The 55,163-nt window shown below is 60.8% G+C and carries 54 protein-coding genes, 1 tRNA gene, 2 pseudogenes and 1 riboswitch (1 of these 58 running past the window's edge); of the genes and pseudogenes, 24 read left to right on the top strand and 33 right to left on the bottom strand.

Annotated elements, in window-relative coordinates; all coding sequences use genetic code 11:
* A protein-coding gene (locus tag K5E37_RS18495; RefSeq protein ID WP_221534783.1) for an MFS transporter crosses the window boundary here: on the top strand, positions 1 to 988 show its 3' portion. The gene continues 230 nt to the left of window position 1, outside the view; only the last 988 of its 1,218 coding nucleotides appear in the window; its start codon lies off the left edge, out of view; its stop codon occupies positions 986 to 988.
* Positions 989 to 1,051: 63 nt separating this feature from the next.
* On the opposite strand, the gene ychF is transcribed toward K5E37_RS18495, so the two are convergent.
* From ychF to K5E37_RS18455, 8 genes are all read right to left on the bottom strand, one after another.
* The gene (ychF, locus tag K5E37_RS18490; protein ID WP_085607001.1) at positions 1,052 to 2,152 is read right to left on the bottom strand and encodes a redox-regulated ATPase YchF; all 1,101 of its coding nucleotides are present in this window, start codon (positions 2,150 to 2,152) and stop codon (positions 1,052 to 1,054) included.
* A gap of 22 nt (positions 2,153 to 2,174) precedes the next feature.
* Positions 2,175 to 2,759 (bottom strand): aminoacyl-tRNA hydrolase, encoded by a 585-nt coding sequence (pth, locus tag K5E37_RS18485; RefSeq protein WP_007951726.1) that lies wholly within the window; start codon positions 2,757 to 2,759, stop codon positions 2,175 to 2,177.
* A 171-nt stretch (positions 2,760 to 2,930) separates the two neighbouring features.
* The gene (locus K5E37_RS18480; RefSeq protein WP_007951725.1) at positions 2,931 to 3,533 is read right to left on the bottom strand and encodes a 50S ribosomal protein L25/general stress protein Ctc; all 603 of its coding nucleotides are present in this window, start codon (positions 3,531 to 3,533) and stop codon (positions 2,931 to 2,933) included.
* Positions 3,534 to 3,674: 141 nt separating this feature from the next.
* Positions 3,675 to 4,616 carry a ribose-phosphate pyrophosphokinase gene (locus K5E37_RS18475; RefSeq protein ID WP_003171603.1) on the bottom strand — a complete coding sequence of 314 codons (942 nt, stop codon included), beginning with the start codon at positions 4,614 to 4,616 and terminating at the stop codon, positions 3,675 to 3,677.
* A gap of 47 nt (positions 4,617 to 4,663) precedes the next feature.
* Positions 4,664 to 4,738, bottom strand: a tRNA-Gln gene (locus K5E37_RS18470).
* Between the two features lie 37 nt (positions 4,739 to 4,775).
* Positions 4,776 to 5,627 carry a 4-(cytidine 5'-diphospho)-2-C-methyl-D-erythritol kinase gene (ispE, locus tag K5E37_RS18465; protein WP_085606999.1) on the bottom strand — a complete coding sequence of 284 codons (852 nt, stop codon included), beginning with the start codon at positions 5,625 to 5,627 and terminating at the stop codon, positions 4,776 to 4,778.
* A gap of 3 nt (positions 5,628 to 5,630) precedes the next feature.
* Positions 5,631 to 6,248 (bottom strand): lipoprotein insertase outer membrane protein LolB, encoded by a 618-nt coding sequence (lolB, locus tag K5E37_RS18460; protein ID WP_007951721.1) that lies wholly within the window; start codon positions 6,246 to 6,248, stop codon positions 5,631 to 5,633.
* 3 nt (positions 6,249 to 6,251) lie between these two features.
* The gene (locus K5E37_RS18455; protein WP_085606997.1) at positions 6,252 to 7,976 is read right to left on the bottom strand and encodes a tetratricopeptide repeat protein; all 1,725 of its coding nucleotides are present in this window, start codon (positions 7,974 to 7,976) and stop codon (positions 6,252 to 6,254) included.
* A 182-nt stretch (positions 7,977 to 8,158) separates the two neighbouring features.
* On the opposite strand from K5E37_RS18455, the gene hemA reads away from it, so the two are divergent.
* The 6 genes from hemA (at position 8,159) to K5E37_RS18425 (ending at position 13,520) form a co-directional block, all read left to right on the top strand.
* Entirely contained in the window at positions 8,159 to 9,445 is a 1,287-nt protein-coding gene (hemA, locus tag K5E37_RS18450; protein ID WP_007951716.1) for a glutamyl-tRNA reductase, read from the top strand.
* Entirely contained in the window at positions 9,442 to 10,524 is a 1,083-nt protein-coding gene (gene prfA, locus K5E37_RS18445) for a peptide chain release factor 1 (RefSeq protein ID WP_221534782.1), read from the top strand. Before hemA ends, prfA begins: the two co-directional genes overlap by 4 nt.
* On the top strand, positions 10,525 to 11,355 hold the full coding sequence (gene prmC, locus K5E37_RS18440) for a peptide chain release factor N(5)-glutamine methyltransferase (protein ID WP_221534781.1): 831 nt from the start codon (positions 10,525 to 10,527) through the stop codon (positions 11,353 to 11,355).
* The gene (locus K5E37_RS18435; protein ID WP_085606993.1) at positions 11,349 to 12,104 is read left to right on the top strand and encodes a molybdopterin-synthase adenylyltransferase MoeB; all 756 of its coding nucleotides are present in this window, start codon (positions 11,349 to 11,351) and stop codon (positions 12,102 to 12,104) included. Before prmC ends, K5E37_RS18435 begins: the two co-directional genes overlap by 7 nt.
* Positions 12,097 to 12,888, top strand: coding sequence for a glutamate racemase (murI, locus tag K5E37_RS18430; protein WP_085606991.1), 792 nt, complete (start codon positions 12,097 to 12,099; stop codon positions 12,886 to 12,888). Before K5E37_RS18435 ends, murI begins: the two co-directional genes overlap by 8 nt.
* Before the next feature lie 113 nt (positions 12,889 to 13,001).
* Complete coding sequence (locus K5E37_RS18425; RefSeq protein ID WP_085606989.1) at positions 13,002 to 13,520, top strand: acyloxyacyl hydrolase; 519 nt, start codon at positions 13,002 to 13,004, stop codon at positions 13,518 to 13,520.
* Between the two features lie 54 nt (positions 13,521 to 13,574).
* Here K5E37_RS18425 and K5E37_RS18420 read toward each other — a convergent pair whose 3' ends face one another.
* From K5E37_RS18420 to K5E37_RS18365, 12 genes are all read right to left on the bottom strand, one after another.
* The gene (locus K5E37_RS18420; protein ID WP_007951707.1) at positions 13,575 to 13,880 is read right to left on the bottom strand and encodes a YkgJ family cysteine cluster protein; all 306 of its coding nucleotides are present in this window, start codon (positions 13,878 to 13,880) and stop codon (positions 13,575 to 13,577) included.
* 52 nt (positions 13,881 to 13,932) lie between these two features.
* Entirely contained in the window at positions 13,933 to 14,424 is a 492-nt protein-coding gene (locus K5E37_RS18415; RefSeq protein ID WP_221534780.1) for a DUF2878 domain-containing protein, read from the bottom strand.
* A complete protein-coding gene (locus K5E37_RS18410) occupies positions 14,417 to 15,688 on the bottom strand; it encodes a cyclopropane-fatty-acyl-phospholipid synthase family protein (protein ID WP_085606985.1) in 1,272 nt (423 codons plus the stop codon). The genes K5E37_RS18415 and K5E37_RS18410 overlap by 8 nt, the downstream gene beginning before the upstream one ends.
* Entirely contained in the window at positions 15,675 to 16,490 is an 816-nt protein-coding gene (locus K5E37_RS18405) for a DUF1365 domain-containing protein (RefSeq protein WP_221534779.1), read from the bottom strand. Before K5E37_RS18405 ends, K5E37_RS18410 begins: the two co-directional genes overlap by 14 nt.
* Positions 16,487 to 17,734, bottom strand: coding sequence for an NAD(P)/FAD-dependent oxidoreductase (locus K5E37_RS18400; RefSeq protein WP_221534777.1), 1,248 nt, complete (start codon positions 17,732 to 17,734; stop codon positions 16,487 to 16,489). Before K5E37_RS18400 ends, K5E37_RS18405 begins: the two co-directional genes overlap by 4 nt.
* A complete protein-coding gene (locus K5E37_RS18395) occupies positions 17,731 to 18,513 on the bottom strand; it encodes an SDR family oxidoreductase (protein WP_085606979.1) in 783 nt (260 codons plus the stop codon). The genes K5E37_RS18400 and K5E37_RS18395 overlap by 4 nt, the downstream gene beginning before the upstream one ends.
* A complete protein-coding gene (locus tag K5E37_RS18390) occupies positions 18,510 to 18,932 on the bottom strand; it encodes a nuclear transport factor 2 family protein (protein ID WP_102687536.1) in 423 nt (140 codons plus the stop codon). The genes K5E37_RS18395 and K5E37_RS18390 overlap by 4 nt, the downstream gene beginning before the upstream one ends.
* Complete coding sequence (phrB, locus tag K5E37_RS18385; protein ID WP_221534775.1) at positions 18,925 to 20,370, bottom strand: deoxyribodipyrimidine photo-lyase; 1,446 nt, start codon at positions 20,368 to 20,370, stop codon at positions 18,925 to 18,927. Before phrB ends, K5E37_RS18390 begins: the two co-directional genes overlap by 8 nt.
* Before the next feature lie 20 nt (positions 20,371 to 20,390).
* Positions 20,391 to 21,332, bottom strand: a complete 942-nt coding sequence (locus K5E37_RS18380; RefSeq protein ID WP_127799877.1) for a MerR family transcriptional regulator — start codon at positions 21,330 to 21,332, stop codon at positions 20,391 to 20,393.
* A complete protein-coding gene (locus K5E37_RS18375; protein ID WP_221534773.1) occupies positions 21,332 to 22,294 on the bottom strand; it encodes a DUF523 and DUF1722 domain-containing protein in 963 nt (320 codons plus the stop codon). Before K5E37_RS18375 ends, K5E37_RS18380 begins: the two co-directional genes overlap by 1 nt.
* Before the next feature lie 111 nt (positions 22,295 to 22,405).
* Positions 22,406 to 22,621 carry a TIGR02450 family Trp-rich protein gene (locus tag K5E37_RS18370; protein WP_127799873.1) on the bottom strand — a complete coding sequence of 72 codons (216 nt, stop codon included), beginning with the start codon at positions 22,619 to 22,621 and terminating at the stop codon, positions 22,406 to 22,408.
* A complete protein-coding gene (locus K5E37_RS18365; RefSeq protein ID WP_007951687.1) occupies positions 22,618 to 23,604 on the bottom strand; it encodes an NAD(P)/FAD-dependent oxidoreductase in 987 nt (328 codons plus the stop codon). Before K5E37_RS18365 ends, K5E37_RS18370 begins: the two co-directional genes overlap by 4 nt.
* A 197-nt stretch (positions 23,605 to 23,801) precedes the next feature.
* On the opposite strand from K5E37_RS18365, the gene K5E37_RS18360 reads away from it, so the two are divergent.
* Both K5E37_RS18360 and hemH read left to right on the top strand, forming a co-directional pair.
* On the top strand, positions 23,802 to 24,704 hold the full coding sequence (locus K5E37_RS18360) for a TIGR01777 family oxidoreductase (RefSeq protein WP_221534771.1): 903 nt from the start codon (positions 23,802 to 23,804) through the stop codon (positions 24,702 to 24,704).
* Between the two features lie 13 nt (positions 24,705 to 24,717).
* A complete protein-coding gene (gene hemH / locus K5E37_RS18355; protein WP_221534769.1) occupies positions 24,718 to 25,743 on the top strand; it encodes a ferrochelatase in 1,026 nt (341 codons plus the stop codon).
* Positions 25,744 to 25,902: 159 nt separating this feature from the next.
* Here the strand turns inward: hemH and K5E37_RS18350 are convergent, their stop codons facing one another.
* Together K5E37_RS18350 and upp are read right to left on the bottom strand one after the other, a co-directional pair.
* Complete coding sequence (locus K5E37_RS18350; protein WP_007951684.1) at positions 25,903 to 27,177, bottom strand: uracil-xanthine permease family protein; 1,275 nt, start codon at positions 27,175 to 27,177, stop codon at positions 25,903 to 25,905.
* A 2-nt stretch (positions 27,178 to 27,179) separates the two neighbouring features.
* Positions 27,180 to 27,818: a uracil phosphoribosyltransferase gene (upp, locus tag K5E37_RS18345; protein WP_007951682.1), complete on the bottom strand. Its 639-nt coding sequence runs from the start codon at positions 27,816 to 27,818 to the stop codon at positions 27,180 to 27,182.
* 165 nt (positions 27,819 to 27,983) lie between these two features.
* Between upp and K5E37_RS18340 the strand changes: the two genes are divergently transcribed.
* The 3 genes from K5E37_RS18340 (at position 27,984) to K5E37_RS18330 (ending at position 29,460) form a co-directional block, all read left to right on the top strand.
* Positions 27,984 to 28,541 (top strand): hypoxanthine-guanine phosphoribosyltransferase, encoded by a 558-nt coding sequence (locus K5E37_RS18340; protein ID WP_007951681.1) that lies wholly within the window; start codon positions 27,984 to 27,986, stop codon positions 28,539 to 28,541.
* Positions 28,542 to 28,629: 88 nt separating this feature from the next.
* The gene (locus K5E37_RS18335) at positions 28,630 to 29,109 is read left to right on the top strand and encodes a hypothetical protein (protein ID WP_007951680.1); all 480 of its coding nucleotides are present in this window, start codon (positions 28,630 to 28,632) and stop codon (positions 29,107 to 29,109) included.
* Between the two features lie 63 nt (positions 29,110 to 29,172).
* The gene (locus K5E37_RS18330) at positions 29,173 to 29,460 is read left to right on the top strand and encodes a PA4642 family protein (RefSeq protein WP_007951679.1); all 288 of its coding nucleotides are present in this window, start codon (positions 29,173 to 29,175) and stop codon (positions 29,458 to 29,460) included.
* A 75-nt stretch (positions 29,461 to 29,535) separates the two neighbouring features.
* Here the strand turns inward: K5E37_RS18330 and mqo are convergent, their stop codons facing one another.
* Together mqo and K5E37_RS18320 are read right to left on the bottom strand one after the other, a co-directional pair.
* Positions 29,536 to 31,044: a malate dehydrogenase (quinone) gene (gene mqo / locus K5E37_RS18325; protein ID WP_221534767.1), complete on the bottom strand. Its 1,509-nt coding sequence runs from the start codon at positions 31,042 to 31,044 to the stop codon at positions 29,536 to 29,538.
* A 701-nt stretch (positions 31,045 to 31,745) separates the two neighbouring features.
* Positions 31,746 to 31,979 (bottom strand): hypothetical protein, encoded by a 234-nt coding sequence (locus tag K5E37_RS18320; protein ID WP_007951677.1) that lies wholly within the window; start codon positions 31,977 to 31,979, stop codon positions 31,746 to 31,748.
* Positions 31,980 to 32,168: 189 nt separating this feature from the next.
* Between K5E37_RS18320 and K5E37_RS18315 the strand changes: the two genes are divergently transcribed.
* Positions 32,169 to 32,753, top strand: coding sequence for a YajG family lipoprotein (locus K5E37_RS18315; protein ID WP_007951676.1), 585 nt, complete (start codon positions 32,169 to 32,171; stop codon positions 32,751 to 32,753).
* A 56-nt stretch (positions 32,754 to 32,809) separates the two neighbouring features.
* On the opposite strand, the gene K5E37_RS18310 is transcribed toward K5E37_RS18315, so the two are convergent.
* Positions 32,810 to 33,016: a hypothetical protein gene (locus K5E37_RS18310; RefSeq protein ID WP_085606961.1), complete on the bottom strand. Its 207-nt coding sequence runs from the start codon at positions 33,014 to 33,016 to the stop codon at positions 32,810 to 32,812.
* A 194-nt stretch (positions 33,017 to 33,210) separates the two neighbouring features.
* On the opposite strand from K5E37_RS18310, the gene K5E37_RS18305 reads away from it, so the two are divergent.
* On the top strand, positions 33,211 to 33,489 hold the full coding sequence (locus K5E37_RS18305; RefSeq protein WP_007951673.1) for a hypothetical protein: 279 nt from the start codon (positions 33,211 to 33,213) through the stop codon (positions 33,487 to 33,489).
* Positions 33,490 to 33,538: 49 nt separating this feature from the next.
* Here the strand turns inward: K5E37_RS18305 and K5E37_RS18300 are convergent, their stop codons facing one another.
* A complete protein-coding gene (locus tag K5E37_RS18300) occupies positions 33,539 to 34,702 on the bottom strand; it encodes a 1-acyl-sn-glycerol-3-phosphate acyltransferase (RefSeq protein ID WP_007951672.1) in 1,164 nt (387 codons plus the stop codon).
* A 142-nt stretch (positions 34,703 to 34,844) separates the two neighbouring features.
* Between K5E37_RS18300 and K5E37_RS18295 the strand changes: the two genes are divergently transcribed.
* From K5E37_RS18295 to K5E37_RS18285, 3 genes are read left to right on the top strand one after another with little or no spacing between them, the layout of a single operon-like run.
* Positions 34,845 to 35,027 carry a CPXCG motif-containing cysteine-rich protein gene (locus K5E37_RS18295; RefSeq protein ID WP_011335896.1) on the top strand — a complete coding sequence of 61 codons (183 nt, stop codon included), beginning with the start codon at positions 34,845 to 34,847 and terminating at the stop codon, positions 35,025 to 35,027.
* A gap of 9 nt (positions 35,028 to 35,036) precedes the next feature.
* A complete protein-coding gene (locus K5E37_RS18290) occupies positions 35,037 to 35,297 on the top strand; it encodes a putative signal transducing protein (RefSeq protein WP_011335895.1) in 261 nt (86 codons plus the stop codon).
* Between the two features lie 36 nt (positions 35,298 to 35,333).
* The gene (locus K5E37_RS18285; RefSeq protein WP_085606958.1) at positions 35,334 to 35,957 is read left to right on the top strand and encodes an SOS response-associated peptidase; all 624 of its coding nucleotides are present in this window, start codon (positions 35,334 to 35,336) and stop codon (positions 35,955 to 35,957) included.
* 4 nt (positions 35,958 to 35,961) lie between these two features.
* On the opposite strand, the gene K5E37_RS29730 is transcribed toward K5E37_RS18285, so the two are convergent.
* Together K5E37_RS29730 and K5E37_RS29725 are read right to left on the bottom strand one after the other, a co-directional pair.
* On the bottom strand, positions 35,962 to 36,705 hold the full coding sequence (locus K5E37_RS29730) for a methyl-accepting chemotaxis protein (protein ID WP_371857322.1): 744 nt from the start codon (positions 36,703 to 36,705) through the stop codon (positions 35,962 to 35,964).
* 114 nt (positions 36,706 to 36,819) lie between these two features.
* Positions 36,820 to 37,014 (bottom strand): annotated as a pseudogene (locus tag K5E37_RS29725) (HAMP domain-containing protein); the annotation flags it as partial.
* Positions 37,015 to 38,366: 1,352 nt separating this feature from the next.
* Here K5E37_RS29725 and K5E37_RS18275 point away from each other — a divergent pair.
* On the top strand, positions 38,367 to 39,185 hold the full coding sequence (locus tag K5E37_RS18275) for a M48 family metallopeptidase (protein WP_007956847.1): 819 nt from the start codon (positions 38,367 to 38,369) through the stop codon (positions 39,183 to 39,185).
* 44 nt (positions 39,186 to 39,229) lie between these two features.
* Here the strand turns inward: K5E37_RS18275 and K5E37_RS18270 are convergent, their stop codons facing one another.
* From K5E37_RS18270 to K5E37_RS18260, 3 genes are all read right to left on the bottom strand, one after another.
* Positions 39,230 to 39,814 carry a TMEM165/GDT1 family protein gene (locus tag K5E37_RS18270; protein ID WP_007956837.1) on the bottom strand — a complete coding sequence of 195 codons (585 nt, stop codon included), beginning with the start codon at positions 39,812 to 39,814 and terminating at the stop codon, positions 39,230 to 39,232.
* 88 nt (positions 39,815 to 39,902) lie between these two features.
* Positions 39,903 to 40,025, bottom strand: a riboswitch (yybP-ykoY riboswitch).
* Between the two features lie 40 nt (positions 40,026 to 40,065).
* Positions 40,066 to 41,064 (bottom strand): class I SAM-dependent methyltransferase, encoded by a 999-nt coding sequence (locus K5E37_RS18265; protein WP_127799861.1) that lies wholly within the window; start codon positions 41,062 to 41,064, stop codon positions 40,066 to 40,068.
* Between the two features lie 33 nt (positions 41,065 to 41,097).
* Positions 41,098 to 42,063 (bottom strand): 2-hydroxyacid dehydrogenase, encoded by a 966-nt coding sequence (locus K5E37_RS18260; protein WP_221534762.1) that lies wholly within the window; start codon positions 42,061 to 42,063, stop codon positions 41,098 to 41,100.
* 91 nt (positions 42,064 to 42,154) lie between these two features.
* On the opposite strand from K5E37_RS18260, the gene K5E37_RS18255 reads away from it, so the two are divergent.
* Complete coding sequence (locus K5E37_RS18255) at positions 42,155 to 42,784, top strand: LysE family translocator (RefSeq protein WP_007956831.1); 630 nt, start codon at positions 42,155 to 42,157, stop codon at positions 42,782 to 42,784.
* On the opposite strand, the gene K5E37_RS18250 is transcribed toward K5E37_RS18255, so the two are convergent.
* On the bottom strand, positions 42,768 to 43,541 hold the full coding sequence (locus K5E37_RS18250) for a helix-turn-helix domain-containing protein (RefSeq protein WP_221534760.1): 774 nt from the start codon (positions 43,539 to 43,541) through the stop codon (positions 42,768 to 42,770). The genes K5E37_RS18255 and K5E37_RS18250 overlap by 17 nt on opposite strands.
* Before the next feature lie 84 nt (positions 43,542 to 43,625).
* Between K5E37_RS18250 and K5E37_RS18245 the strand changes: the two genes are divergently transcribed.
* The 5 genes from K5E37_RS18245 to K5E37_RS18225 all read left to right on the top strand — a co-directional run bounded on the left by K5E37_RS18245 (position 43,626) and on the right by K5E37_RS18225 (position 53,182).
* Positions 43,626 to 44,810 carry an MFS transporter gene (locus K5E37_RS18245; protein ID WP_221534758.1) on the top strand — a complete coding sequence of 395 codons (1,185 nt, stop codon included), beginning with the start codon at positions 43,626 to 43,628 and terminating at the stop codon, positions 44,808 to 44,810.
* A gap of 147 nt (positions 44,811 to 44,957) precedes the next feature.
* Positions 44,958 to 46,640: a fatty acid--CoA ligase gene (locus K5E37_RS18240; protein ID WP_221534757.1), complete on the top strand. Its 1,683-nt coding sequence runs from the start codon at positions 44,958 to 44,960 to the stop codon at positions 46,638 to 46,640.
* A gap of 336 nt (positions 46,641 to 46,976) precedes the next feature.
* Positions 46,977 to 48,866 carry a DUF1302 domain-containing protein gene (locus tag K5E37_RS18235; RefSeq protein WP_221534755.1) on the top strand — a complete coding sequence of 630 codons (1,890 nt, stop codon included), beginning with the start codon at positions 46,977 to 46,979 and terminating at the stop codon, positions 48,864 to 48,866.
* Between the two features lie 28 nt (positions 48,867 to 48,894).
* Positions 48,895 to 50,259, top strand: a complete 1,365-nt coding sequence (locus K5E37_RS18230; protein WP_221534753.1) for a DUF1329 domain-containing protein — start codon at positions 48,895 to 48,897, stop codon at positions 50,257 to 50,259.
* A 187-nt stretch (positions 50,260 to 50,446) separates the two neighbouring features.
* Complete coding sequence (locus K5E37_RS18225; protein WP_085606940.1) at positions 50,447 to 53,182, top strand: LuxR C-terminal-related transcriptional regulator; 2,736 nt, start codon at positions 50,447 to 50,449, stop codon at positions 53,180 to 53,182.
* A 107-nt stretch (positions 53,183 to 53,289) separates the two neighbouring features.
* Here the strand turns inward: K5E37_RS18225 and K5E37_RS18220 are convergent.
* A pseudogene (locus K5E37_RS18220) lies at positions 53,290 to 55,163 on the bottom strand (calcium-binding protein); the annotation flags it as partial.

Raw genomic sequence — 55,163 nt, 5'->3', positions numbered from 1 at the left:
GCCGTGGGTCGGTTATCACACCGACCGGCATCCGAAACCGTGGCTGCTGCCGGCAGGTTCCGTGTGCACGCTGATCGGCATTGTGATGATGTCGATGGTTGGCAGTTTCCCGTTGATTCTGTTGGCAGCGGCGCTGATCGGTATCGGCTCTTCGACTTTCCACCCTGAAGCTTCTCGTATCGCGCGTCTGGCGTCGGGCGGGCGCTTCGGTCTGGCGCAATCGACGTTTCAGGTCGGTGGTAACGCCGGTTCGGCGTTCGGCCCGTTGCTGGCGGCGGCGATCATCATTCCTTTCGGGCAGGGCAATGTGGCCTGGTTCGGACTGTTCGCGGTGTTTGCGCTGTTCGTGCTCTATCGCATCAGCCGCTGGTACGCCCATCACCTGAACCTGTTCAAGCTCAAGGCCGGCCAGGCCGCCACTCACGGACTGTCGAAGAGCAGGGTGATCAGCGCGCTGGTGGTGCTCGGGTTGCTGGTGTTCTCCAAGTACTTCTACATGGCCAGCCTGACCAGCTACTTCACGTTCTACCTGATCGAGAAGTTCGACCTGTCGGTGGCCAGTTCACAGCTGCATCTGTTCCTGTTCCTCGGCGCGGTGGCGGCGGGCACGTTCTTCGGCGGGCCGATTGGCGATAAGATCGGGCGCAAGGCGGTGATCTGGTTCTCGATCCTTGGCGTGGCGCCGTTCACGCTGCTGATGCCGCATGTCGACCTGTTCTGGACCAGCGTTCTGAGCGTGGTGATCGGTTTCATCCTCGCTTCGGCGTTCTCGGCGATCGTGGTGTACGCGCAGGAACTGGTGCCGGGCAATGTCGGAATGATTGCCGGGGTGTTTTTCGGTCTGATGTTCGGATTTGGCGGGATCGGTGCGGCGTTGCTCGGGCATCTGGCGGACATTCACGGCATTGAGTACGTGTACTTCCTGTGCTCGTTCCTGCCGCTGTTCGGGGTGCTGGCGATCTTCCTGCCGAGAACCCAAAAGGCCTGACGGGCCGAATTTCAGGCACAAAAAAGCCGCGTATCAAACGCGGCTTTTTCTTGGGTGCAGCTTTTACACGTTGAAGCGGAAGTGCATCACGTCGCCATCTTTGACGATGTAATCCTTGCCTTCCAGACGCCATTTGCCGGCTTCCTTGGTGCCCGCTTCGCCCTTGTACTGGATGAAGTCGTTGTAGGCGATCACTTCGGCGCGGATGAAGCCTTTCTCGAAGTCGGTGTGGATCACGCCGGCGGCTTGTGGTGCGGTGGCACCGACGCGGACGGTCCAGGCGCGGACTTCTTCGACACCGGCGGTGAAGTAGGTCTGCAGGTGCAGCATTTCGTAGCCGGCGCGGATCACGCGGTTCAGGCCAGGCTCTTCCAGGCCCAGGGCCTCAAGGAACATGTCTTTCTCTTCACCGTCGTCCAGCTCGGCGATTTCCGCTTCGATCTTGTTGCAGACCGGAACAACCATCGCGCCTTCTTCTTCGGCGATGGCCTTGACCACGTCCAGGTGCGGGTTGTTCTCGAAACCGTCTTCAGCGACGTTGGCGATGTACATGACCGGCTTGGTGGTCAGCAGGTGGAAGCCCTTGATGATCGCTTTTTCGTCGGCGCTCATGTTCTTCATCAGGCTGCGTGCAGGCTTGCCTTCAGTGAAGTGCGGGATCAGTTGTTCGAGCAGGGCCTTCTGGGCCACTGCGTCCTTGTCACCGCCCTTGGCGTTGCGCGCGACTTTCTGCAGTTGCTTCTCGCAGCTGTCGAGGTCGGCGAAAATCAGTTCCAGGTCGATGATTTCGATGTCGCGCTTCGGGTCGACGCTGTTGGAAACGTGGATCACGTTCTCGTCTTCGAAGCAGCGCACGACGTGAGCGATCGCGTCGGTTTCGCGGATGTTGGCCAGGAACTTGTTGCCCAGGCCTTCACCTTTCGAGGCGCCGGCAACCAGGCCCGCGATGTCGACGAATTCCATGGTGGTCGGCAGGATGCGCTTCGGATTGACGATGGCCGCCAGAGCGTCCAGACGCGGATCCGGCATCGGCACGATGCCGCTGTTCGGCTCGATGGTGCAGAAGGGGAAGTTCTCGGCCGCGATCCCGGATTTGGTCAGGGCGTTGAACAGGGTGGACTTGCCGACGTTAGGCAGGCCGACGATGCCGCAATTGAATCCCATGGTGTTTCCCCTCGGATTAGAGTCAGGCCTTCTGGCTGTGCAGGTTTTTCATCGCGCGGTTCCATTCACCGGCGAGGATATCCGGCAGCACGCCGAGGGCAAAGTCGATGCTGGCATCGAGTTTTTCCTGTTCGGCGCGTGGCGCACGACCCAGGACGAAATTTGAAACCATACTGGCGACACCCGGGTGGCCGATGCCGAGCCGCAGGCGGTGGAACGTATTCTGATTGCCCAATTGCGCAATGATGTCGCGCAACCCGTTGTGACCGCCATGGCCGCCGCCGACTTTGAGTTTGGCGACGCCCGGAGGCAGATCGAGTTCGTCGTGCGCCACCAGGATTTCTTCAGGCTTGATGCGGAAGAAACCGGCGAGTGCCGCCACGGCCTGGCCGCTGCGGTTCATGTAGGTGGTGGGAATCAGCAGACGAACATCCTGACCCTGATGCGAGAAGCGCCCGGTCAGGCCGAAATACTTGCGATCGGCCACGAGATTCACGTTCTGTGCGTGGGCGATGCGCTCAACAAAAAGGGCCCCTGCGTTATGCCGGGTCTGCTCGTATTCAGCGCCTGGATTTCCCAGGCCAACGATCAGTTTGATGGCAGTCACGATAGGGGCCCTTCCTTTGAGTGGTGGATAACATCGCCGCGATCAGGGAAGGCGGCGAAAGTGGACGAAAAATGCTCATTTACCATGGATGTAAACTCCGCGTTCCCGCCCGCTTTCTCGCTACGTTCCAGTCCGCGATGTTACCTGCTCACTCAGGCATGACAGAGTGAATTACTCTGCTGCGCCTTCTTCGGTAGCTTCTGGAGCAACACGTGGAGCGTGGACGTTGGCAACAGCCTTGTCATCGCCGTGTGCCAGAGCCACGAACTCGACACCTTTAGGAGCTTTGAGGTCCGACAGGTGAACGATGGTGCCGATTTCAGCGTTAGCCAGGTCGACTTCGATGAACTCAGGCAGATCTTTTGGCAGGCAGGAAACTTCGATCTCGGCAACAACGTGCGAGATTTCGCCGCCTTTCTTCACTGGAGCAGCTTCGTTGATGAAGTGCACAGGAACGATAGCGGTCAGTTTCTGGCCAGCTACAACGCGTACGAAGTCAGCGTGCATCACGTGGCCTTTGGCCGGGTGACGCTGCAGAGCCTTGATGATCACGTTTTGCTTGGTGCCACCAACGTTCAGTTCGATAACGTGGCTGTAGGCAGCTTCGTTTTCGAGCAGTTTGGCAACTTCTTTGGCCAGCATGCTGATGGATTCAGGGGCTTTGTCGCCACCGTAAACAACAGCTGGAACCAGGGCGGCGAGACGACGCAGGCGGCGGCTCGCACCTTTCCCCAGGTCGGAACGCGCTTCAGCATTCAGAGTAAAATCGTTCATTTTGTATCTCCAAAATAGCCATGACCGAGTGGCGTTTGCGACCAGCGCCGAACACGGTATGGGCAAAAAAGCCCCGCCCCGGCAGGAATGCCGGGGCGGGGCGCTTTTCGTCAACGAGACATTTCGAGAAGGGCAGGGCCCTTAACGGAACATCGCGCTGATCGATTCTTCGTTGCTGATGCGGCGAACCGCTTCGGCAACAACCGGTGCGATATCCAGTTGACGGATACGTGCACAGGCTTGTGCTGCAGCGGACAGCGGGATGGTGTTAGTGACCACCAGCTCGTCCAGCACGGAATTTTCGATATTCTCGATGGCCCGACCCGACAGCACAGGGTGTGTGCAGTAAGCAAAGACCTTGGCTGCGCCATGCTCTTTCAGGGCCTTGGCCGCGTGGCACAGAGTGCCGGCGGTATCGACCATGTCATCGACCAGGATGCAGGTACGCCCTTCGACATCACCGATGATATGCATCACTTCAGAGTGATTGGCTTTCTCACGGCGTTTGTCGATGATCCCGAGATCCACGCCCAGGGATTTGGCAACGGCACGTGCACGCACGACGCCACCAATGTCCGGGGACACGATCATCAGGTTCTCGAAGCGCTGATCTTCGATGTCATCCACCAGAACAGGGGAGCCGTAGATGTTATCTACCGGAATATCGAAGAAACCCTGAATCTGGTCAGCATGCAGATCAACCGTGAGAACACGGTCGATGCCGACTACGGTGAGCATGTCAGCAACGACTTTCGCGCTGATAGCCACACGTGCGGAACGCGGACGGCGATCCTGACGGGCATAACCAAAATAAGGAATAACAGCAGTGATACGAGTAGCCGAGGAGCGGCGGAAGGCATCAGCCATCACTACCAGTTCCATCAGGTTATCGTTGGTCGGAGCGCAAGTCGGCTGAATAATGAAGACGTCTTTACCACGAACGTTTTCATTGATCTCGGCTGTAATTTCGCCGTCGGAGAATTTACCGACAGAGATGTCACCGAGAGGGATATGCAGCTGACGTACGACACGCCGAGCCAGATCGGGGTTAGCGTTCCCCGTAAAGACCATCATCTTGGACACGCGCAGTACCTGAAGGCTGAGGGTATACCTGGATGAGTATAGGAAAATGGCAGGGGCGGCTGGATTCGAACCAACGCATGGCAGGATCAAAACCTGCTGCCTTACCGCTTGGCGACGCCCCTGTATCTGTTGCTTGCAAGTGCCGGGCACTTGGTTCCTTTAGAGCAGACTTTGCAGCTTGCGATGCAACATCGAAACGTTGCTTCCTTTCGCTACAAACCCTGTAAGGGTCTCTGTCAGAAGGGCCGAGACTTTATCAGCTTCAGCTTTGCTTGGGAAGCCCCCAAACACACAACTTCCAGTTCCGGTGAGTTTTGCTTCGGTAAAATTACCTAACAAATTCAATGCGTTACGTACTTCTGGATAACGCCTTGATACCACCGGCAAGCAGTCATTTCGACTGTTTCCCTCGGGAACGGGGCGCACTTTAATGGGCGGCGTGTTACGTGTCAACAATGGATCTGAAAAAATTTCTGCCGTACTAACAGAGACTTGCGGAACGAGCACGACATACCACGGTTCGGCGGGCTCGACCGGGGTCAGTTTCTCACCGACACCTTCGGCGAAAGCCGCATGGCCCCGCACGAACACCGGCACGTCGGCGCCCAGTGTCAGGCCCAGTGCAGCCAGTCGATCTTCATCCCAACCCAGTTGCCACAAGTGATTGAGGCCGAGCAGGGTGGTGGCCGCGTTCGAACTGCCGCCACCGATGCCGCCGCCCATCGGCAGGATCTTGTCGATCCAGATATCGATGCCGAGCGAGCAGCCGGATTGTTCCTGCAGTTTCTTCGCCGCGCGCACGATCAGGTTGCTGTCGTGGGGCACGCCGTCGAATTCGGTGTGCAGGTGGATCACGCCATCGTCACGCACGGCGAAAGTGATTTCGTCGCCGTAGTCGAGGAACTGAAAAAGCGTCTGCAACTCGTGATAACCGTCTTCACGGCGACCGAGAATATGCAGCATCAGGTTGAGTTTGGCCGGCGATGGCAGCGTCAGGCGTGGAGCGGTCATGCGTTATTGCCCCAATTTGCGCGGTTGCCAGGTCTTGATGACCAGCGTCACGTCCAGATCGGTGCCGTGCAGTTTGATCCGCTCGGGCAGCCAGTAACCGTTCTGTTCGGCATAGCTGAGGTATTCGACCTGCCAGCCATCCTGATCCAGATTGGCCAAACGGCTGTTGCCGTCCAGGGTCAGACGGCTTTTGCTGTCCGGTGCCGGGAGGCCGCGAACCCACCAGGCCAGATGCGAGACCGGCAGTTTCCAGCCCAGTTGCTCTTCGACCAGTGCTTCCGGAGTCGGCGCTTCATAACGGCCCTGATTCGCCACTTCCAGCGACACCGCGCCCGGGCGACCGGTCAGTCGCGCCGCGCCACGACCCAGCGGGCCGGACAGACGGATGTCGTAGTAATCCTGACGTTGCAGCCAGAACAGCGTGCCGCTGCCCGAGTCTTTCGGGGCGCGAATGCCGATCTTGCCGTCGATCTGCCAGCCGTCGAGGCCGGTCAGGTGTTGTTTGTTCGCGGCCCACTGTGCCGGATTGCCGTGGCCTTCGACCGATTCACGGGCGCCGAAACCCGCGCAACCGGCGAGCAGGGCGATGAAGCTGAAAACTATGACGTGGCGCAAAAACATGAGTTAAAGAGTCTCGGATCCGGTCAGGCGCTTGATGGTGCTGCGCAGGATGGTGCTGTCAGGCTGGTCCTTGAGGAACTTGCCCCAGATTTGTTTCGCTTCGCGCTGCTTGCCCTTGGCCCACAGCACTTCGCCCAGATGCGCGGCGACTTCGTGATCGGGGAAGCGCTCGAGGGCCTGACGCAGGTATTTCTCGGCGTCTTCCAGATTGCCCATGCGAAAGTTCACCCAGCCGAGGCTGTCGAGCACCGCCGGGTCTTCCGGGTTGATCTGGTGCGCCTGCTCGATCAGCGCCTTGGCTTCCGCGTAGCGAGTAGTGCGGTCGGACAAGGTATAGCCGAGGGCGTTGAGGGCCATGGCGTTGTCCGGATCGCGCTTGATGATCAGACGCAGGTCTTTTTCCATCTGCGCCAGGTCATTGCGTTTTTCCGCCTGCATCGCGCGGGTATAAAGCAGGTTCAGATCGTCCGGGTACTGCTGCAACGCTTGTTGCAGGACTTTCCAGGCCTTGTCGCCCTGATTGTTGGCGGACAGGGTTTCGGCTTCGATCAGGTACAGCTGGATCGCGTAATCCGGCTGCTCGTCACGCTCGGCGGCGAGTTTGCTCTGGGCTTCGGCGGTCTTGCCGTTGTTCATCAGAATATCGGCCTGACGCAGTTGCGCCGGCAGATAGTCGTTGCCCGGGCCGACCTGGGCATACTCGATGAGCGCGCCTTGCGGGTCGTTGCGCTCTTCGGCGATGCGCCCCAGGTTCAGGTGCGCCGAATCGACATGGCTTTCCCGGGCGATCAGGTCTTCCAGATAGCCCTTGGCCTCGTCCCAGGCCTTGGCTTCCAGGCAGACCAGCGCCAGGGAATAACGCAGTTCGTCGTCTTCCGGGTATTGCTGAACCAGGGTGGAGAACTCGACCTTGGCGTCGTCCATCCGGTCCTGTTCCACCAGCATCCGCGCGTAGGTCAGGCGCAGGCGCTTGTCGTCCGGGTATTTCTTGATGCTTTTCTGCAACAGCGGCAAGGCTTCGTCGCCACGGTTCAGACCTTGCAGAAGACGTGCGCGCAGCAGGATCGGGGCGATTTCGCCGTCTTCCGGCGGATTGTCTTCAAGCAGGGTCAGCGCACCTTTGGTGTCGCCGTCCTGCTGCATCAGCAAGGCCTTGCCGAAAATCAGCTGATTGTTGTTCGGGTGACGCTGCAACAGGCGGTCGAAGCTTTTCATCAGGCCGTTGCGGGTTTCCTGGTCGGTGTCGGCGGCCGACAGCGCGAGGAAGTCGAAATGGGTGTCGCCCTTGCCCTGCAGGACTTTCTCCATGTAGACCATCGAGTCGTCATAGCGCCCGGCGCGAGCCAGTTGCACGGCGGCGGCGCGTTGCGCTTCGAGGTCGTCCGGGGCGTTTTTCGCCCAGATCAGCGCGGTATCGAGGGCCGGCTGATCGGCGCCCAGGTACTCGGCGATGCGGAAGGCGCGCTCGGAAACGCCCGGATCCTGGGTGTTGATGGCCTGGGTCACGTAGTTGTCCAGGGCAATGTCGAAACGATTGCGCTGGCCAGCGAGTTCGGCGCTCAGCAGGCTGAACACCGTTTCCTGGCTGAACGAGCTGTAAACCTTGGGCTTTTCAGGAGCCGGCGTGGTGTCTTCGACCGGTGAGGCACCGTCCTGCGAAACGGGGGCCAAGGCCTGGCAGCCGCTGAGGAAGACAAAAGCGAGGAGCAACGCGGAAGATCTATTCATATAGGAAGAGGACGACTAACCTGCGGTCGGATCATCATGACACAAGCCTTCGGCCAAACATAACCGAGTCTCGATTGTGGCCATTATAGGGGCCGACAATTGGGACAATAGTAAGCGGTAGTTGTTCTGAATCTGACGAAGTAGGACAATTGCCGGCTTCACGTCACCATCAGCGACCTTGAATGGCCTTCCTTGCACTCGGTATCAACCACAAGACTGCTTCAGTAGACGTCCGCGAGCGCGTGGCCTTTACCCCTGAGCAGCTGGTGGAGGCCTTGCAGCAGCTCTGCCGACTCACCGACAGCCGCGAAGCTGCGATCCTCTCCACCTGCAATCGCAGTGAGCTGTATATAGAACAGGATCAGCTTTCGGCCGATATCGTGCTGCGCTGGCTGGCCGACTATCACCATTTAAGCCTCGATGAGCTGCGCGCGAGCGCTTATGTGCATGAAGATGATGCGGCAGTTCGTCACATGATGCGCGTCGCCTCCGGGCTCGACTCGCTGGTGTTGGGCGAACCGCAGATTCTCGGCCAGATGAAATCGGCCTACGCCGTGGCCCGCGAGGCCGGCACCATCGGGCCGCTGCTCGGGCGACTGTTCCAGGCGACCTTCAATGCCGCCAAGCAAGTCCGTACCGACACCGCCATCGGCGAAAACCCGGTGTCCGTGGCATTTGCCGCCGTCAGCCTGGCCAAACAGATTTTCAGTGACCTGCAACGCAGCCAGGCCCTGCTGATCGGTGCCGGCGAGACCATCACTCTGGTCGCCCGTCATTTGCATGAACTCGGGGTCAAGAGAATCGTGGTCGCCAACCGGACGCTGGAGCGCGCCAGCCTGCTGGCCGAGCAGTTCGGTGCCCACGCAGTGTTGCTCTCGGATATTCCTGCCGAACTGGTACGCAGCGACATCGTCATCAGTTCTACCGCCAGTCAGTTGCCGATCCTCGGCAAGGGCGCAGTGGAAAGCGCGCTGAAGCTGCGCAAGCACAAGCCGATCTTCATGGTCGACATCGCCGTTCCCCGTGACATCGAGCCAGAAGTCGGCGAACTCGACGACGTTTACCTCTATAGCGTCGACGATCTGCACGAAGTGGTCGCCGAAAACCTCAAGAGCCGTCAGGGTGCAGCGCAGGCGGCCGAAGAGATGGTTTCGGTCGGCGCCGACGATTTCATGGTGCGCCTGCGCGAGCTGGCGGCGGTCGATGTGCTCAAGGCCTATCGTCAACAGAGCGAACGCCTGCGCGACGAAGAACTGCAAAAGGCCCTGCGCCTGCTGGCCAACGGCGGCAACGCCGAAGACGTGCTCGGGCAACTGGCCCGTGGCCTGACCAACAAACTCCTGCACGCTCCGAGCGTGCAGTTGAAAAAGCTTTCTGCCGAAGGCCGCCTCGATGCGCTGGCCATGGCTCAGGAACTCTTTGCCCTCGAGGGCTCACCGGATAGCTTTTCGGATAAAAAACCGCAATGAAAGCGTCACTGCTCAATAAGCTGGACATTCTCCAGGACCGTTTCGAGGAACTGACCGCGCTGCTCGGCGACGGCGAAGTCATTTCCGACCAGACCAAATTCCGCGCCTATTCCAAGGAATACGCCGAACTTGAGCCGGTGGTACAAGGCTATAAAAAGCTGCTCGGCGTACAAAGTGATCTTGAAGGCGCGCAGGCGCTGCTCAAGGACAGCGACCCGGACATGCGTGAAATGGCCGTGGAAGAAGTCCGCGAAGCCAAGGAGTTGCTGATCACGCTGGAATCCGACCTGCAGCGCATGTTGCTGCCCAAGGATCCCAACGACGGGCGCAACGTGTTTCTCGAAATCCGCGCCGGCACCGGTGGCGACGAGGCGGCGATCTTCTCCGGCGACCTGTTACGCATGTACTCGCGTTACGCCGAGCGGCGTGGCTGGCGCGTGGAGATCCTCTCGGAAAACGAAGGCGAACACGGCGGCTATAAAGAAGTCATCGCCCGCATCGAAGGCGACAACGTTTACGGCAAGCTGAAATTCGAATCCGGCGCGCACCGCGTACAGCGTGTACCCGCCACCGAATCCCAGGGCCGTATCCACACCTCGGCCTGCACCGTGGCGGTATTGCCCGAGCCGGACGAGCGTGAAGCCATCGAGATCAACCCGGCGGATTTGCGCGTCGACACTTACCGCTCCTCCGGGGCCGGTGGTCAGCACGTCAACACCACCGATTCGGCGATCCGCATCACCCACATACCGACCGGCACCGTTGTCGAGTGCCAGGAAGAACGTTCCCAGCACAAGAACCGTGCCCGGGCGATGGCCTGGCTGGCGGCCAAGCTCAACGACCAGCAGACGGCTGCAGCGGCCAACGCCATCGCCAGCGAACGTAAATTGCTGGTGGGTTCCGGTGACCGCTCCGAGCGTATCCGCACCTACAACTTTGCCCAGGGCCGGGTCACCGACCACCGCGTCAACCTGACCCTGTATTCCCTCGACGAAATCCTCGCCGGTGGCGTCGAAGCGGTGATCGAGCCGTTGCTGGCCGAATACCAGGCCGACCAGCTCGCAGCGATAGGTGAGTAAATGACCATCATCGCCAGCCTGTTGCGCGCCGCCGAATTGCCGGATTCGCCCACCGCGCGTCTGGACGCCGAATTGCTTCTGGCCGCCGCGCTGGGCAAGTCGCGCAGTTTTCTCCACACCTGGCCCGAGCGCATCGTGCCCAGCGAAGCCGCACTGGTCTTCGCCGAGTACCTGCAACGTCGTCGCAGCGGCGAGCCGGTGGCCTACATTCTGGGTCAGCAGGGTTTCTGGAAGCTGGATCTGGAAGTCGCGCCGCACACGCTAATCCCGCGCCCGGACACCGAACTGCTGGTGGAAGCCGCACTGGAATTGTTGCCGGCGACCCCGGCCAAAGTTCTCGACCTCGGCACCGGCAGCGGGGCGATTGCCCTGGCCCTGGCCAGCGAGCGCCCGGCGTGGAAAGTCACCGCCGTGGATTGCGTGCTGGAAGCCGTGGCCCTGGCCGAACGCAATCGCCAGCGCCTGCACTTGAACAACGCCACGGTGCTGAGCAGTCACTGGTTCAGCGCCCTCGAAGGCAAGCGTTTCGAGCTGATCATCAGCAACCCGCCGTACATTCGCGCTGCCGATCCGCATCTGGTGGAAGGCGATGTGCGTTTCGAGCCGGAAAGCGCCTTGGTGGCCGGCATCGACGGGCTCGATGATCTGCGCCTGATCATCGCCCAGGCGCCGGCCCATCTGGAAGCCGGCGGCTGGCTGATGCTCGAACACGGCTATGATCAAGCCGAAGCCGTGCGCGATCTGCTGCTGACGCAAGGTTTCGAAGAAGTCCACAGCCGCACCGATCTGGGCGGCCATCAACGGATCAGCCTGGGGCGCCTGCCGTGCTGAATGATCAGGAATTGTTGCGCTACAGTCGGCAGATCCTGCTGCAACACATCGACATCGATGGCCAGTTGAAGCTCAAGGACAGCCGGGTATTGATCGTCGGCCTCGGTGGTCTCGGTGCGCCAGTGGCCTTGTACCTGGCGGCGGCGGGTGTCGGTGAATTGCACCTGGCGGATTTCGACACGGTCGATTTGACCAACCTGCAACGCCAGATCATCCACGACACCGACAGCGTCGGCATGACCAAGGTCGACTCGGCGCTCAAGCGCCTGAGCGCGATCAATCCTGAAATCAAGCTGGTGCCCCATCGTCAGGCACTGGACGAGGATTCTCTCGCCGCAGCCGTGGCGGCGGTGGATCTGGTGCTCGACTGCTCGGACAATTTCTCCACCCGCGAAGCGGTCAATGCCGCGTGCGTGGCGGCGCGCAAGCCCTTGGTCAGCGGCGCCGCGATCCGCCTCGAAGGACAGCTTTCGGTGTTCGACCCGCGTCGTGCCGAGAGCCCGTGTTACCACTGCCTGTACGGTCACGGCAGCGAAGCCGAATTGACTTGCAGCGAAGCCGGCGTGGTCGGGCCGCTGGTCGGTCTGGTCGGCAGCCTGCAAGCGCTGGAAGCCCTGAAGTTATTGGCGGGTTTCGGCGAACCGCTGGTGGGCCGTCTGTTGTTGATCGATGCGCTGGGCTCGCGATTCCGTGAGCTGAGGGTCAAGCGCGACCCGGGTTGCAGCATCTGTGGTTCGCAGCATGCGTGAAGCGCCGATTGCCGTCTTCGATTCCGGCGTCGGCGGCCTGTCGGTGCTGGCGGAAATCCAGCAACTGCTACCGAATGAATCGCTGCTGTACCTCGGCGATTGCGGCCATATTCCTTATGGCGAGAAAACCCCGGAATTCATCCGCCAGCGTTGCAGCGTGATGGCCGGGTTTTTCCGCGAACAGGGTGCCAAGGCGCTGGTGATCGCGTGCAATACCGCGACCGTGGCCGGGGTCGCCGATCTGCGCCGGGACTTTCCCGAGTGGCCGATTGTCGGCATGGAGCCGGCGGTCAAACCGGCCGCCGCCGCCACCCGCAGCGGCGTGGTGGGGGTACTCGCCACCACCGGCACTTTGCAGAGTGCGAAATTTGCGGCGCTGCTCGATCGTTTTGCCACCGATGTGCGGGTCATCACGCAGCCGTGCCCCGGACTTGTCGAGCGGATTGAAAGCGGCGATCTGCATAGCGCCGAGCTGCGTGCATTGCTCAAGCACTACGTCGATCCGCTGCTGGCCAACGGTTGCGACACGATCATTCTGGGCTGCACCCACTATCCGTTTCTCAAGCCGATGCTGAAGTCGATGATCCCCGAGAGCATCAGCCTGATCGATACGGGCGCGGCGGTAGCACGTCAATTGCAGCGGCTGCTGGCCGAGCGTGATCTGCTCGCCGAAGGGCCGAACCGGCCGGTCAGATTCTGGACCAGCGCCGATCCCGCGTCTTTGCGCAAGACCCTCGCCCTGCTGGGTCAAGTCGATGGCGACGTCGAAAAATTCACCTTGTAAAAAAAATGTGAAATAACTAAAAATTCAGCTGAACTTCTGACCAAGCGCGGATTTCTATAGCGCAGAGTGACCTAGAAAAACCAAACGATCGTTCCGGAAAAGGAAGTTTCAACGTGAAGCGACTATTCTGCTTGGCCGCGATTGCGGCTGCACTGATGGGGCAAAGTTTTACCGCACAAGCTGCTGGCGTCGAGTTTGCAGTGGGTGCCACCAGCGATTCGACGATGACTTATCGCCTGGGCATGAATTTCGATTGGGACAAGAGCTGGCTGCAAAGTGACGTTGGTCGTCTGACCGGTTACTGGAGTGGCGCCTACACCTACTGGGAAGGCGACAAGACCTCCAGCAACAACAGCCTGTCGTTCTCGCCGGTGTTTGTTTACGAGTTTGCCGGTCAGTCGGTCAAACCGTATGTCGAGGCGGGGATCGGCGTAGCGCTGTTCTCCAACACCGAATACGAAGACAACAAGCTCGGCGGCGCCTTCCAGTTTGAAGACCGCTTTGGTTTCGGCCTGCGCTTCAATGGCGGGCATGAAGTCGGTATCCGTGCGACGCACTATTCCAACGCCGGTCTGAGCAGCGACAACGATGGGGTCGAAAGCTACGCATTGCATTACACGATGCCGCTATAAGCCCCCAGAAAGTCAGCCCCGTAAAAAAGGAGCGCCTAGCGCTCCTTTTTTTATTCAGCGATACGCCGTGGCAATCCCCTGGCGTTCGTCGATGCATTCCGGTGCGCCCATTTCGAACTCGCGGCAGATCAGCGGACGCTTCTCGTAGATCGTGCACATCATCGTGTCGCGATCCAGCGCCGCGCACCAGCCGTCGTCCAGACGCAGCATCACCTCACCACCCCAATCGTCGGTATCGATAAAACGCTCGGGTACGCCGGTGTCGGTGATCAGCATCACTTCGAGCTGGCAGCAGCAGGCTGCACAGGTCGAGCAGGTGACCTCGGGCTCGGCGATTTGCCGATGGGGAATGGTTTTCATGGCGCCAGTGTACGGCAGTGGCCGGTGAGCGTGTGAAAGGCCTGACAGGCGTTTAACGCGTCAGCCGCCGGGACAACTGGTGCAGCAGCGGAAACAGCAACGCCCACAGCAGCGCGATGCCGATCAGGGTCGCAAGCTCTCCGAACGGAAATTGCACACCGGCCAGTCGTCCGCCGGCGCCATAAGACAGCGCGCCACCTGCCGCGCCAAGCAGGCTGGCCAGCCACCACGGACTCGCGCTCCATTGCAGGCAATGACGCAATGTCGTGGCAAATAACGCCCACAACAACATCAGCCACAGCGGAATCAGCGGCGACAGATCCTTGAACTCGAAAACCCCGAGGCCGCGCAACAGGCTGTCCACCGCCGTGCCGATGATCACCACACTGAGGATCAACCGGCCTTCCTGCGCCCAACTGCTGATCCAGCGCAGATGAATCACCAGCACCGCCAGCGCCAGCAACAACCACAAACTGTTACCGCCGAGCACGCAGGCCAACCAGCCGATCTGGAACAGCACCGCGTTGGCCAACCGCTCAAGCATCGAAACGGCCCAGCAAAGGCGCGGTCATCGCCGCCGGTTTGGCCAGCACCAGTTGTGCGGTGCCGATGGTGCGCTCGAGGAATCCGCCCTCGCAATAACACAGGTAGAACTCCCACAGCCTGAGGAAGTAATCGTCATAGCCCAATTCGGTCAGACGGCCGTGAGCATGGCGAAAGTTCTCGTGCCACAGACGCAGGGTGCGGGCGTAGTGCAGGCCGAAATCTTCCATGTGCAACAGGTTCATGTCGGTGTCGCGGCTGACGATCTCGAGCATTTTCTGCACGCAGGGCAGGGCGCCGCCGGGGAAAATGTAACGCTGGATGAAGTCCACGCCACGACGCGCCTGCTCGTAGCGTTGTTCGCGGATGGTGATCGCTTGCAGCAGCATCAGGCCGTTGCTCTTGAGCAAGTGCGCGCACTGTTTGAAGTAGGTCGGCAGGAAACGGTGGCCGACTGCTTCGATCATTTCGATCGACACCAGTTTGTCGTACTGGCCGGTGAGGTCACGGTAATCCTTGAGCAGCAGCGTCACCTGATCCTGCAGGCCGAGGCGTTCGATGCGGGCGGCGGTGAAGGCGAACTGCTCCTTCGACAGTGTGGTGGTGGTGACTTTGCAGCCGTAGTGCTGCGCTGCGTAAAGCGCCATGCTGCCCCAGCCGGTGCCGATTTCCAGCAGGTGGTCGTCGGGCTTGAGCGCGAGTTTCTGGCAGATCCGCTCCAGTTTGTTCAGTTGCGCCTGCTCCAGGCTGTCGTCGGGACTGAGAAACTGCGCGGCCGAATACATCATGGTCGGGTCGAGAAACTGTTCGAACAGGTCATTGCCGAGGTCGTAGTGGGCGGCGATGTTTTTCTGCGAGCCCTTGCGCGTATTGCGGTTGAGCCAGTGCAGCCCGCGCACCAGCGGGCGACCAAGCCGGGCCAGGCCACCTTCCATTCCGTCGAGCACTTCAAGGTTGCTGACGAAGACCCGCACCACGGCCGTCAGATCCGGCGAGCGCCAGTAACCATGAATGAAAGCCTCACCGGCGCCGATCGAGCCATTGCCCGCGACCAGGCCCCAGGCAGCCGGATCCATGACCTGAATTTCCCCCACCAACGCGCTGCCCGGTGTGCCGAAGACGTGGCGTTCGCCGTCCTCGATGACGATCAGTTGACCCTGCTTGAGCTGCTCCAGCTGGCGCAGTACTCCCCGGCGCAGCAGCGAGCCGCTCAGGCCGTGGGGGCTGAGCAGGCTGGCTTTGGCCGAGACGCTAGTGGATTTCATGGTGGCGTTCCTCGGTCGGTACGGTGGCGGTTCGAAAACGGTCGTCGGCGCGCTGGTGGGCAAATATCGGGGTGCGCTTGAGCAACAGGCGCAACGCCTGCCAATAGATCGCCAGCGCGGTCTTGGCGGTCATCCAGGGAAAGCGCCACAGGTGCCGGTGCAAGTGGTGTCGATCAAGGGGTTCACGTCGCAGGTCGAGGGTGGCGTCGAACAGTTTTTGCTCGCCTTGCCAGTCGGCCATGTGCACACCCAGGACCTGCGCGGCAGGGCTGAAGCTCATGCGGTATTCCAGGTCCGGCGGCAGGAATGGCGAGACATGAAACGCCTTGGCCACGGCAAAGTGCTGGTGAAAGTCCTGCAGATTGCTGGGCGCTCTGGCCGGCAACACGTAGTGAAAACGCTCGCGCCACGGGGTATTGCTGACTTCGCAGAGAATCGCCGCCAGTTGGCCGTCGGCCTCGTGGCAATAGAAAAAACTCACCGGGTTGAACGACAGGCCCCAGCTGCGTGGCTGGGTCAACAGGCAGATCGAACCTTGCGGCGCATGGCCCAGAGCTTCGCCAACCAACTGGCGCACCGCATCGCTCAGGCGCACGCCGCTGCCGGTGAAGGTTTTCAGGTAGTCGGTTTCGCGAAATGAAAACGGCGCAAAGCGGCCGGCGCCTGCCAGTCGGGACAGGCCCAGCACCGCCTCCTGTTCAGCCAGATCGAGGTACAGCATGCCGATCCGGTAACGGAACTCATGACGGCGCGGGGCGAATCGCCGATGGGCGATCCAGCCACTGTAGAGTGCGCTGTTCACAGGCTTTCTCCGAAGGACGCGGCCACGCGCAAAGCGCTGACCACCCCGTCCTCATGGAAACCGTTGGCCCAATAGGCGCCGCAATAATGCGTGTGCTGCTCGCCGTCGATTTCGGCCCAGCGCTGTTGCGCCGCCACCGCCGCGAGGCTGAATTGCGGGTGAGCGTAGGTGAAGCGCGCGAGCACTTTGGACGGGCTGATGCCGGCGCTCTGGTTGAGGCTGACGCAGAACGTGGTATCGCTCTGGATCCCTTGCAGGATGTTCATGTCGTAGGTCACGGCGGCCTGGGTATGACCGGCGCCGCCGAGGCGATAATTCCAGCTGGCCCAGGCCCGTTTGCGTGTGGGCAGCAGGCGGGTGTCGGTGTGCAGCACCACTTCGTTGTCGGCGTAGGGCAGAGCGCCGAGGATTTCCCGTTCTTTATCGTCAGGATTTCCCAGCAGTCGCAACGCCTGATCGCTATGGCAGGCCAGCACCACTTTATCGAAACGTTCGATGCCGGCCGGGCTGTGGATAACCACGCCGTGTGCGTCGCGATCGATCCGCCCCACCGGGCAGTTCAGGCGGATGCGCTCCTTGAACGACGTCGTCAGCGGCGCGATGTAGGCGCTGGAGCCACCCTTGATGACCTGCCACTGCGGGCGATTGCTGATCGACAGCAACCCGTGGTTCTCGAAAAAGCGCACGAAGAACTGCAATGGAAAATTGAGCATCTCGGCCATCGGCATCGACCAGATCGCCGCGCCCATCGGCACGATGTAATGCAGGATGAAACGCTCGCCGTAACCGCCGGCCTTGAGGTAATCGTCGAGGGTGGTGTCGGTGGCGATCCGCTGTTCGGCAAGGTCGCGCCGGGCTTCTTTGTTGAACCGCAGGATGTCGCGCAACATGCCCCAGAATCCGGGGGACAACAGGTTGCTGCGCTGGGCGAACAGGCTGTTCAGATTATTGCCGTTGTATTCCAGACCGGTGTCCGGATCGTTGACCGAAAAACTCATCTCGGTGGGTTTGAAGGCCACGCCCAATTGGCCGAGCAAACGAATGAAGTTCGGATACGTCCAGTCGTTGAACACGATGAAACCGGTGTCCACTGCGTAGTCGCGCCCTTCCACGGTGACCGGTACCGTGTGCGTATGACCGCCGACCCGGGCGTCGGCTTCGAACACGGTGATGTCATGTCGGCGAGCGAGCAGATACGCGCAGGTCAAACCGGCGATGCCGCTGCCTACGATGGCGATTTTCATGTTGCATCCCTGAGCGGCGGATTGCTGCGCACCATGCGTTTGCCAATCGCCAGTTGTACGCGCGCGGGCATTTTCGACAAGGGCCACAGGACCGCCATGAACAGCGCCGGAAAGGCGATCTCCAGCGGCCGGTCTTTCAGCTTGGCGAAGATATGCCGCGCGGCTTTATCCACAGGCCAGCTGAGCGGCATCGGAAAATCATTTTTGGCGGTCAGCGGCGTGTCGACGAAACCGGGGCTGATCACCGTGACTTCAATGCCTTCGTCCGCCAGGTCGATGCGCAGGGATTCGAACAGATAACGCAGACCGGCCTTCGACGCACCATAAGCTTCGGCGCGAGGCAACGGCACATAGGTCACCGAGCTGGCCATGCCCACCAGATGCGGTGCCGTGCCTTTGCGCAACAAGGGCAGGGCGGCTTCGATGCAATAGCTGCTGGCGAGCAGGTTGGTGCGTACTACGTGTTCGATGATCGACGCGTCGAATTGACGGGCGTCGACGTATTCGCAGGTGCCCGCGTTGAGGATTACCGTATCGAGCGAGCCCCAGTCCGCAGCGATCTGTTCGCCGATTTCACGCACGGTCTGACTGTTGGTCAGATCACCGGGCACCACCAGCACCTGTCCCGGATAACGTTGCGACAGCACTTTGAGCGGTGCAACCTGGCGGGAACTGACCGCCAGATGTGCACCGGTCTTGAGGATTTCTTCTGCCAATGCTGCACCGATGCCACTACTGGCACCGGTCAGCCAATAACGCCGTGGAGCTGTACGACTCATCCCAATCTCCTTTTCAGCCAGGCAATCACTCGGCCCAATACGGGTAAATGTTCATAAAGCAGCGCTCCGGCATCGAAGTAATCCCGGTGGCGGTAAACCTTGTCGCTCCAGAGCAGGTGCGAGCAGCCGGCGACGCGGATCAGTTGCCCACCGCTCAGACGCGGGTGGCGGTAGCTCATGACCCAACGCAGATAGCCTTCGCCGTCGCTGATCTGGTCGAAGCCGTGGAAATCGAAGCGCAGTTCGTTGACGTTGGCGTACAACTCACTGAAGTAAGCGCGCAGGTTCGTCAGCCCCTGCACTTCGTGTAGCGGGTCGGTGAAATGAATGTCCTCGCTGTACAGCTCATCCAGGGTGCGCAAGTTGTCCTTGTTCAACTGTGCGAACCGCTGGGCGAAACTGCGCAGAAATTCACTCATCGCTCACTCCTTGAGATGCGCGTGACGGCAGGTTTTTGAACGCTGTCAGCGCCCGTTCCCGTGATGCGCTCAGATTGACGATCGGCGCCGGATAGTCCGCCACGCCGAACAACCCGCCGGCACTGGCCGGGTTGTGGACTTCTTTCTTGTTCAGCCCGGCCAGTTCCGGCAACCAGTGCTTGATGAACAGGCCTTCGCTGTCGAATTTTTCCGACTGGCTGACCGGGTTGAAAATGCGAAAGTACGGCGCCGAATCGGTGCCGGTCGAGGAACTCCACTGCCAGCCGCCGTTGTTCGCGGCCAGGTCGCCGTCGATCAGGTGGCGCATGAAGAAACGCTCGCCTTCGCGCCAGTCGATCAACAGGTTTTTGGTCAGAAACATCGCCACCACCATCCGCAGGCGGTTGTGCATCCAGCCGGTTTCCAGCAGTTGGCGCATGGCCGCGTCGATGATCGGCAAGCCGGTGCGGGCTTCCTGCCAGGCGGCCAGATCCGCAGGCGCATCGCGCCAGGCCAGGGCTTCGGTTTCCGGGCGGAATGCGCGATGGCGTGAAACCCGCGGATACCCGACGAGGATGTGTTTGTAGAACTCGCGCCACAGCAGTTCGTTGATCCAGGTGACAGCGCCGACCTTGCCGCTTTCGAATTCACCCTGATTGCTTTGCAGGGCGGCGTGCAGGCATTGGCGCGGCGAGATCACGCCGGCGGCCAGATAGGCCGAGAGCTGGCTGGTGCCGGGTTTGGCCGGGAAGTCGCGTTCGCTCTTGTAGTAGTCGATATGCGCATCGGCGAACGTGTCGAGACGGCGCCGGGCCTCGGCTTCACCGGCGGGCCACAGGGCGCGCAGGGATTCGCCCGGTGTCGGGAACCCTTCGATGGCTTCTGGAACGGGATCGCTGGCGATGTTCAGCGCCGATTGTTTGCCCGGTGCCTGTTTCAGCGACGGCATCGAGCGGTGCAGGCGTTCGTAGCAGACCTTGCGGAACTGGCTGAACACCTGAAAGTAAGTGCCGGTTTTGGTCAGTACGCTGCCGGGTTTGAACAGCAATTGGTCCAGGTAGCTGTGGAAGGTGATGCCTTCGGCTCGCAACGCCTCGGCAACGGCCTCGTCGCGACGGCTTTCGTTGATGCCGTATTCCTCGTTGACGTGCACGGCCTCGATCTTCAGTTGCCGGCACAGTTCGAGCAGCACGGCGGGTGCCTGATCCCAGTGAGGCGCGGTGCGGATCAGGAGCGGGATGTTCAGGGCACCCAGGCTTTTGCTCAACTCGCGCAAATTGCGCAGCCAGAAATCGATCTTGCACGGCGCGTCGTCATGTTCCTGCCATTGCAGCGGGCTCAACAGGTACACAGCCACGGTCGGGCCACGCTCGGCGGCGGCCGCGAGGGCGGTGTTGTCATGTTGGCGCAGGTCGCTGCGCAGCCAGATCAATTGCATGTCGGTCTCTGTCTGAATCATTAAATCAATCCACGCTGAATGAGCACCCGATGCGCCGAAAGAGGGTCTTCGGCCAGGAGCAGATCAGCGAAATCGGAAGTCTTTGCGGACAACTCGGCGTGGTGAATGCACACCGTGGGTCCGGCAATCAGTTTTGGGCAGCTGACGCCATTCAACAGTTTCGGTAGCTGCGCAAGGCTCAGGGCTTTGCTGGAATACAGCAGTACGCCACGGGCTTGCAGGGTATCGGTTGCCAGTGCCAGCTCTCCGGCCGGCAGCGGCCAGTCGAACACCTGCACCGGGCAGTCGGCGCTGCTGATCAGCCAGGCGCAGAGCCACAGGTGCGGCTCCAGCGGTAAATCCGACTGATTGACCAGCAGCAGCGGCGCGGTGCGCAACTGACGGTTGTTATGGTAGATGCGTGCGCCAAATTTGCTGCGCAACCAGGCAAAAAAGAACACGCGCTCCATCTGCGCGCCGAACTGGCCCTGCCAGCGCTGTTCGAGATCGCTCAGCAGCGGCAGCAGCAATTGCTCGCAGAGTGTGCGTGGCGGATACAGCGCCATCGCCTGGTTGATGCTGTCGTCGAGGCTGCGCTCGTTCAGGTGAGTAACCGCCAGCAGGGCGGCCTGGCGCAACGGATGCCATTCGTCCTCCACCGGTTCGTTTAAAGCTTGCGCCGTGTCGAGCAGCGGTTTGACCTGGCTGACCGCAACGCCCCGATTGAGCCAGGTGAGGATGTTCTGGATGCGCTGCACATGTTCGGCGCTGTAAAGACGATGGCCCTTGGGCGTGCGCTGCGGAACGATCAGCCCGTAGCGTCTTTCCCAGGCGCGCAGGGTTACGGCATTCACGCCGGTCTGGCGCGCGACTTCGCGAATCGGCAGCCAGCCTTCGTCGAGGGCTTTCTTGAAGTCGGCGCCGAGGTCTTCACGGGCGCTGGTGTCGGGTGAGTCGTTCATCAAATGGCGTTTCGCAGACTGAGGTTTTCCGGATGCGGTTGCAGGTACACCTGCTGCGCAATGTAGGGATCCGGGTGGAGGCGAAAGTGATGCTTGAGCAGCGTCAGCGGCACCACCAGCGGCACGATGCCGTGCCGGTACTGGCCGATGATGTGCTGCACTTCCTGTTTGTCTTCGGGGGTGATGACCTGTTTCAGGTAGCCACTGATGTGCTGCAGGACATTGCTGTGGGTGCGGCGGGTGGCGCATTTCTTCAGCGCCGCCATCAGTTCACTGAAATAGCGCGGGCCGAGTTCGTCCGGCGCTGTCTGGCCCATGTTGCCCAGCAGATTGCCCAGCGTCTTGTATTGCACCGGGTTGTGGGCCATCAGCAGGTATTTGTAGCGCGAGTGAAATTCGGTCAGTGCGCGGCGGCTCAAGCCCTGCTTGAGCACCTGCTGCCATTCGCGGTAGGCGAGCACGCGGGTGATGAAGTTTTCCCGCAGCACCGGATCGTTCAGGCGCCCGGCTTCCTCCACCGGCAGATTCGGATGCTGCGCACAGAACGCCTCGGCGTAAATGCCACGCCCGCCACCATTCACCGGTGCACCGTTGGCGTGGTAGACCTTGACGCGCTCCAGACCGCAGGAGGGCGATTGCTGCATGAAGATGTAGCCGCAGATGTCACTGAGTTCCCCCGCCATTTTCTCGCCGTAAGCGGCCAGTGGCTGGGTGACGTTAATCGACGGATTGACGGTGCCGACCGCTTCAGGCTTGGCCGGGTCGCCCACAAGTCGAATCGGCTCGCGGGGAATTCCCAGACCGATCGCTACTTCAGGACAGACGGGAACGAATTCAAAATGCTCGGCCAGGGTGCGGCTGCACAGCCGCGATTCCTTGTGTCCGCCGTTGTAGCGGACCTCGGCGCCCATCAGGCAGGCGCTGATGGCGATTTTCGGTAGGGACGTCGATGAGTCGGACATGCAGCAACCTCGAATCTAAACCTGTACAGACAAACTGATCTGTACAACATGACTTCAGCATAGATTCATGGGTGTACAAGTCAAATTGTTTGTATAAGTTTTTTGAGGTTTTCAGCGCCAGCCCATTTTCCAGCGTGAGTCATCCTGCAGGACCTGCCAGTCGCATTGCTCGGTACGCCGGGTCAGCACCGCCTGCAATTCGATCGTCAGCACCGTACCTTCTTCGTCGCGGAACAGTTCGGTCACCAGAAAATGCTTTTCACGGTTTTGCGGGTGGGCTGCTGTCCATTTCGACAGCAGCAATTTGCGCGGATTGATGCGGTTCACTGCAGGTGTTCGTGCAAGCGTCTTGCAGCCTCCTGACCACTGAGCCACGCCCCTTCGACCCGACCCGACAGGCACCAGTCGCCACAGGCATACAGGCCCAGATCGGCATCGGCCAGGGTGCCCCATTCATGGCTGCTGGCCGGCCGGGCATAGAGCCAGCGGTGGGCGAGGCTGAAAGTCGGGGCCGGCATGGCGCTGTGCAGCAATTCGGCGAAGGCGCCGTGCAATTGTTCGATCACCGCTTCCTTGGGCAAGTCGATGTGCTGCCGGCTCCAGGCGCTGGTGGCGTGCAGGACCCAGGTGTCGCACGTGGTGTCGCGTCCCGGTTTGCTGCGGTTGCGGGCCAGCCAGTCGAGGGCGCTGTCCTGGACGAAGCAGCCTTCGATCGGCGTATCCAGTGGCGTGTCGAAGGCGAGGGCGACGGCCCAGGTCGGGTCCATTTTCACCCCGGCGGCGGCACCGGCGAGTTTCGGCGCGGCGGCCAGCAGGGCGGTGGCCTGAGGCGCCGGCGTGGCGATCACGACGTGGCTGAACGGCCCGTGGGTGAAGCCTTCGGCGTCCTGCAGGTGCCAGTGTTCTTCGCCGCGATAGACCTCGGTGATCCGGCAGGCGAAGTGCACTTCCAGACCGTCGAGCAGGCCTCGGGTGATGGCGCTCATGCGCGGCGTGCCGACCCAGCGGGTCTGTTCGTCCGGCGACAGGTTTAACTGCCCGCCATGAAAGGTGTAGAGCTGCGGTGCCCATTCGGCGACCCAGCCTTTGCTTTGCCAGCGCTGGACTTCGGTCACGAAGCGTCGGTCACGGGCGGTGAAATATTGCGCGCCCATGTCCAGCGAGCCGGCGTCGCTGCGCTTGCTCGACATGCGCCCGCCGCTGCCGCGGCTTTTATCGAACAACTGAACGGTATGCCCGGCATCCGTCAGGGCCTGGGCGGCGGAGAGTCCGGCGATGCCGGTGCCAATGATTGCGATAGGTACAGTCATAGGGGCCTCGTTTACCTTTCTGTACAGACTACGCCGTGGATGAAACCTGTACAATTTTGTTTTTTGGTATAACTTCCAGCGTTCTCGTTCTGACAGCTTGGCCTATGGTTAAACAATAGAGCCTGCCCGATAGAAAAGATCCCTGTTTATAAAAATAGACTAGTGATCGGGGTAAAACGCCACGCGAGGTAGAAGTCATGCACATATTGCTGACCGGCGGTACTGGATTGATCGGACGTCAGCTTTGCCGGCACTGGTCCGGGCAGAGGCATCGCCTGACGGTCTGGAGTCGTCGTCCGGAAAAAGTCGCGAAAATCTGTGGCGCCCAGGTGCGTGGAATCGCGCGTCTGGAGGACCTTGGCGACGAGCCGGTCGACGTGATCGTCAACCTTGCCGGCGCGCCGATTGCCGACCGGCCGTGGACCCATCGGCGCAAGGCGCTGTTGTGGAGCAGCCGGATCACGCTGACCGAATCGTTGCTGGCGTGGCTGGAACATCGCGGGCAGAAACCGTCGCTGCTGATCTCGGGCTCGGCGGTGGGTTGGTACGGTGACGGCGGCGAGCGTGAGTTGACCGAAGATTCGCCGCCGGTGATCGACGATTTCGCCAGCCAGTTATGCATCGCCTGGGAGGAAACCGCGCAACGCGCCGAAGCGATGGATATTCGTGTGGTGCTGGTGCGCACCGGGCTGGTGCTGTCGGCCGAGGGCGGCTTTTTGTCGCGCCTGCTGCTGCCGTTCAAGCTCGGGCTGGGTGGGCCTTTGGGCAATGGTCGGCAGTGGATGCCGTGGATTCATATCGATGACCAAATCGCCCTGATTGATTTTCTTCTGCACCGCAATCAGGCGAGCGGTCCTTATAATGCGTGCGCGCCGAAACCTGTGCGCAATCGCGAATTCGCCAAGACGCTGGGCAGCGTGCTGCACCGTCCGGCGTTCATGCCGATGCCGGCCCTCGCATTGAAGGTCGGGCTCGGCGAGATGTCATTGCTGTTGCTGGGTGGCCAACGGGCCACGCCGAAACGCTTGCTGGAAGCGGGATTCACTTTCCGGTTCACGGATTTACGCGCGGCCCTGGACGATCTTTCCGGCCGCCTCTGAAATAGGACGTTGCATGACCGATCACGCCTTGCTTCTGGTCAACCTGGGTTCGCCGGCCTCCACTTCGGTGGCCGACGTGCGCAGCTACCTCAATCAATTCCTGATGGACCCGTACGTGATCGACCTGCCGTGGCCGGTGCGGCGTCTGCTGGTGTCGCTGATCCTGATCAAGCGCCCGGAGCAGTCGGCCCATGCCTACGCCTCGATCTGGTGGGACGAAGGTTCGCCGCTGGTGGTGCTCAGCCGTCGCCTGCAACAGCAGATGAAGGCGCAGTGGACTCACGGCCCGGTTGAGCTGGCCATGCGTTACGGCGAGCCGTCGATCGAGACAAGCCTGTTGAAGCTGGTCGCGGCGGGGCACAAACGAATCACCCTCGCGCCGCTTTATCCACAGTTCGCCGACAGCACCACCACCACGGTGATTGAAGAGGCCAAGCGTGTGGTGCGCGAGAAAAAGCTCGATGTGCAGCTGTCGGTGTTGCAGCCGTTCTACGATCAGCCGGAATACCTCGACGCGCTGGTGGCGAGCGCCAAGCCGCACTTGCAGCAGGATTACGATCACCTGTTGCTGAGCTTTCACGGTTTGCCGGAGCGGCATCTGACCAAGCTCGACCCGACTGGCAATCATTGCTTCAAAAATGAAGATTGCTGCAAGAACGCCTCGGCGGCCGTACTGGCCACCTGTTATCGCGCCCAATGCCTGCGCACAGCGGCGCTGTTCGCTGAGCGCATGGGGCTACCGGACGGCAAGTGGTCGGTGTCGTTTCAGTCGCGACTGGGCCGGGCGAAGTGGATCGAACCCTACACCGAAGCGCGGCTGGATGAACTGGCCAAAAGCGGCGTGAAGAAGATTCTGGTGATGTGCCCTGCGTTTGTTGCCGATTGCATCGAGACCCTGGAAGAGATCGGCGATCGCGGCAAGGAACAGTTCCGCGAAGCGGGGGGAGAGGAGCTGGTGCTGGTGCCGTGCCTGAATGATGACCCGCAATGGGCGAAGGCGTTGGCAACGTTGTGTGAACGGGCGCCACTGGCCCTTTGATGATCGTCGATGATTGATCGTTCCCACGCTCCGCGTGGGAATGCAGCCCGTGACGCTCCGCGTCACTGGACGCGGAGCGTCCCCAGAGGCATTCCCACGCAGAGCGTGGGAACGATCAGTGTGGGGTGATCCGCGTGGGAACGATCTTGAAGCCAAGGCTTAGATCAGCGGCTCATCCGCCTTCTTGTGTTTCCAGCTGTCATTGCCCGGCAGGATCAGGTTCAGCGCAATCGCCACCACCGCGCACAGCGCGATGCCTTTGAGGCCGAAGTCGTCGGGACCGGTGCCGGTGCCGACCAGCACACCGCCGATACCGAACACCAGGGTCACCGAAACGATCACCAGATTGCGTGCCTCGCCCAGGTCGATCTTGTGACGGATCAGGGTGTTCATCCCCACCGCCGCGATCGAACCGAACAGCAGGCACAGAATCCCGCCCATCACCGGCACCGGAATGCTTTGCAGCAAGGCGCCGAACTTGCCGATGAACGCCAGGGTGATGGCGAAGATCGCCGCCCAGGTCATGATTTTCGGGTTGTAGTTCTTGGTCAGCATCACTGCGCCAGTCACTTCGGCGTAGGTGGTGTTGGGCGGGCCGCCGAACAGGCCGGCTGCGGTGGTGGCGATGCCGTCACCGAGCAGGGTGCGATGCAGGCCAGGCTTTTTCAGGTAGTCGCGACCGGTCACGCTGCCGACCGCAATCACGCCGCCGATGTGTTCGATCGCCGGGGCCAGCGCCACCGGGACGATGAACAAAATCGCCTGCCAGTTGAACTCCGGCGCGGTGAAATGAGGAAGTGCAAACCATGGGGCTGCCGCAATCTTCGCGGTGTCGACGACACCGAAATAGAAGGACATGGCGAAACCCACCAGCACGCCGGAAATGATCGGCACCAGACGGAAAATGCCTTTGCCGAACACCGCCACGATCAACGTGGTCAACAGCGCCGGCATCGAGATCATCATCGCGGTCTGGTAATGGATCAGCTCGGAACCGTCACCGGCCTTGCCCATCGCCATGTTCGCGGCAATCGGCGCCATGGCCAGGCCGATGGAGATGATCACCGGACCAATCACCACTGGCGGCAGCAGACGGTCAATGAAGCCGGTGCCTTTGATCTTCACGGCCAGGCCAAGGAAGGTGTAGACGAAACCGGCCGCCATCACGCCGCCCATGGTCGCCGCCAGACCGAACTGGCCCTTGGCGAGAATGATCGGGGTGATGAAGGCGAAGCTCGACGCCAGGAACACCGGCACCTGACGCCCGGTGACGATCTGGAACAGAATCGTCCCAAGACCTGCGGTAAACAGTGCCACGTTCGGGTCCAGGCCCGTGATCAGTGGCATCAGCACCAGGGCGCCGAAAGCCACGAACAGCATCTGTGCGCCGGACAGCACCGTGCGCCAGAGCGGATCGTTGAACTCTTGCTGCATGCTTACGCGTCCTTCTGCTTGGTGCCGAAGATCTTGTCACCGGCATCGCCAAGCCCAGGAATGATGTAACCGTGCTCATTGAGTTTCTGATCGATGGACGCGGTGTAGATGATCACGTCCGGGTGAGCTTTCTCGACAGCGGCGATGCCTTCCGGCGCGGCAACCAGCACCATCGCGCGGATGTCCTTGCAACCGGCCTTCTTCAGCAGGTCGATGGTCGCAACCATGGAGCTGCCAGTGGCGAGCATCGGGTCGATGATCATCGCCAGGCGTTCGTCGATTTCCGGAACCAGTTTTTCCAGATAGGTGTGGGCCTGCAGGGTTTCTTCGTTACGGGCAACACCGACGGCGCTGACCTTGGCGCCCGGGATCAGGCTCAGCACGCCTTCGAGCATGCCGATGCCGGCGCGCAGGATCGGCACGACGGTAATTTTCTTGCCGGCGATTTTCTCGACCGACACAGTGCCGCACCAACCTTCGATATCGTAGGTTTCCAGCGGCAGGTCTTTGGTAGCTTCATAGGTCAACAGGGCACCGACTTCCTGAGCGAGCTCGCGGAAATTCTTGGTGCTGATGTCTGCACGGCGCATAAGGCCAAGTTTGTGACGGATCAGCGGATGGCGGATCTCTTGGATGGACATGGGGAAAGGCTCCGGCGGCGGGCAAAAAAACCGGCCTAGATTAATCTATCCGAGGGTGATGTCCTATAGGACATACAGTACGTTAGTCCACAAATGCTTGATTCGGCCGTGCGGGATGCGTACCTTTGCCCGCTTTTCCGAAACAGACCCCCCTTGGAGAGCGCCATGTCCGCTGATCTCGAGCATATCCGTCAAATCATGCGAGAGGCTGACTGCCTGTACACCGAAGCTGAAGTCGAGGCTGCCATTGCCCGCGTCGGTGCACAAATCAACGAACAACTGGCCGACAGCAACCCGGTGGTGTTCTGCGTGATGAACGGCGGCCTGATCTTCTCCGGCAAACTGCTGACCCATCTGCAGTTCCCGCTGGAAGCGTCCTACCTGCACGCCACCCGCTATCGCAACGAAACCAGCGGCGGCGACCTGTTCTGGAAAGCCAAGCCGGAAGTCTCGTTCATCGACCGCGACGTGCTGATCATCGACGACATCCTCGACGAAGGTCACACCCTGGGCGCGATCATCGACTTCTGCCGTCACGCCGGCGCACGCAAAGTGCACACCGCCGTGCTGATCGACAAGGATCACGACCGCAAGGCCCGTCCTGACCTGAAAGCCGACTTCGTCGGTCTGCCGTGCATCGACCGTTACATCTTCGGCTACGGCATGGACTACAAAGGCTACTGGCGCAACGCCAACGGGATCTTCGCCGTCAAAGGCATGTAAGAACCCCTGAAAGATCGCAGCCCCAGGCTGCGATCTTTTGCTTTTAAAGACTGCTAAAGTGCTCGGCCCCGCCCCCCCGGAGCCTGTCATGAGCCTCTTGATCCGCAGCTGCGCCGCCCTGTTGCTGACCCTCAGCCTGCCCCTGGCCGCCGCCCCGATGCACAGTCAATTCCTGCCGCCGGACGACCTGACCCTGCGTGATGCCGAACCCGAGCAGCAGCAACTGTTGCAGGTCACCGATTATTCAGTGGTGGTGGGGGCCCAGCGCCAGTCCAATCAGCAGCCGATCCCGGTCACCTCGCCATTGATGATCCGCCTCAAGGGCAAATCCCTGAACAAGGGCGCAACGATCAATCAGGTGCTGGTCAACTTCGATGGCGAAAGCAAAAGCCTGAAAAAACCGGTGTATGACGACAAGAGCAAGACCCTGACGCTGTTCTACCCGCTGGCCCAGTACCGGGTGGTGATCGATCTGTTGCGCAACGACACCGTGTATTGCCAGTTCCTGACCTACGCCAACGGCCACATCTGGGCCGATTTGCACACCGGCAGCACGCGCTCGCGTTGAGCCTTGTGCCTGCGCAGGGGTAAACTGCCCGCCCCGTGAAATGTCTGCGAGCTGGAGTCGGCAATGCGTAAAGATAAGAAGCAAGTGATTGGTGACGAGATCGGCGATGAGCAGATCAAGCTGTTCCTCGATTTTGAGCCGGTCGACGCCACCTCGCCGTCGCTGCACAAACTGGTCAAGGCCTACCGTGGCCTGCGCATCGACGATTTCGAGCGTTTCCTGACGTTCTTCGTTGCAGCCGGTTATGACGTGGACGGCAAGGACGAGCACGGCAAGACCTTCGTCGACCAGATCCGCGATCAGCGCAACGCCCCGGAATACATCGAGTTGATCGAGAAAGCACGCGGCTGATCGCCCGAAGTTTTCCACAGGCATAAAAAAACGCCCCGCACTCACCGAGTGCGGGGCGTTTTTCATGGAGCCGAATCAGGCGTAGCTTTCGGTCTCGTTGCTGGCTTCAACCAGTTCCAGCGCGACGTTGTTCTGCGTGTTGATCTTGCGATACAGCGCAGCGTCGGTTTCCAGGACCTTTTCACGGGCCGGGAAGATTTCCGCCAGTTTGGCAGCCCACTCACCCTTGGCCTTGGTCGGGAAGCACTTCTCGATCAGTTCCAGCATGATCGAAACGGTCACCGAAGCGCCTGGCGAAGCGCCGAGCAGGGCGGCGAGGGAGCCGTCCTTCGCAGCGACCAGTTCGGTACCGAACTGCAGGATGCCGCCTTTTTTCGGGTCTTTCTTGATGATCTGTACCCGTTGGCCGGCCACTTCCAGGCGCCAGTCTTCGGCTTTCGCCTCGGGGTAGAAACGGCGCAGGGATTCCAGACGCTGTTCCATCGACTGCATCACTTCGCTGACCAGGTACTTGGTCAGGTCCATGTTGTTTTTCGCCACGGCCAGCATCGGGCCGATGTTGCCGGCGCGAACCGACATCGGCAGGTCCATGAAGGAGCCGTGCTTGAGGAACTTGGTGGTGAAACCGGCGTATGGCCCGAACAGCAGGGATTTCTTGCCATCGACCACGCGGGTGTCCAGGTGCGGCACGGACATCGGAGGTGAACCCACGGCGGCCTGGCTGTAAACCTTGGCCTGGTGATGCTTGACCACTTCCGGGTTGTCGCAACGCAGCCACTGGCCACTGATCGGGAAGCCGCCAAAGCCTTTGCTCTCTTCGATGCCCGAGGCTTGCAGCAGCGGCAGGGCCGCGCCACCGGCGCCGAGGAACACGAATTTGGCGTCGACTTCACGGCTGCTGCCGCTGTTGACGTCCTTGATGCTGACGGTCCAGCCGTTGCCATTACGCTTGAGGCCGGTCACGCGCTTGCAGTACTTGACCTGGGCATCGGGTGCGCTGGTCAGGTGCTTGAGCAACTGATTGGTCAGGGCGCCGAAGTTGACGTCGGTGCCGTTGATCACGCGGGTGGCGGCGAGCACCTGGTCTTTCGGACGACCCGGCATCATCAATGGCATCCACTCGGCCATCTTCGCCTTGTCTTCGGTGTATTCCATGTCGGCGAAGGCGTGGTGCTTGTGCAGCACGTTGAAGCGTTCCTTGAGGAATGAAACGCCTTTTTCGCCTTCGACGTAGCTCAGGTGCGGCACCGGGCTGATGAAGGATTTGCACGAGCCGAACGTGCCCTTCTTGGTCAGGTACGACCAGAACTGCTTCGACACCTCGAACTGGGTGTTGATGTGCACGGCTTTCTTGATGTCGACGGTGCCGTCGGCAGCCTGCGGCGTGTAGTTCAGCTCGCACAGGCCGGCGTGGCCGGTACCGGCGTTGTTCCATGGGTTGGAACTCTCCGCGGCACCGGAATCCATCAGCTCGACGACTTCCAGCTTGATCGCCGGGTCGAGCTCTTTGAGCAGTACTGCGAGGGTGGCACTCATGATGCCGGCCCCAACCAGAACTACGTCGACTGCTTCGTTATGCGCCATTTAACGCGTCTCCAAAATCTGCAGCACCAAATTGTCGGCATGGCTGCCAGGCGTCCAGGGCAGGTCAGTTGAGCCCCGGGTATCCTTGGTCAGGTGTGCCATGTCCGAATCTTCGCAATTTTTCGCAACTTCGACGGATGCGTGCGGCCTGGCTTTCAAGAGTCCCATGAACTCATTTCGGCACGGGGCTGGCAATTCGACTTATGGTCGAGACATCCGTTTGTGCAACCAAATCCGTAGCGGACAGGCTTCAGGCTCCGGTATTCGAGGCGTTCCCGTTCCTGTGTCGTTGGGCTGTTTCAGACGCTAATGGTGCATGTTCAGACGCAAAACTATTCATTTGCTCGCCACACTCTTGTGAAGTTGTGAAAACCCGTTTTTTTCACGCTCTTTTGAAGACGTGAACCTCAAAAAGGGCTGTCCGGGGCTGGCACCGTGCCCGAAGGGGCAAACAACTCAGTGGCCGAGCGTCATGACAGCTCTGCAGATTCGCGAAAAGCGGGATTTGCCAGGGAAACAGCAAGCACGCCAGCTTCACTCGATCTGTGTGGGCGGCTCTCTGTGGGCGATTTGGATGCCAATGCAAGCGCATTGACGCTGTTGCGGGGCCCGATCAGGAGACGTCCTTATAATCGGGGGGAGATTGTATCGAAGAAATGCGGGGAGTTGGTCGAGTTTAATGACTTTTATTAGGCATCCGGTCAGATGCTCAACATTGCCTGAGCACGTGCGCGTGGGCGCTGCTGTTCGACCCGGGCGCTGACTGGCAGAGGCTGGTGCAACCAGTTGAGGCGGATTTCCTCGATTTCGACCCAGCCGTCACCCATCGGTTGCAGGCTGCATTGCTTGAAGGCCTGGCAATGGCCGTTGCGGTCGAGCAGGGCGAAGCTGCGGTGCAGCGGGCGTGGGGCGAACAACGAGATCAGATAGCGCATGGCGGTGTTCCTTTTTGGGATCTGTGGCGAGATTGTCAAAGGAACGTGAACTGAACGTGTATGGGGGGTGAAGAATGTGTGACAGGAACCGCTGGCGGCGGGTTTTGTCTGAGATTTCAGTGCTGGTGACCCACAGTGGCCCACCGCTATACTGCCGGCCTGTCTGTGCCTGATTCTGGAGAGAAGAGCATGTTGCAACGCCTGTTGTTCGGTTTGATCACTGTGACCAGTTTGACCCTGGTTGGCTGCGCCCACAGCCCGCAACAACTGAGCCCGGAACCGAAGCTGACCACTCAGCTGGCACCGGTCGGCCATGGCCAGCCTGTCGTGGTCCGCGTGGTTGACGGTCGTCCGTCGCCAACCCTCGGCACCCGTGGCGGCCTGTACCCGGAAACCAGCGCCATCACCGTGCAGCGCGAGCAGATCCTGCCGAAGTTGCAGGCCCAGGCCGAAGCGGCCGTGCGTCTGCTCGGGTTCACCCCGACCAACAACGCCCCCAATGCACCGCAGTTGACCGTGACGTTGGCCGAACTGAAATACCAGTCGCCCAAAGAAGGCATGTACGTGACCGAGGCCACCATCGGCGCGACCTTCCGCTCCGACGTGCAGAACGCTAACCGTCGCTACAGCGGTCGTTACGGTGCCTCGCTGGACCAGCGTTTCGGCATGGCGCCGAACCAGGAAACCAACACCAAACTGGTCAGCGACGTGCTGAGCGATGCGCTGACCCGTCTGTTCAAGGATCCGACCGTGGGTCAGGTCCTCGCCGAGTAAGTATTCGGTTGATGTGAAAAAGCCCGGGGCCAGTGATGGCTCCGGGCTTTTTTCGTTCAGGCGGCCTGGGAATAGAAGTCGAGGACGCTGACACCGGTCAGCAGATCGGTCTCGGGCAAGTCCGCATGCTGGTGCCCGCCGAGGGCGCAATACACCAGCCAGTGACGGTCCTGAACATTGAAGGCCAGGCTGCCGACGAGGTTCTGCTGTTCGTCGGACGGGGAGATGAGGTACAGGCGATCCTGGTTTTCAGCGTGAAGCATGTCGCGTTCCGTGTCGGTTTCGAGGCGCGCAGGGTGACTGAAACAAATGACGATGCCGTGACACAGGACAGCCATCGGTCGATTGATGGGTTATTTGTCGCAAAGGCTAGGGCAGTGGGGGAGGGTTTCGGTAGAATCCGCGCCGCGGTCGTCGGTCTGGCGTTCGCCATGCCCGGTTTAGATTGAGGTCTGTGATGTCGCTGCACTTGATGACGCTGTTTACCGCCCATCCCGCCAAATTGATCAACCTGCTGGCCCTGCTGTTGGCCTTCCCCGGCAGTTGGCTGCTGCACGCGACCCGTCGCCGTGAACAACGGGCGATGGCCAGTATCGCGGCCCAGCGTCAGAGTCAGCCGAATCAGGAGCCGGTGCTCGATTGGGCGACCCTGCGCATGAACCGCTTCTTCTACCGCTTCGGTTTTGCCTGCCTGGGCCTGGCGCTGCTGGTGTCCTGGATCAGTACCCGCTTCTGAACGAAAAACGGCGCCCGAAGGCGCCGTTCTTGTATCTGGCTGAAACCGCTTACAGCGGCAGTCCAGCCTTGACCCGGTACTGATTGCGCACCGGCGTCGCATATTGCAGCACCAGATACGGACGATGCTCCTCGGGGCAGGCGTCCAGACGGTTCTGCCACTCTTCCTGGGCCTTGGCCAGTTCCTCGGCACCGAACACGTCGGCAGCCTTCGGCACGTTCAATTGCGGATCGGCATCGGCCCACTGCGCGTACGCCAGGTAATGCACCGGGAACAACCGGTAGCCACCGAGAATCTGCTTGTCCATCTCGACCGCCAATTGCTTGGTGTCCTCGAACAGCTCGGTGATCGGCGCGGCGAAGTTCACGTGCACCCGGCCCTTGTAGCCGGTGATGCCCTTGGCGATGCTCACGTCATCCTCGCCCGGCGCTTTGCTGTAGGTGCCGGTGGTGGCGCGGATGTACAGCTCGCGGGCCTTGGCCTGGTCGCACGGGTCGTATTCGTAGCTGATCGACACCGGGGTCAGGTTCAGCGACTGAATGACTTCGCCGAACGGCTCGTCCTTGCGGCTCATGTGGAACATCTTGAGGATCGCCGACTCGGTACGGTCGTCGCCGTCCTTCGCGCGGCCTTCGGCCTGGGCGATCCAGATCGAGGCGCAGTCATTGCGGATCGAGTGGTTGATGTACGCCGACAGCAGTTGGTAAGCGGCCATTTTCTCGCGGCGCCCGGTGATCGAGCGGTGCACGATGAAGCTCTTGTTCAAACGCATCAGGTCGCTGACGAACGGCTTTTGCAGCAGGTTGTCGCCAATCGCGATGCGCGGCGTCGGCAGGCCGGCGTGGTACACGGCGTAGTTGACGAAGGCCGGGTCCATCACGATGTCGCGGTGGTTGGCGATGAACAGATAAGCGCTGCCAGACTTGAATTGCTCGACACCGGTGTAGGTCACGCCGTCGGTGGCGCGCTCGATGGTGTGGTCGACGTAGAACTCGACCTTGTCCTGCAAAGTGGCCACGGAGGTCACGTCGGCGAACTCACGACGCAGCCGATGGGCTATAAGTGGTTTGAGCATCCAGCCGAAGGCACCGGCAAAACGCGGGAAGCGGAAGTGGGTGAGGATATCTAGAAACGCCTTGTCGCCGAGCAGTCGCGCCAGTACCGCAGGTACTTCGCTGTCGTCGTAAGGTCGGATGGCATCGAATTCGCCCATCATGCTCTCTTGTTGGAAACGGCTAGGGTAAGTAAAGGTTTTGATCGAAAACCAACGGGGCACGGTCTGAAAAAGTAGCCAGACAAAAATAGCCCTGCAAATAGACCGGCGATTATACGCACAAGTCACCCGGGAGACCGCGATGCTGGAAAGCGCAGTATATGAATGTCCGTATTGTGGTGAAGAGGTCGAGACGACCGTGGATCTCTCCGCTGGCGACCAGACCTATATTGAAGACTGTCAGGTGTGCTGTCGGCCGATCACCTTTGTGTTGCAGGTCCACGGAGAGGATTGGTTTCTGGAAGTCTTCAGCGAAAACGAGTGAGGCGCGCCCATGCAGCGAATCTACGAGCCGGAAAACCTGATGGAAGGCGAAATGCTCAAGGGCATGCTCGCCAGCGAAGGCATCGAGGCGCATCTGGTCGGGCGCGATCTGCTGGGCGGCACGGGGGAGTTGCCGATCTTCGGTCTGCTGGGCCTGTCGGTCGATAACGACCAGGCCGAATACGCCCGCGAGCTGATCAGTGCGTACAATGCCGCGCTGCCGCTGCCCGGCGATGAACCGGACAGCTATCCCGGGACGCTGGTCTGTTAGGCTGGCGTTCGTTTTATTTGTGAGTCGTGCTGCCCCATGTGTGGACGTTATGCCCTGTTTCGCTGGAACCGCGATTTCGCGAACCTGCCCGGTTTTCCTGCCGATCAGCAGGCGCAGTGGAACATTTCCCCCAACGATTCGGTATTGATGCTGCGCGCCGAACCCGACGGCCAGCGCACGCTGGCCCGTGCCCGTTGGGGGCTGACACCGCCATGGCTGACCGACATGTCGCGCACGCCGGCCCACGCCCGGGCTGAAACCGTCGCCGAACAGCCGATGTTTCGCGAAGCCCTGCGCCTGCGCCGTTGCCTGCTGCCGGCCAACGGTTTCTACGAGTGGCGCGGCAACGTGCGCAAGCGGCCGTACTGGCTGACACCGGGGGAAGGTGCTTCGTTGTTTTTTGCGGCGATCTGGGAAGCGTATCCGGTGCAGGAACAGGTGTGGCTAAGCACGGCGGTGATCACTCAGTCGGCGGCCAGTCAGCGCCGGCCTTTGATTCTCGATGAGGCGGGGCAGGCGGCGTGGCTTGATCCTGAAACGCCGATGCATGTTCTGCAAGGCCTGCTCGCCAGCGAACCCGCCGCCTTGCGCGAGCGGGTGCTGGCGAACCTGGTCAATGATCCGAAGCTCAACGGGCCGGAGTGCCTGACTCCGGCCTGATCGGTCAGACCTTGAACTGATTGATCAACCGCCGCTGTTGCTCCGCCAGTTTGGTCAGATCCGCACTCGCCGAACTCGACTCATCCGCACCACCGGCCACTTCATTCGCCACCTGACCAATGTTGATCACGTTGCGGTTGATGTCGTCGGCCACCGCGCTCTGTTCTTCGGCGGCGCTGGCGATCTGGGTGTTCATGTCGTTGATCACCGATACCGCCTGAGTAATGGTCTCCAGCGCCTCCGCTGCCTTGGCCGCGTGCTGCACGCTTTCGTCGGTACGATTCTGGCTGTCCTCCATGACCCGCACCACGTCGCGGGTGCCCTGTTGCAGTTGCTGGATCATGCTCTGGATTTCTTCGGTGGCCTTCTGGGTTTTCTGCGCCAGGTTGCGCACCTCGTCGGCCACCACCGCAAAACCACGTCCTTGTTCACCAGCGCGGGCAGCTTCAATCGCCGCGTTGAGGGCCAGCAGGTTGGTCTGCTCGGCGATCCCGCGAATGGCGATGAGGATCGCGTTGATGTTTTCGCTGTCCTTGGCCAGGGTCTGAACAACGTCCACGGCCTTGCCGATTTCCACGGCCAGCACGCCGATCGAATTGGACGTATCGCGCACGATTTGCATGCCCTGACTAGCCGCCTGATCGGCGTGGCTGGCCGCTTGTGCTGCCTGGGTCGCGTTACGCGCCACGTCTTGCGCGGTGGCGGTCATTTCCTGCACGGCGGTTGCCACCTGATCAATCTCGGCCATTTGTTTCTGAATGCCGATATTGGTACGGATCGCGATGTCCGCCGTGTGCTCCGAGGAGTCGCTGACGCTTTGTACCGACGACACCACCTGCGTGATCATCCCCTGCAATTTGGCGAGGAAGGTATTGAAACCTTTGGCGATTGAACCGAGTTCGTCTTTGCGATCACTGGTCAAACGACGGGTCAGGTCACCTTCGCCCTGGGCGATGTCATCGAGCATGGTCACCATCTGTTTGAGCGGGCGGGCGATGCCGTGGCCCACCAGCCAGATCACCAGCAGGCCGAGGCCGGCAATGATCAGGCCGACCATGGCCATGCCGAAGGTGTCGGATTTGCGCTGGGCGTCGAGGTCGCCTTGGAGCTTTTGCAGGTCGGCCATCACCGCGTCGAGCGGCAGTTGCAGCATCAGTGTCCAGCGCGCGTCGGTCTGGCCGATGCCGAACGGCAGGTACAACTCGATCCGGCCTTGCTCTTTATTGACGGTGTAGGTCACTTCGCCGCGCTTGAGATTGGCCATGTTGGCAATCTGCTGGGCGTCGAGGATGTCGCTGACTTTCTCGCCGAATTTGCTCGGGTCTTTGGTGTAGGCGACGATCCGGCCGTTGCCGCCGATCAGGGCCATTTGCCCGGCGCCGCTGTACAGCTTCTGGTTGGCGCCCAGAAGCATGTCCTGGATGAAGTTCACCGACAGGTCGGCGCCGACGATGCCCTGGAAGGCGCCGTTGAGCATGATCGGTTCGATAAAGGAGGCGAGCATGACGATCTTGTCGCCGACCTTGTACGGGGCGGGATCGATCACGCAGGATTTTTTGGTTTCTTTCGAGCACAGGTAGTACTCGCTGGCGCGCACGCCGGTGGACAGGACTTTCTGGTCGTCGACGTCTACCAGTTTGTCCAGACCGAGGGTGCCGTCGTCGTTGCGGAACCACCACGGCAGGAAACGCCCGTTGGCGGCGTCGATGCCGACCACACTGGTGCCGACGTAGGCCGAATCGTTGTGGTCCAGTGCGTTCTTTTCCCAGCCGATGTAGGTGCCGAGAATCTTCGGGTTCTTCTCGACGTTTTCCTTGATCAGGCTGATCAGTTGCTCACGGCTGACGGTCAGTCGCGGCTGGCCATCGGCGCCCGGCGTGCCGAGCAGGGCGTTGACGCGTACCAGGCCGCCGGCAATCAGCAACGGTGCTTCCAGTTCGCGCTGGATCTGGCTGACCTGGGTCTGCGCCAGCGATGTCAGGCGCTGTTCGATGACTTGCTCGAACTGGGCCTGGGTCCGTTGCTGGACCATCTCCTGGGTGCGGGCACCGGAGAACAGCGCGTACAGCACCAGCGCGGCGACTACGCTGAGTACGATGGCGCCGGCCAGGGCGGCCACGGAAAACTGGATCGACTTGAACTTCATGGGAGCTCCGCACGCGAGAGGACGTCTGCGCTGCTGTATCGGCAGCCACTATTGCGCCATGAGGTATAGAGGGAGTAATTGCAGCGCAATGTCGCAAATGGATCAGTGCGCGACGCAGTTGCAGCGGGCGTGGCGGTGGATGTGAATTTTTTCCTGCAGGGCTGGCGGGCGTGTTCTGAAAACAGGTGCAACACGTCCGTTGTATCTGGCGTCGATACAATTACCCGCCTAGGATACGCGGCAGGTTTTCAGGGAGCTTTTGAATGAACAAGACATTGGTTGTAAGTGCACTGAGCGCGGCGCTGTTGCTGGCCGGTTGTCAGTCGGTCAACACCACCAGCGGCGGTGCCGTGGGCGTGGAGCGCAAGCAGTACATGTTCAGCATGCTGTCCTCGCAAGAGGTCGACCAGATGTATGCCCAGTCCTATCAGAAGACCGTGGGCGAGGCGTCCAGCAAAGGCGTGCTGGACAAAACCAGCAATGACGCCAAACGGATTCAGGCCATCGCCAACCGGCTGATCGCCCAGGCACCGAATTTCCGTCCGGATTCGGCGCAGTGGAAATGGGAAGTGAACCTGATCAAGAGCGACGAGCTCAACGCCAACTGCGGTCCTGGCGGCAAGATCATTTTCTACACCGGGCTGATCGACAGCCTGAAACTCACCGACGATGAAATCGCCGCGGTCATGGGCCATGAAATCGCCCACGCCTTGCGCGAGCACGGACGTGAAGCCATGTCCAAGGCCTATGGCATCGAAATGGCCAAGCAGGGCGCCGGTGCGTTGCTCGGCCTGGGGCAGGACAGCCTGGCGCTGGCCGACACCGTGGCCAACTACGGCATGACGCTGCCCAACAGCCGCGCCAACGAGAACGAGGCCGACCTGATCGGTCTGGAACTGGCCGCGCGTGCCGGGTACAACCCGAACGCCGCCATCACTTTGTGGGAGAAGATGAGCAAGGCCTCTGAAGGCGCGCCGCCGGAGTTCATGAGCACTCACCCGTCTTCCAGCAGCCGCACGGCTGCCTTGCAGGCGGCGATTCCGAAGGTCATGCCGCTTTACGAGAAAGCGCCCAAGTCCTGAAACCATGATCGCTCCCGCACTCGGTGCGGGAGCGATCTGCCGGATCAAACCCAGCCGCTGCTCTGCATCGCCTTGTACACCGCGACGATCGCCAGGATCAGGAACGCCGAGGCGGCCAGTCGACGGATCAGGGTCAGCGGCAGTTTCTCTGCTGCGAAATTCCCCGCCAGTACCACCGGCACGTTGGCGATCAGCATGCCCGCCGTCGTACCGATGATTACCAGCCACAGCTCCGGGTATTGCGCCGCCAGCATTACGGTAGCGATCTGGGTCTTGTCACCGATTTCCGCGAGGAAGAACGCAATCAGGGTGGTCAGGAATGGCCCGAACTTGCGGGCGGTGCTGGCTTCATCGTCGTCCATCTTGTCCGGCACCAGCGTCCACAGGGCGGTGGCGGCAAAGCTCGCGGCGAGAATCCAGTGCAGGACCGAATCGGAGAAGAAGCTGCCGAACCAGGCGCCGACCGCACCGGCTGCCGCGTGGTTGGCCAGGGTCGCAGCCACGATACCGGCGATGATCGGCCAGGGTTTGCGGAAGCGAGCGGCGAGAATCAGCGCGAGCAGTTGCGTCTTGTCGCCGATTTCGGCCAAGGCAACGATTGCGGTGGGAACGAGTAACGAGTCCAGCATCAGGATTTCCTAAGGGGCGGGTCGACACGGCTATGACACGTACAGCCTTCCCGCCCCGGGTAAGGTGTGCGTGTCATAGGTCTTGTCAAACCCTGCGATCCGTCTGGTGCGGACGCTTGGGTCGCATACGCCATGATCTGAGGATCAAGTATGTTGACGTATGCCGGACGAGCTTGGCGCTCGTGGGAGACTACTCCCCTAGGACGGAGCGGATTCTGCCTAGGCAGAATCCATTCGGCAAGTGCTAATTTTCAGCCGCGCTTGGCCCGGTAAATCCGGAAACCGTTGCCTTCGGCCTTGATCGCGCAGACCCCGAGATGCTCTTCGATCAGCGGTTGATACTTCAGGAAGCTGTTCGCAACCAAACGCAGTTCGCCGCCGTTTTTCAGATGTTTTGCTGCTTTTCGCAGCAAGTTCTCGGTGGCGAAATAATCGGTGTGCACGCCGACATGGAACGGCGGGTTGCTCAGAATCGCGTTCAAACCCATCGGCGCGGCGTCGATGCCGTCACCGGTCAGCACCTCGGCTTCCAGACCGTTGGCGGCCAGGGTCAAACGGCTACTGGCGGCAGCGAAGGCATCAACGTCGAGCAACGTGACCTGATTGTGCGGGTAACGACGCTTGACCGCCGCGCCAAGCACACCGGCGCCGCAACCGAAGTCCAGCAAATGACCGCTCGGCAGTTTGTCCAGGTGTTCCAGCAGCAGGGCGCTGCCACGATCCAGTCGGCCATGGCTGAACACGCCCGGCAGGCTGATGACTTTCAACGGGCCTTCGGCCAGCGGCAGTTCGTAGGTCTGAGCCAAGCTTTCCAGCGGTTTGGCTTCGGGAGCGTTGGCCACGGTCACTTGCCACAGCTGGCAATGGCGCGCGCTGTCGAGCTTGCGCGGCTTGCCGAACGGGTTGAGCTGTTTGGACGCGCCTTCGATACCGCTGCGTTTTTCCCCGACCAGATACACCTCACGCCCGGCCAGGCGCGAAGCCACGGCGTTGAGGATGTAATCGGTCAGGTCCTTGGCCTTGGGCAGGAACACCACGGCGTTGGTGAATTCGCGCTCCGGCACGTTCACGCCAAAATGGCTGCGCCCTTCGAAACGCGCTTCGAGTGCGGCCTGATCGCCGGCGTGCCAGCACCAGCCAAACGCATCGGGCAGGCGCCCGAGCAGATCATCGGCAGGCAAACCGGCCAGCAACACCGACCCCTGGAATAACTCGGCCTGACGAAGCAGTACTTCACTGCGCGGATCCATAACTGCTCCTGTGAAAAAAAGTGCCGCAGTTTATCAACTGACGACCCGCAGCGCCTTACCGCTGTAGAACGCCTGGGTGTTTTCGACCAGTTGGCCAACGATTCGCTGCCGCGCTTCGCGGCTGCCCCAGGCGTTGTGCGGGGTGACGATCAGGCGCGGAATGTTGGCGGCGAGCAGCGGATTGCCGTTGGTCGGCGGCTCGACGCTCAGCACATCGGTGGCCGCGCCGCCCAGATGACCGCTGCGCAAGGCGTCGGCCAGGGCCTGTTCGTCAATCAGCCCGCCCCGGGCGGTGTTGACCACAAACGCGCCGGGTTTCATCGAGGCGAGTTCGCGGGCGCCGATGAAATGCCGGGTGTGTTCGTTGAGCGGGCAGTGCAGGGTGAGGGCGTCGATCTGCGGCAACAGATCCTCCAGCGGCAGACGATCCGGACGGGCCGGGCGCCCCGGAATCTGCCCCAGCAACACGCGCATGCCAAAGGCTTCGGCCAGTCGCGCGACTGCCCCGCCGAGTTCGCCATGACCGAGCAAACCAAGGGTTTTGCCTTCCAGTTCGACAATCGGGTAATCCAGCAGGCAGAACTGTTTCGCCTGCTGCCAGCGGCCTTCACCAACGGCTTTTTGATAGTCGGCCAGACGCGTGGCGAGATTGAGCAGCAGCATGATCGTGTGCTGCGCCACTGACGGCGTGCCGTAACCCTGGCAGTTGCACACCGTGATGCCGTGGGCGCGGGCGGCGGCCAGATCGACGTTGTTGGTGCCGGTGGCGGTGATCAGGATCAGCTTCAGCTGTGGGTTGGCGGCCATGGCGGCGGCGTCGATCAGGATCTTGTTGCTGATCGCCACGGTCGCCCCTTGCAGGCGCTCGCTCACTTGCGCAGGCAACGTCTGGGCGAACAGTTGCAGATCGCTGAAGCAGTCACGCAAAGGGCTCAGATCGAGATCGCCAAGATCCAGCGACGGGTGATCGAGGAATACGGCGCGGTGGGCGTTCGTCATCAACTGTACCTGTTGTGCTTTGAAGGGAAGGCGTAATCTGCCGAGCCTACCAGATGAAACAACTCGTTACGCTTGGCCGAAAGGAGCCCCCATGTACTGGACCGAATTCTTGACCGTTGCCCTGATCCACCTGTTGGCCGTCGCCAGCCCCGGTCCTGATTTCGCCGTGGTGGTACGCGAAAGCGTGACACATGGTCGACGCGCCGGGACTTGGACCGCGTTGGGCGTGGGCACGGCGATTTTCCTGCACGTCGGTTATTCGCTGCTGGGGATCGGGCTGATCGTTTCCCAATCGATTGTGCTGTTCAACGCCCTGAAATGGGCGGCCGCCGCGTACCTGCTGTACATCGGCTTCAAGGCCCTGCGTGCGCAACCGGCGAAAACCGTGACCGATGATCTGCACAAAGAGGCCGGTGAGCGCACCGCACGTGGCGCCTTCACCTCGGGTTTCGTGACCAATGGCCTGAACCCGAAAGCCACGCTGTTCTTCCTGTCGCTGTTCACCGTGGTGATCAACCCGCACACCCCGCTGACAGTTCAGGCCGGTTACGGCATTTATCTCGCCGTCGCGACCGCCACCTGGTTCTGTCTGGTGGCCATGCTGTTCAGCCAGCAGCGCGTGCGCGCCGGTTTCGCCCGCATGGGCCACTGGTTCGACCGCACCATGGGCGCGGTGCTGATCGCCATCGGCGTGAAACTCGCGTTCACCGAGATGCATTGATCGAGCGAAGCTGATTCAGGGCGTTGAGGTATTCCCGGGGATTGTCCCCGAGCAAGCGGCGAAACATCGCGCTGAACGCCCGCGCGCTGCCGTAACCCAGATCCCGCGCCACGCTCTGCACGCTGTCCCCGGCGAGCAGGCGGGGCAGGGCTTCCATCAGGCGCAGTTGCTGGCGCCAGGCATTGAAATTCATCTTCAGTTGTTGCTGGAACAGCCGCGCCAACGTGCGTGAGCTGGCGCCGACCTGCTGCGCCCAGTCTTCCAGGGTGTTGGGATGATCCGGCGTGCGTAACAGTGCCAGGCAAATGCCTTGCAGGCGCCGGTCAGTGGGCATCGGGATGTGCAGTGGCAGGTTTTCGAGGCTGGCGAGTTCTTCCAGCATCAGTTGCTGGATCAGCGGATTGTCGGCATGCGGCGGGCCCTGCACCGCACGCAGGATCAGCTCGCGCAGCAATGGCGTGACCGCCAGCACACAACAGTTGTGCAGGCTGGCCGGCGCCAGTTCGGGGGCGATGAACAATGAACGCATCTGCACATCGCCGGACATGAAAATCTCGTGGGCGACTTCGGGCGGAATCCACACCGCGCGACTCGGCGGAAGCACCCAGGCACCTTGCGCCGTCACCACCCGCATCACCCCGCTCACTGCATAAAGCAATTGCGCCTCGCGGTGCAGGTGCAGCGGCTGGTGCGAGCCGTCCAGATAGTCCCGGGGATAGGCACTGACCGGTCCGTGTTCGAAATGGCTGATCAACATGTCGGATTCGATGACTTGGTTGGCAGGAATGCGCTTTCCGGCCAACTTAGCATGAGCGCTCACTACAACGTAAAGCGTGCCGTCATGAACCAGTCCAGAAACGTCATTCGCTACATCAACGCCGCCCATGTGATCGATCACATGTTCATGCTGATTTTCCCCGCCGCCGTGCTCGGCATGACCCAGGCCTTCGCCCTCGACTATGCCGCGCTGATCGGCCTGTCGCTGGGCGGCTTCATCGCGTTCGGCGCGTGTTCGCTACCGGCCGGCTGGCTGGGGGACCACTGGAGCCGGCGGCAGATGATGCTGGTGTTTTTCTTCGGCATCGGTGCCTCGGCGATCTTCACCGGTCTCAGTAACAGCCCGACGATGCTGGTCATCGGCCTGACCCTGATCGGCATTTTTGCCGCGATCTATCACCCGGTCGGCACGGCGATGCTGGTGGCCTATGCGCAGAATCGCGGGCGCGAGATCGGTATCAACGGCATGTGGGGCAACCTCGGGGTGGCGTTCTCGGCACTGATCACCGGGCTGCTGGTGGCGCAGTTCGGCTGGCGTTCGGCATTCCTGATCCCGGGTGCGGTGGCGATTGTGCTGGGGATCGGTTTTGCTTTGCAGGTGCGCGAAGAACCGATTCCCAAGCGCTCGCACACCGCGCTCAAGGGCGCCGGCGGCCAGCGCATTTCGATGTTCATGGTGTTTGGCGTGCAGGCCCTGGCCACGGCCACCGGCGGGGTGGTGTTCAACGCCACCACCATGACTTATCCGAAACTGTTTCAGGATCGCTTGCATGACCTGTTCGCTTCGCCGCAAACCCTCGGTGTGGTGGTCAGCCTGGCCTATGCCTTTGGTGCGATTGCCCAGTTGAGCATCGGCCGGGTGTTGCATCGCGTCAGCCTGAAGTGGCCGTTTATCGCGCTGACGTTGTGCCAGGCGCCGTTGCTGTTCGCCCTGGCTTATGTCGATGGGTGGGCGGTGATCGCCGTCGGGGCGGCGTTCATGTTCGTGGTGTTTGGCCAGGTGACGGTGAACGATTCGATGGTCGCCAACTTCGTTGCGCCGCAATGGCAGTCGCGGGTGTTTGCCTTGCGTTACTGTTTATCGTTCGGTGCCAGTGCGACGGCGATTCCGCTGATTTCTTATGTCGAACCGCGCCATGGTTTTGTGGGGCTTTACCTGATTCTCGCGGGTTTTGGCGCTTTGACTTTCCTCGCTGCGGTGGTTTTCCCACGTACGCCTTCCGAAGCGGCTGTAGGGCAAACGGCCTGATCGGTGACGAATACCGGCAAATGCTGGCGCAAAGCTAGCATTTGTACGGCTCTGCAAATCATTCCTTTGGCTGATTTGGCTGACGTATAAGGGTTCTAGAGTACGAAACTCCAAAGCCAACACCGTGCAGTCAGAAAAGGGATTCTTATGTTGCAGACTCGCGTTATTCCGCCCGCCGAAGGGGCGTACCAGTATCCACTGCTGATCAAACGGCTGCTGATGTCGGGCGCCCGTTACGAGAAAACCCGCGAGATCATCTACCGTGACCAGCTGCGCTACAGCTACCCGACGCTGATCGAACGTGTCGCGCGACTGGCCAACGTGCTGACGGCGGCCGGGGTCAAGGCCGGTGACACCGTGGCGGTAATGGACTGGGACAGCCATCGCTACCTGGAGTGCATGTTTGCGATTCCGATGATCGGCGCGGTGATTCACACCATCAACGTGCGCCTGTCGCCGGAACAGATTCTCTACACCATGAATCACGCCGAGGACCGCTTCGTGCTGGTCAACAGCGAGTTCGTCGGGCTGTACCAGGCCATCGCGCCGCACCTGACCACGGTGGAGAAAACCCTGCTGCTGACCGATCTGCCGGTAAAAACCGCCGACCTGCCGAACCTGGTGGGTGAGTACGAGCAACTGCTGGCGGCCGCGAGTCCGCAGTACGACTTCCAGGATTTCGACGAAAACTCGGTTGCCACCACGTTCTACACCACGGGCACCACCGGCAACCCGAAAGGCGTGTATTTCACCCATCGGCAACTGGTGCTGCACACCATGGGCGTGTCGACCATCATGGGCGCCATCGACAGCGTGCGGCTGCTGGGCACCAACGACGTGTACATGCCGATCACCCCGATGTTCCACGTGCATGCGTGGGGTCTGCCGTACGTGGCGACCATGCTTGGGCTCAAGCAGGTTTATCCGGGGCGTTACGACCCGGAGTTCCTGGTCGAGCTGTGGCGCAAGGAGAAGGTCACGTTCTCCCATTGCGTGCCGACCATCCTGCAGATGGTGCTCAACGCCAAGGGCGCGCAAGGCACCGATTTCGGCGGCTGGAAAATCGTCATCGGCGGCAGTGCGCTCAATCGCACGCTGTATGAAACGGCCAAGAGCAAGGGCATTCAACTGACGGCCGCGTATGGCATGTCGGAAACCGGGCCACTGGTTTCGTGCGCGCATCTGAACGACGAATTGATGGCGGGCACCGAAGACGAGCGCACCACCTACCGGATCAAGGCCGGCGTGCCGGGGCCACTGGTCGAAGCGGCCATCGTCGATACCGAGGGCAATTTCCTCCCGGCCGACGGTGAAACCCAGGGCGAACTGGTGCTGCGCGCTCCATGGCTGACCGAGGGTTACTTCAACGAGCCGCAGAAGGGCGCCGAGTTGTGGGCCGGCGGCTGGCTGCACACCGGCGACGTCGCCACGCTGGACAGCATGGGCGTGATCGACATCCGCGACCGGATCAAGGACGTGATCAAGACCGGCGGCGAGTGGATCTCTTCGCTGGACCTCGAAGACCTGATCAGTCGTCACGTGGCGGTACGTGAAGTAGCAGTGGTGGGCATCGCCGATCCGCAGTGGGGCGAGCGTCCGTTTGCCTTGCTGGTGGTCCGCGAAGGGCATGCAATCGGGGCGCGCGAGCTCAAGGAACATCTCAAGCCGTTCGTTGAACTGGGGCACTTGAGCAAGTGGGCGATTCCGAGCCAGATCGCGCTTGTTACTGAAATTCCCAAGACCAGTGTCGGCAAGCTCGACAAGAAGCGCATCCGCCTCGACATCACCGAATGGCAGGCCAACAACAGCACCTTCCTCTCGACGCTCTGAGCGTCCTCTGGCGCGCCGAAAACGGCGCGCCAGACCCACCAAGCAAGCGCTTGGCTTGTGAAATCCGAATTTTCAGCCATCCTTGCCGTGCCGACATGTGTCGGACTGGCGAAAGGACTGTTCCAGAGTGGTTGGCAGCTGCAAATCACACTTTAGAGGGATCAAGCAGTACCACCTGCTGGCTATAGTCCGCTCAAGGATTTTTAAGAACGGGGCACACGCACAAACGGGGCGATGCAACATTGAAGCGATTTCGGGAAGCCTCTGGCGCCCGGTCCTTCAGGCGTTTTTAAAAGTACTCACTGCCATAACAATAATGCACATGGAGTAGCGTCGATGACCTCAGTAAACCAGTTCTGGCGCCGGGCAAAGCTGCCTCTGGCCGTCAGTCTTGCTTCTTCGCTCGCCGGGCCCGCATTCGGCGTCAGTTTCAACGTCGGTGAAATCGAAGGCCAGTTCGACTCCTCCCTGTCGATCGGTGCCAGTTGGTCCACCCAGAGCCCGAACAAGAACCTCATCGGCGTCAACAACGGCGGTCACGGTCTGTCCCAGACTTCCGACGACGGCCATGCCAACTTCAAGAGCGGCGAAACCTTCTCGAAGATCTTCAAGGGCATCCATGACCTTGAACTGAAATACGGCGACACCGGCGTGTTCGTCCGTGGCAAGTACTGGTACGACTTCGAACTGAAAGACGAGAGCCGCGAGTTCAAGGACATCAGCGACAGCAACCGCAAGGAAGGCGCCAAGTCCGCCGGCGGTCAGATCCTCGACGCCTTCGTCTACCACAACTACGCGATTGCCGATCAGCCTGGCTCCGTGCGTCTGGGCAAGCAGGTGGTGAGCTGGGGTGAAAGTACCTTCATCGGCGGCGGCATCAACTCGATCAACCCGATCGACGTATCCGCGTTCCGTCGTCCGGGCGCCGAGATCAAGGAAGGCCTGATCCCGGTCAACATGTTCTACGTGTCCCAGAGCCTGACCGACAACCTGTCGGCCGAAGCCTTCTACCAGCTCGAGTGGGACCAGACCGTCGTCGACAACTGCGGCACCTTCTTCTCCCAGCCGGACATCATTGCCGACGGCTGTGACAGCAACCTGCGGGTGCTGAACAAGCGTTCGACCATTCCTGCCATCGCTTTGGGGCCATTGGCGGCCAACGGCGTCAACGTCAATGAGGAGGGCGTTCTGGTCCAGCGTGGCGGTGATCGCGATGCACGCGACAGCGGCCAGTGGGGCGCTTCCCTCAAGTACATGTTCGAACCGCTCGACACTGAGTTCGGCGCTTACTTCATGAATTATCACAGCCGCGCGCCGATCTTCAGCGCCACCGGTGCGCCGCAATCGGTCTACAACACAGCGCGCGCGCTGCCAGGGCCGTTTGCCGCGCTCGCACCGCTGCTGGTGGCGGGCAACTCGAAGTACTTTGTCGAATACCCTGAAGACATCCGTCTCTATGGCCTGAGCTTTTCCACCACCCTGCCTACCGGTACGGCGTGGAGTGGCGAACTCAGCTACCGGCCGAACGCGCCGGTGCAGTTGAACTCCACTGACATCCTGTTCGCCGGTGTGCGTCCACTGGGCGGTGCGCTGACTAATGCTTCGCTGCTGACAGGTGTTCCGGGCCAGGACCTGCATGGCTATCGTCGCAAGGAAATCACCCAGTTCCAGACCACGCTTACGCACTTCTTCGATCAGGTCATGGGCGCCAGCCGTCTTACCCTGGTGGGTGAAGTGGGCGTGACTCATGTCGGCGGTCTGGAAAGCACCTCCGACGTCCGTTACGGCCGTGACCCGGTCTACGGGCCTGGCGAGTTACCGGCCACTGGCACGACCAATACCTGTGCCAACATTCTCAACGCCAGCACCATCAACGGTGCAGGCCCTGGTTCGCCACAGAACAACCGTAGCCGCAACTGCACCAATGGTGGCTTCACCACATCGACTTCGTGGGGTTATCGCGGTCGCGCCATCTGGGAATACAACGACGTGTTCGCCGGCGTGAACCTCAAGCCGAACGTGGCGTGGTCCCACGACGTCAGCGGCTACTCGCCAGGCCCTGGCGGCAACTTCGAAGAAGGTCGCAAGGCGGTGAGCCTGGGCGTCGATGCCGAGTACCAGAACACCTACACCGCGAGCCTGGCCTACACCAACTTCTTCGACGGCAAGTACACCACCGTGGATGACCGCGACTTCGTGGCGCTCAGCTTCGGCGTGAACTTCTAAGCACTGCATTTTCAGGACGAACGAATTTATGAAAATAACAAAAAGTCTGTTCCACGCCGGTGTTCTGGGCCTGTCGCTGCTGGCGACCGGTGTCATGGCGGCGGTGCCCGCCGCCGAAGCGGACAAGCTGGGCAAGAGCCTGACCCCGATGGGCGCCGAAATGGCCGGTAACGCCGACGGCTCGATCCCGGCCTGGAAACCGATGCCGAAGAATGCCGGCAGCGTCGACGCCCGTGGTTTCCTGTCTAATCCGTACGCCAGCGAACAACCACTGTTTACCATCACTGCAAAGGATGTAGACAAGTACAAGGACAAGCTCGCGCCGGGTCAGTACGCGATGTTCAAGCGTTATCCGGAAACCTTCAAGATGCCGGTTTATCCGTCGCATCGCGGCGCGACTGTGCCGGATGAAGTGTTTGCTTCCATCAAGAAAAACGCCACCACCACCACCTTGGTATCCGGCGGCAACGGTCTGGAAAAGTTCGAGACCGCAGTGCCGTTCCCGATTCCGAAAACCGGCGTCGAAGTGATCTGGAACCACATCACCCGCTATCGCGGCGGCAGCGTGACCCGTCTGGTAACCCAGGCCACGCCGCAACCGAACGGCTCCTACAGTCTGGTGTATTTCCAGGACCAGTTCGTGTTCCGCGACAAGATGAAGGATTACGATCCGGCGAACCCGGGCAACATCCTGTTCTACTTCAAGCAGAAAGTGACCGCGCCGGCGCGACTGGCCGGTGGTGTGCTGCTGGTGCACGAAACCCTCGACCAGGTGAAGGAACCGCGTTCGGCGTGGGTCTACAACGCTGGTCAGCGTCGTGTACGTCGCGCTCCGCAAGTATCCTATGATGGCCCGGGTACTGCGGCGGACGGCCTGCGTACCTCCGACAACCTGGACATGTTCAACGGTGCACCGGACCGTTACGACTGGAAGCTTGAAGGCAAGAAAGAGATGTACATCGCCTCCGACAGCTACAAGCTCGACGATCCGAAGCTGAAGTATGCCGACATCATCAAGGCCGGTCATATCAACCAGGATCTGGCCCGTTACGAGTTGCGCCGCGTCTGGCACGTCGTGGCGACGTTGAAAGAAGGTCAGCGTCACATCTACGCCAAGCGTGATTTCTACATCGACGAAGACACTTGGCAGGCCGCAGTCATTGACCATTACGACGGCCGTGGCCAACTGTGGCGAGTGGCCGAGGCGCATGCGGAGAACTACTACGACAAGCAAGTGCCGTGGTACGCCCTGGAAACCCTCTACGACCTGCAGTCCGGTCGTTATCTGGCACTGGGCATGAAGAACGAAGAAAAGCAGGCGTATGACTTCGGCTTCACCGCCACCACCAGCGACTTCACTCCAGCCGCCCTGCGTCAGGATGGTGTTCGCTAAGCTCCTGTAAACCGAGGCCGCATCCTCGTGAAAACGCCCCGACAGGTTCGGGGCGTTTTTTTGCCTTTCGCTTTTTCCGTAGCCTTTTTGTAGCCATTTGTAGCAACGACCTTCATAACCGCTCCGTTTAAGGCTAGTCTGCGGGCATCTGCTACGCCGCCAACAGCCATACAAACAAGAGCCGGCCATGACTGATCTGTCCCCACTTCCGGGCCCTGCAAGCGTTGCCGTCGCGGCACTGGACGGACGTTTTTTCCGTCCGCCGCTGCCCGACGGCTACGTGCTGCGACCCCGTTTGTGCGAGCGCTTGAGTGCCGGGCTCGGAGGGCGCCTGTTGCTGGTCAGCGCCCCGGCCGGGTTCGGCAAGAGTTCGCTGGCGGTGGAGTTCTGCCAGAGTCTGCCGGCACACTGGCAAAGCCTGTGGCTGGGGCTGAGCCCGCGGGACAACGATCCGGGGCGGTTTCTCGAACGTCTTCTCGAAGGTTTGCAGGATTACTTTCCGCAATTGGGCAGCCGGGCATTGGGGCTGCTGAAAATGCGTCAGCGCCACCAGCCCTTTGCCTTCGAAGAATGGCTCGACGGCCTGCTGGATGAACTGGCGCTGCATCTGCAACCGACGGCTCCGCTGCTGTTGGTACTGGATGATTACCATCTTGCCCAGGGGCCGGTGCTCGACCGTTGCCTGCAATTTTTCCTCAATCATTTACCGGATGGCCTGGTGGTCATGGTCACCAGTCGGCAGAGGCCGGACTGGCATCTGGCCCGTCTGCGGCTGTCGCGCCAGTTGCTGGAACTGAACGAACAGGATCTGCGCCTGACCCACGATGAAGCCCTGGCACTGCTCGATCGTCACAGCAGTTCCCTGCGTGGTGAAGCGCTGGAAAACCTGATCCAGCGCAGCGAAGGCTGGGTGGCCGGGCTGCGTTTCTGGCTGCTGGCGATTGCTGAAGCCGGTACCGAATCGGCCCTGCCGCAAGCGTTGAACGGCGGGGAAGGGCTGATCCGCGAATACCTGCTGGAAGAAGTCATCGATTGCCTGCCTGCCGAGGTTCAGGCGTTTCTTTATGACACCGCACCGCAGGAGCGCTTTTGCAGCGAACTGTGCGACGCGGTGCGCGAAGCCCATGACAGCGCGGAAATCCTGCGTTTCCTGCTGGCGCATCAGGTGTTCCTGGTGCCGCTGGACGAGCACGGGCACTGGTATCGTTATCATCACCTGTTTTCCGACCTGTTGCGCAGCCGGCCTATCACCCGGGCACTGGTGCCGGCCGCGACGCTGCATCTGCGCGCCTGCCGCTGGTTCAATGCGCAGGGGTTGCTGGATGAAGCGGTGGAACAGGCTTTGCGGGCTGGGCATCTGGACGTGGCGGCAAACCTGGTACAGAACCTCTCCGAGGAGCAACTGCTGGCCGAGCAGAACGTCGGCATGCTGCTGCGCTGGAAGATGGACTTGCCCGACAGCCTGCTGATCAGCACTCCGCGCCTGATCGTGTTGTACAGCTGGGCGCTGGGCCTGGCCTGTCAGCTCGATGCGGCAGAGGAACTCGCCAGTCATCTGAGTCGGTTTCTGCCGGCACCATCGGCCACCGCACAGAAATCCATGCTGGCCCAATGGCTGGCGCTCAAGGGCATCATCGCCCGTGGGCGAGGCCATCGCGAGCAGACCATCGAGTATTGCAGCGAGGCACTGGAAAGCCTGCCGGCCAAGCGCTACGGCCAGCGCCTGATGTGCCTGTCGACCTTGTCCAACCTGGCGATCGCCGACGGTGATCTGTGGCGCGCACGAGGTCTGAACCGCGAGTCGCTTGAGCTGGCGCAGCGGGTCGGCAATCCCTTGTTCGAGGCACTGGCGCATTACGATCGTGCGCGGGTCCTGCAGGCGCGCGGCGAAATCCTGCGTGCGCTCGATGAAGTGCGCCAGGGGCTGGAGCGCTTGCGCGGATTGTCCGCACAGCGTTTGTACGCCGTGCGTGCGCGCCTGACGCTGTATGAGGGGTTTCTGCTGGCCATGCGATTGCAGCCGCAGGCGGCAAGGGCGCGATTGCAGGCAGGCCTGACGGAAGCGCGGGCCTGCCGTGACATCAGTGTGTTGATCGGCCACTGTGTGATTGCACGACTCGACGGCAGCAGCGACGATTTCGCCAAGGCCTTCGCCGAACTGGCCGAAGCCGAACGCCTGATGCACATCTGGGACGTCCCGCCGATCTACTACCTGGCGATGATCACCCTGGTCAAATGTGAGCTGTGGCTGGCTCAGGGGCGTATCGATCTGGCCGAAGCCTGGCTGGCACGACTGGGCCAGACCTACACCGGTGAACGCGCGGCGGCTCCGCCGGAGTTTCATCCGCAGCTGCCGTTGCATGTCGAATTGCAGCAGGCGCTGCTGGATGTCATTCAGGGGCAGCCAATGCTCGCCGAAGGGCGCTTGAACGTGTTGCTGGAAAACGGCCAGCAGACCGGGCGCCAGTTATTGAGTGTGATGGCGTTGACGCAGAAAGTGGCGCTGCTGTTGGTAAACGGTCGCGAACCCGAGGCCCGCAAATCCCTGGCCCAGGCATTGGAAGCTGCCAATGGCGGGGTGTTGCAGCCATTCGACATTCTGGTCAAAGACCACGCCGATTGGTTGCGCGGGCAATTGTCGCTGAATGCGCCGGGCCTTGTCGGTCAGCAACTGCTGGAGCATTTCCCGCGGCCAGTTTTGCGCACGGCGCAGGATTCTCCGGTCACTGAACAGTTGAGCAGCCGCGAACTGGCGGTTCTGCGTCTGATCGCCCAAGGCTGCTCGAATCAGGAAATCAGCGAGCAACTGTTCATCTCTCTGCATACCGTGAAAACCCATGCCAGTCATATCAACAGCAAGCTCGGGGTGGAACGGCGGACTCAAGCCGTCGCCCGGGCCAAGGAGTTGGGTTTGATAGGCTAGTTTTTTGTATTTCCCTTCGATGTACATCAGAAAACACAACGCCCCGAACAAGTCGGGGCGTTGTGTTTTTTACGTTCGGCTTATGTTACTGGCCGGCACAGAATGCATCAGGCCACCAGGTCATTCGCGCTGAAACTGTTTACCCCTACCAGCTGGATTTCAAAATCCGCACCGGCGTTGCCGCTGACATTACCTGACAGGACATGATCGACGAAGCGAACTTGACCTGCACCGGTGAAGTTGTCCGCGCCAATGAAAGTGAAGCCATTGAAGCCGGCACTCAGCAAATTGGCATCGAAGTGAGTCAGGTCAATCTTGTCACCCTGCAAACGATTGAAGTCGGTAATGACGTCACGATTTGCGCCCAAGCCCATTTCATTCACGGCATTGAATACAAATGTATCCGCTCCGCCCCCACCGGTCAGGGTGTCGGCACCGGCGCCACCGTCAAGAATGTTGGCCTGGTCGTTACCGATTAATGTGTTGTTCAAGCTGTTACCGAGCAGGGTGAATGTCCCAGCCCCCGAGAGGGTGACATTTTCGACGTTCTGCAGATTGCTTATGCCGAGATCGACGACATTTGTCTGCGCGGTCGAAGGATATAGCAGGATCAGGGTGTCATTTCCTTCAGCTGCATTTTCCTGAATCAACGTCAGTTCGGCTGCTTGATCGAGGGCGTAAGAGTCGTCGCCCTTGCCACCAATCATTGTATCGATACCCGCGCCGCCATTGAGCTCGTTGTTACCGTCGTTGCCAGTCAGAACGTTGTTCAAGGCGTTACCGACTGCATAGGTATTCGCGGTGCCGGTCAGCGTCAGGTTTTCCAGGTTGGCACCCAGTTTCCAGCTGATCGATGATTTGACCGTGTCAATTTCGTTCGCCAGGGTACTGGTTTCACTGATGACGTCATTGACGTTGTCGACGATGTAGGTGTCATTGCCGGTACCGCCAGCCATGAAGTCGGCACCCAGGCCGCCGTCGAGGATGTTGTTTCCGCTGTTGCCGGTGATGCGGTTGTTCAATGCGTTGCCGGTGCCGTTGAGGTTGTCGCTGCCCAGCAGGTTGAGCCACTCGACATTGGCGCCCAGGGTGTAATCGATCACCGAGTTGACGGCATCGATCTGGGTTGGCGAGGCATCGCGCTCGATGACGACATCGCCGACATTGTCGACGAAGTAGCTGTCGTTGCCCGCGCCGCCGTCCATGGTGTCGGCGCCTGCCATTCCGTTCAGGGTGTTGTCCTGGGCGTTACCGATGAGCACGTTGTCCAGACTGTTGCCGGTCAGACTGGCTGCGTTGCCGATCAACTGGCCTTCTTCGATGTTGGCGCTCAAGGTGTAGTTAACGAAGCTGAGCACCGTATCGTAACCTTCGTTCGCCGCTTCGATGACGATATCGCCCGCATTGTCGACGGCGTAGGTGTCGTTACCCTTGCCACCACTCATCGTGTCGACGCCGGCACCCCCGTTGATTTCATTGTTGCCGTCGTTGCCGATCAGAACGTTGTTCAAGGCATTGCCGATTGCATAGGTGTCGCTGGTGCCGGTCAGTGTCAGGTTTTCCAGGTTGGCGCCCAGTCGCCAGTTGATCGAGGACAGAACGGTATCGATCTCGTTCGCCAGGGTACTGGTTTCACTGATGACGTCATTGACGTTGTCGACGATGTAGGTGTCATTGCCGGTACCGCCAGCCATGAAGTCGGCACCCAGGCCGCCGTCGAGGATGTTGTTTCCGCTGTTGCCGGTGATGCGGTTGTTCAATGCGTTGCCGGTGCCGTTGAGGTTGTCGCTGCCCAGCAGGTTGAGCCACTCGACATTGGCGCCCAGGGTGTAATCGATCACCGAGTTGACGGCGTCGATCTGGGTTGGCGAGGCATCGCGCTCGATGACGACATCGCCGACATTGTCGACGAAGTAGCTGTCGTTGCCCGCGCCGCCGTCCATGGTGTCGGCGCCTGCCATTCCGTTCAGGGTGTTGTCCT

Source organism: Pseudomonas sp. RIT778, assembly GCF_019718735.1.
GTDB lineage: Bacteria > Pseudomonadota > Gammaproteobacteria > Pseudomonadales > Pseudomonadaceae > Aquipseudomonas > Aquipseudomonas aphyarum.
Note: the sequence above shows the minus strand (reverse complement) of the source record. Positions and strands in the feature narration are given on the sequence as shown.

What these genes read in the sequence shown, in the direction of transcription:
- K5E37_RS18455 (WP_085606997.1), bottom strand. Translation starts at nt 7,976, where the DNA reads ATGAATAGATCTTCCGCGTTGCTCCTCGCTTTTGTCTTCCTCAGCGGC.
- K5E37_RS18300 (WP_007951672.1), bottom strand. Translation starts at nt 34,702, where the DNA reads ATGGGCGAATTCGATGCCATCCGACCTTACGACGACAGCGAAGTACCT.
- K5E37_RS18395 (WP_085606979.1), bottom strand. Translation starts at nt 18,513, where the DNA reads ATGAGTCGTACAGCTCCACGGCGTTATTGGCTGACCGGTGCCAGTAGT.
- K5E37_RS18235 (WP_221534755.1), top strand. Translation starts at nt 46,977, where the DNA reads ATGACCTCAGTAAACCAGTTCTGGCGCCGGGCAAAGCTGCCTCTGGCC.
- K5E37_RS18250 (WP_221534760.1), bottom strand. Translation starts at nt 43,541, where the DNA reads ATGTTGATCAGCCATTTCGAACACGGACCGGTCAGTGCCTATCCCCGG.
- K5E37_RS18340 (WP_007951681.1), top strand. Translation starts at nt 27,984, where the DNA reads ATGTCCGCTGATCTCGAGCATATCCGTCAAATCATGCGAGAGGCTGAC.
- mqo (WP_221534767.1), bottom strand. Translation starts at nt 31,044, where the DNA reads ATGGCGCATAACGAAGCAGTCGACGTAGTTCTGGTTGGGGCCGGCATC.
- K5E37_RS18360 (WP_221534771.1), top strand. Translation starts at nt 23,802, where the DNA reads ATGCACATATTGCTGACCGGCGGTACTGGATTGATCGGACGTCAGCTT.
- K5E37_RS18270 (WP_007956837.1), bottom strand. Translation starts at nt 39,814, where the DNA reads ATGCTGGACTCGTTACTCGTTCCCACCGCAATCGTTGCCTTGGCCGAA.
- prfA (WP_221534782.1), top strand. Translation starts at nt 9,442, where the DNA reads ATGAAAGCGTCACTGCTCAATAAGCTGGACATTCTCCAGGACCGTTTC.
- K5E37_RS18320 (WP_007951677.1), bottom strand. Translation starts at nt 31,979, where the DNA reads ATGCGCTATCTGATCTCGTTGTTCGCCCCACGCCCGCTGCACCGCAGC.
- K5E37_RS18295 (WP_011335896.1), top strand. Translation starts at nt 34,845, where the DNA reads ATGCTGGAAAGCGCAGTATATGAATGTCCGTATTGTGGTGAAGAGGTC.
- K5E37_RS18240 (WP_221534757.1), top strand. Translation starts at nt 44,958, where the DNA reads ATGTTGCAGACTCGCGTTATTCCGCCCGCCGAAGGGGCGTACCAGTAT.
- prmC (WP_221534781.1), top strand. Translation starts at nt 10,525, where the DNA reads ATGACCATCATCGCCAGCCTGTTGCGCGCCGCCGAATTGCCGGATTCG.
- K5E37_RS18255 (WP_007956831.1), top strand. Translation starts at nt 42,155, where the DNA reads ATGTACTGGACCGAATTCTTGACCGTTGCCCTGATCCACCTGTTGGCC.
- K5E37_RS18290 (WP_011335895.1), top strand. Translation starts at nt 35,037, where the DNA reads ATGCAGCGAATCTACGAGCCGGAAAACCTGATGGAAGGCGAAATGCTC.
- murI (WP_085606991.1), top strand. Translation starts at nt 12,097, where the DNA reads ATGCGTGAAGCGCCGATTGCCGTCTTCGATTCCGGCGTCGGCGGCCTG.
- upp (WP_007951682.1), bottom strand. Translation starts at nt 27,818, where the DNA reads ATGTCCATCCAAGAGATCCGCCATCCGCTGATCCGTCACAAACTTGGC.
- K5E37_RS18365 (WP_007951687.1), bottom strand. Translation starts at nt 23,604, where the DNA reads ATGACTGTACCTATCGCAATCATTGGCACCGGCATCGCCGGACTCTCC.
- ispE (WP_085606999.1), bottom strand. Translation starts at nt 5,627, where the DNA reads ATGACCGCTCCACGCCTGACGCTGCCATCGCCGGCCAAACTCAACCTG.
- K5E37_RS18315 (WP_007951676.1), top strand. Translation starts at nt 32,169, where the DNA reads ATGTTGCAACGCCTGTTGTTCGGTTTGATCACTGTGACCAGTTTGACC.
- K5E37_RS18390 (WP_102687536.1), bottom strand. Translation starts at nt 18,932, where the DNA reads ATGAGTGAATTTCTGCGCAGTTTCGCCCAGCGGTTCGCACAGTTGAAC.
- hemA (WP_007951716.1), top strand. Translation starts at nt 8,159, where the DNA reads ATGGCCTTCCTTGCACTCGGTATCAACCACAAGACTGCTTCAGTAGAC.
- K5E37_RS18265 (WP_127799861.1), bottom strand. Translation starts at nt 41,064, where the DNA reads ATGGATCCGCGCAGTGAAGTACTGCTTCGTCAGGCCGAGTTATTCCAG.
- K5E37_RS18400 (WP_221534777.1), bottom strand. Translation starts at nt 17,734, where the DNA reads ATGAAAATCGCCATCGTAGGCAGCGGCATCGCCGGTTTGACCTGCGCG.
- K5E37_RS29730 (WP_371857322.1), bottom strand. Translation starts at nt 36,705, where the DNA reads ATGGCCGAGATTGATCAGGTGGCAACCGCCGTGCAGGAAATGACCGCC.
- K5E37_RS18410 (WP_085606985.1), bottom strand. Translation starts at nt 15,688, where the DNA reads ATGAAATCCACTAGCGTCTCGGCCAAAGCCAGCCTGCTCAGCCCCCAC.
- lolB (WP_007951721.1), bottom strand. Translation starts at nt 6,248, where the DNA reads ATGTTTTTGCGCCACGTCATAGTTTTCAGCTTCATCGCCCTGCTCGCC.
- K5E37_RS18330 (WP_007951679.1), top strand. Translation starts at nt 29,173, where the DNA reads ATGCGTAAAGATAAGAAGCAAGTGATTGGTGACGAGATCGGCGATGAG.
- K5E37_RS18305 (WP_007951673.1), top strand. Translation starts at nt 33,211, where the DNA reads ATGTCGCTGCACTTGATGACGCTGTTTACCGCCCATCCCGCCAAATTG.
- K5E37_RS18350 (WP_007951684.1), bottom strand. Translation starts at nt 27,177, where the DNA reads ATGCAGCAAGAGTTCAACGATCCGCTCTGGCGCACGGTGCTGTCCGGC.
- K5E37_RS18260 (WP_221534762.1), bottom strand. Translation starts at nt 42,063, where the DNA reads ATGACGAACGCCCACCGCGCCGTATTCCTCGATCACCCGTCGCTGGAT.
- K5E37_RS18335 (WP_007951680.1), top strand. Translation starts at nt 28,630, where the DNA reads ATGAGCCTCTTGATCCGCAGCTGCGCCGCCCTGTTGCTGACCCTCAGC.
- K5E37_RS18285 (WP_085606958.1), top strand. Translation starts at nt 35,334, where the DNA reads ATGTGTGGACGTTATGCCCTGTTTCGCTGGAACCGCGATTTCGCGAAC.
- K5E37_RS18225 (WP_085606940.1), top strand. Translation starts at nt 50,447, where the DNA reads ATGACTGATCTGTCCCCACTTCCGGGCCCTGCAAGCGTTGCCGTCGCG.
- ychF (WP_085607001.1), bottom strand. Translation starts at nt 2,152, where the DNA reads ATGGGATTCAATTGCGGCATCGTCGGCCTGCCTAACGTCGGCAAGTCC.
- phrB (WP_221534775.1), bottom strand. Translation starts at nt 20,370, where the DNA reads ATGCAATTGATCTGGCTGCGCAGCGACCTGCGCCAACATGACAACACC.
- K5E37_RS18380 (WP_127799877.1), bottom strand. Translation starts at nt 21,332, where the DNA reads ATGAACGACTCACCCGACACCAGCGCCCGTGAAGACCTCGGCGCCGAC.
- K5E37_RS18375 (WP_221534773.1), bottom strand. Translation starts at nt 22,294, where the DNA reads ATGTCCGACTCATCGACGTCCCTACCGAAAATCGCCATCAGCGCCTGC.
- hemH (WP_221534769.1), top strand. Translation starts at nt 24,718, where the DNA reads ATGACCGATCACGCCTTGCTTCTGGTCAACCTGGGTTCGCCGGCCTCC.
- K5E37_RS18230 (WP_221534753.1), top strand. Translation starts at nt 48,895, where the DNA reads ATGAAAATAACAAAAAGTCTGTTCCACGCCGGTGTTCTGGGCCTGTCG.
- K5E37_RS18420 (WP_007951707.1), bottom strand. Translation starts at nt 13,880, where the DNA reads ATGAAAACCATTCCCCATCGGCAAATCGCCGAGCCCGAGGTCACCTGC.
- K5E37_RS18275 (WP_007956847.1), top strand. Translation starts at nt 38,367, where the DNA reads ATGAACAAGACATTGGTTGTAAGTGCACTGAGCGCGGCGCTGTTGCTG.
- K5E37_RS18480 (WP_007951725.1), bottom strand. Translation starts at nt 3,533, where the DNA reads ATGAACGATTTTACTCTGAATGCTGAAGCGCGTTCCGACCTGGGGAAA.
- K5E37_RS18245 (WP_221534758.1), top strand. Translation starts at nt 43,626, where the DNA reads ATGAACCAGTCCAGAAACGTCATTCGCTACATCAACGCCGCCCATGTG.
- K5E37_RS18310 (WP_085606961.1), bottom strand. Translation starts at nt 33,016, where the DNA reads ATGCTTCACGCTGAAAACCAGGATCGCCTGTACCTCATCTCCCCGTCC.
- K5E37_RS18415 (WP_221534780.1), bottom strand. Translation starts at nt 14,424, where the DNA reads ATGCTTGAGCGGTTGGCCAACGCGGTGCTGTTCCAGATCGGCTGGTTG.